Here is a 56,026-nt window from a genome sequence, read left to right as displayed (position 1 = left end):
AGCCGGTCCCCCGCCAGGTGGCCGAGCGTGTCGTTCACCGAACGGAAGCGGTCCATGTCGATCAGCATCAGTGCCGCGCGCGCCCCGATCCGCTCGGCGTCGTCCAGGGCCGTCCAGGTCCGCTCCAGGAGCCACTGCCGGTTCGGCAGGCCGGTCAGCGGGTCGCGGAGCTGCTCCTCGGCCCGGGCGCGGGCGATCCACAGGGTGGAGTCGAGGGCGACGAGCGGGATCGCGAAGAGAGGCAGCAGTATCGGCAGGGAGATGGCCACCACGCATATCAGCGGGGCGATGCCGAGCAGCGCGATGCCGAGAAGTCCCTGCCGGACCAGGGCCGTTCGGGTGACGGTCGGCAGCGCGCCGGTGCGGGGCGCGTGCACGTACCAGAGCAGGACGCGGGTGACCACGAGGTACGCCACGGCGACCAGGGCCACTTCGGGCGCGGTGTACAGGTCCCAGGTCTCGGGCCGCCAGGGCGAGCCGGGCGTCGGTGCCGTACCGAAGGCGGCCATGGTGAGCGCGCCCGTGCCGATGCCGATGATGTCGACCGCGCCGTGCAGGATGCCCTGGCGCCAGCGGTGTCTGCGCGCGACGCCGACCAGGACGACGACGGTGAGGCTGACCATGCCGGCGGGCATCCAGCCGTACAGCAGCAGTACGGCGACGGTGAGCGCGCCGCCGGAGCCCGTGCCGCCCCACCAGCGGTCCCTGCCGAGGGCGACGAGGTGGCCGACGATGAGGCCGGTGAGGATGGCGAGCGCCCAGCCCGCCGTGCCGGAGGGAAAGATCGCGTGGCCGCCCGCGAGTGCCTGGAAGAACCCGGCACCGAGCAGGAACGTGGCCGCCGTGACGACCAGGACGGGCAACAGCGGCCAGGGCTCGCGGGGTTCGTGCGCGCCCGGGTCGCCCGCCAGGACGGTGTTCTCGGTGCCCCGCGCGGGAGCGGAGGTCCACGCCCGCTCGCGGGGCTCGATGACCGTGCTCAGCCTGCCCGCCGTGCTTCCCGCCACGGCTGTGCCCGGCGGGCCCGTACCGGTGGCCGGTCCCGTACCGGTCACCGGTGATGTGCGGCGGCCCCGCAGCCAGGTGCTCGGCGCGCGCCACTGGCGCGCGCGCAGCCGTGAGTCCGGGGCGGCGCTTTCGGTCGGTTCCATTCCCGTCCCTCTCACAGCCGGCGGTGCCCACGCCCTGTGGACTCGGCCTGGTGTCGGCCGCGTCCGGTTCTTCCGTCCCCACGCTCCTGACGAGTGGAGGGTTGCTTCTTCACCCGTTCCGAGTAGGGGATGCCCCCTTCCAAGCTCTCTGATGAGCAGGAGATACCCCGTTCGCAGCGGGGCACGGCAGGCGCACACCTCAACAGTAGGCCGCAGAAGGCTTCCACGGGCAGCGGTCGACCACGGTTGCCCGAATGCGACCCGGCCACCCGTATGCATCTGGTATGCGCCGAACGGGTGGCCTTCAACCGCTACTCCTCGGTCGGAAGCGCGACTTCCCGCGCCGCGTCCGGTCCTTGTTCCAGCAGGACGGCGAAGCCGGCCCCGTCGAGAACCGGAACCTTCACCTGCATGGCCTTGTCGTACTTGGAACCCGGGTTCTCCCCCACGACGACGAAGGAGGTCTTCTTCGAAACGGAACCGGTCACCTTGGCGCCCCGGGTCTGAAGTGCCTCTTTCGCGCCATCTCGGGTGTAGTGCTCAAGCGTTCCGGTGACGACGACCGTGAGGCCCTCCAGGGGGCGGGGGCCCTCGTCCTCGCCGCTCGACTCCTCCTCCATGCGCACCCCGGCCGCCCGCCACTTGCGGAGGATGTCGCGGTGCCACTCCTCGGTGAACCACTGTTTGAGGGAGGCCGCGATGGTCGGGCCGACGCCCTCCACCCCGGCCAGCTCCTCCTCCGTGGCCTGTTCGATGCGGTCGATGGAGCGGAACTCGCGGGCCAGCGCCTCGGCGGCCACCGGGCCGACGTGCCGGATCGAGAGCCCCGTGAGGACGCGGGCGAGCGGTCGCTCCTTGGCCGCCGCGATGTTCTCCAGCATGGCGAGGGTGTTCTTCTTCGCCTCGCCCTGCTGGTTGGCGAAGAAGGTGACGACCTTCTCCTCGCCGGTCTTGGGGTCGCGCTTGGGCAGCCCGGAGTCCTGGTCGAGGACGTAGGACTTGATGGGGAGCAGCTCCTCGACCTTGAGGTCGAAGATGTCGCCTTCGTCGAGGATCGGCGGCTCTGCGGGCTCCAGCGGCCTGGTCAGGGCCGCGGCGGCGACATAGCCGAAGTTCTCGATGTCGAGGGACTTGCGCCCCGCGAGGTAGAAGAGGCGCTCGCGCAACTGGGCGGGACACGACCGGGCGTTGGGGCAGCGGAGGTCGATGTCGCCCTCCTTCATGGGCCGCAGCGCCGTCCCGCACTCGGGACACTCGGCGGGCATCTCGAACTCCCGCTCGGTGCCGTCCCGCAGGTCCACGACGGGGCCGAGGATCTCCGGGATGACGTCGCCCGCCTTGCGCAGGACGACCGTGTCGCCGATGAAGACGCCCTTCTTCTTCACCACTTCCTGGTTGTGCAGGGTGGCGAACTCGACCTCGGAGCCCGCGACGGTGACCGGCTCGACCTGGGCGTACGGCGTGACGCGGCCGGTGCGGCCGACGCCCACGCGGATGTTGATCAGCTTGGTGTTGACCTCCTCGGGCGCGTACTTCCACGCGATGGCCCAGCGCGGGGCGCGCGAGGTGGAGCCGAGGCGGCCCTGGAGCGGGATCTCGTCGAGCTTGACGACGACACCGTCGATCTCGTGCTCCACGGAGTGACGGTGCTCCCCGAAGTACGCGATGAAGTCCCGGACGCCCTGGAGGCCGTCGACGACCTTGTTGTGCTGGGCGGTGGGCAGACCCCACTCGCTCAGCAGGTCATAGGCGTGGCTGAGGCAGTCGATGTCGAAGCCCTCGCGGGCGCCGATGCCGTGCACGACCATGTGCAGCGGGCGCGTGGCAGTGACGCGCGGGTCCTTCTGGCGCAGGGAACCGGCCGCCGCGTTGCGGGGGTTGGCGAAGGGCTTGTCGCCCGCCTCGACCAGGCGGGCGTTGAGCTCCTCGAACTTCTCCATCGGGAAGAAGACCTCGCCGCGGATCTCCACCAGGTCCGGGACGCGGTCCCCCTTGAGGCGCTCGGGGATGTCCGTGATCGTGCGGACGTTCGGCGTGATGTCCTCGCCGGTGCGGCCGTCGCCGCGGGTGGCGGCGCGGGTCAGCCTGCCTTTCTCGTACGTCAGGTTGACCGCGAGGCCGTCGACCTTCAGCTCGCACAGGAAGTGGTACCCCGGCGCGCCCACGTCCTTGGCGACGCGGTCCGCCCAGGCGGCGAGCTCCTCGTCGTCGAAGGCGTTGTCGAGGGAGAGCATGCGCTCGCGGTGCTCGACCGCCGTGAACTCCGTCTCGTACGCGCCCGAGACCTTCTGGGTGGGCGAATCCGGCGTACGGAGCTCCGGGTGCTCCTCCTCCAGGGCCTCCAGGGAGCGCAGCAGCTTGTCGAACTCCGCGTCGCTGACGACCGGTTGGTCCTTCACGTAGTACCGGAAGCGGTGCTCCTCGATCTGTTCGGCCAGCTGGGCATGCTGATCCCGTGCCTCGGCGGGCACAGAGCCTTGCTGTTCGACAGCCACCGTTTCGTCCTCCCGTTACGTCATACCCAATTACTCAGGGTTGTCTGCGAGCGATCTCGCCGCCCGGACGCAGTGGGCGAGCGCCTCGCGTGCGTACGCGGGAGACGCCCCCGCGAGTCCGCACGACGGGGTGACGGCGACCGACTCCGCGAGCGATCCCGGATTCAGCCCCAGCCTGCGCCACAGCGTCCTGACACCCATGACGCTACCGGCAGGGTCTGACAATCGGCCGTCCACGCCCGGCACGACACCGGCGAGGAACCGCGTGCCGGCCTCGACCGCCTCACCGATCGCCTCGTCGTCACGCTCGGTGAGCAGCGAGAAGTCGCAGGAGATCGCGGCGGCCCCGGCGCGGCGCAGGAGCGCGAACGGGACGTCGGGCGCGCAGGAGTGGACGACCGTGGCCCCCTCGCCCTGGACGGCGAGGACGTCGCGCAGGGTGCTCTCGACGGCCTGCCGGTCCACGGCCCGGTGGGTGCGGTACTCGCTCGCCGTCTTGACCTGTCCGCGCAGCACCGGCATGAGCGAGGGCTCGTCGAGCTGGAGCACCACCTGGGCGCCCGGCACCCTGCGGCGTACGTCGGCGAGGTGCTCGCGCAGGCCTTCGGCGAGCGATCCGGCGAGGTCGCGGCAGGCGCCGGGGTCGGAGAGCGCGGCCTGGCCGTTCCTGAGCTCAAGGGCGGCGGCGAGCGTCCACGGGCCGACGGCCTGGATCTTCAGCGGGCCCTCGTACCCCTGGGTGAACTCCTCCAGGGCGTCGAGGTCCTCGCCGAGCCAGGCCCTGGCCCGCCGGGTGTCCCGGCCTGGACGGTCGCCGATCCGCCAGCCGCTGGGCTCCACGCGCGCGTACAGGTCGACGAGCATTCCCGCGGTACGGCCGATCATGTCGGCGCCGGGACCGCGCGCGGGCAGTTCGGCGAGGAACGGGATGCCCTGCTCGGGCCCCCCGAAGCTGCCGGTGACGGTTCTTGCGGCCTCGCGGGCGTCGCCGCCCGGCATGGACCCGACGCCGGTCGCCGGGCCCCAGTCGAACGTGTTCATCGTCCCGGCCGCACCGTCAGGTCGTTGACCTCCGCGTCGCGCGGCAGGTCCAGGGCCATGACGATCGTCGTGGCGACCGACTCGGGGTCGATCCAGCGGGAGGCGTCGTACTCCTTGCCCTCCTGCTGGTGGACCTTGACCTGCATGGCGCTCGCGGTGCGGCCCGGGTAGACCGAGGTGACCCGGACGCCGTTGCCGTGCTCCTCCTGGCGCAGGGAGTCGGCGAGGGCCTTCAGGCCGTGCTTGGAGGCCGCGTAGGCCGACCACTCGGGGCTCGCGCTGAGGCCCGCGCCCGAGTTGACGAAGACGACGTGGCCCTGCGCGAGACGCAACTGGGGCAGGAAGTGCCGGGTCAGCTCGGCGGGGGCGATGAGGTTGACGTTGAGCTGGTGGCGCCAGGTCTTGGGGGTGAGCTCGCCGACCGGGCCGAGGTCGACGACGCCCGCGATGTGCAGCAGGGAGTCCACCTGCTCGGGCAGCGACTGGTGCCCGAAGGCCCAGGAGAGCTTGTCAGGGTCGGAGAGGTCGCCGACGAGCGTGCGCGCGCCGGGGAACTCGGCGGCGAGCTCCTTGGCGCGGCCCGCGTCCCGCGCGTGCAGGACGAGGTCGTCGCCGCGTGTGTGCAGACGGCGGGCGACGGCCGCGCCGATGCCGGAGCCCGCCCCGGTGATCACATGTGTTGCCATACCCGCCATGCTCGCATCACCGGATGCCTTGTGTTTCCTCCAGGTAGGCCAGCGCGCCTGCGGGCTCCTCGGCGAAAAAGACCAGGTCGGTCAGTGGGAGGGGCAGGAAACCCTCGTCCTCCATGCGCCGGAACTGCTCCTTCAGGCCGTCGTAGAAGCCCTCGGAGTTGAGCAGGACGACGGGCTTGGTGTGCTTGCCGTGCTTCTTCAGCTCAAGGATCTCCGTGGCCTCGTCGAGCGTGCCGGTGCCGCCCACCATGATCACGATCGCGTCGGCCTTGGCCAGGAGCAGCGCCTTGCGCTCGGCGAGGTCACGCGCGATCACCATTTCGTGGGGCTCGGAGACGGCCCGGGCCCTGTCGGCGAGAAAATCGACGGAGACACCGACGAGCCGCCCTCCCGCCTGGTCCACCCCGTCGGCCACGACCTTCATCAGGCCGCTCTCGGATCCGCCCCAGACCAGCGTGTGCCCGCCCTTGCCGAGCAATTCGGCGAACTGGCGGGCGGGGCGGGTGTAGCGGTCGTCGAGGTCGGCGGCGGAGAGAAAGACGCAAATGTTCATGGACTCACGGTACGGTCCGGCACTGACAGGCCGCCCGCGTCCTTCGGGAAGAAGGCGGCTCCGGCGGGCGCTGACAGGGGAAGAGCACTCACCGAGGAGGCCGAGCAGTGACCGCAGGACACCGGATCACCATCGAGCAGGGCACCCACCACGTACGCGTGGTGCACGACGGGCAGGTCGTGGCGGAGAGCACCCGCCCCCTCCTGCTGCACGAAACGGGCTGCCCGGTGCGCTACTACCTCCCGCCGGAGGACGTACGCACCGCCCTCCTGTCCCCGTCGGAGACGCACACGTACTGCCCGTTCAAGGGAACGGCCTCCTACTGGTCGCTCCCCGGCGCGCCCGACACCGTGTGGGCCTACCCGCAGCCGAACCAGGAGGTGCCCGAGATCAAGGACCACTTCTGCTTCTACGACCCGGACGTCATCACGGAGCCGAAGCGGTAGCACGAGCCCGTCGTCCTCGCTCATCGCTCATCGCAGAAAAGTCCCGGCGACACGCCGTGCGATACGGCGTGTCGCCGGGACTTTCCTGCAATCCGCTTACTACACCGCGGCCGTCGACCGGTCCGTCGTCGCGATCGTCGCCGAGCCGACCACGCGCGTGCCGTCGTACAGCACGACGGCCTGGCCGGGGGCGACGCCGCGGACCGGCTCGGCGAACGAGACGCGCAGCTCCGCGCCGTCGATCAGCTCGGCGGTCACTTCCGTCTCGCCGCCGTGGGCCCGCAGCTGGGCCGTGTACGTGCCGGGGCCCTCGGGGGCCGCGCCGCACCAGCGGGGCTTGATGGCCGTCAGGGCCGTCACGTCCAGGGCGTCCAGCGGGCCGACCGTCACGGTGTTGTTCACCGGGGAGATGTCCAGGACGTAGCGGGGCTTGCCGTCGGGGGCGGGGGTGCCGATCCGGAGGCCCTTGCGCTGGCCGATGGTGTAGCCGTACGCCCCCTCGTGCGTGCCCAGGACCGTCCCCGACTCGTCCACGATGTCGCCCTCGGCCTTGCCGAGGCGGTTCGCGAGGAAGCCCTGGGTGTCGCCGTCGGCGATGAAGCAGATGTCGTGGCTGTCGGGCTTCTTCGCGACGGCCAGGCCGCGCGCCTCGGCCTCCGCGCGGATCTCCTCCTTGGTGGTGAGCGTGTCACCGAGGGGGAACATCGCGTGGGCGAGCTGGCGGTCGTCGAGGACCCCGAGGACGTAGCTCTGGTCCTTGGCCATGTCGGAGGCGCGGTGCAATTCGCGCGTGCCGTCCTCGTTCACGATCACCTTGGCGTAGTGGCCGGTGACGACCGCGTCGAAGCCGAGGGCGAGCGCCTTGTCGAGCAGCGCGGCGAACTTGATCTTCTCGTTGCAGCGCAGGCACGGGTTGGGGGTGCGTCCCGCCTCGTACTCGGCCACGAAGTCCTCGACCACGTCCTCGCGGAACCGCTCGGCGAGGTCCCACACGTAGAACGGGATGCCGATGACGTCCGCGGCACGGCGGGCGTCGCGCGAGTCCTCGATGGTGCAGCAGCCGCGCGCGCCCGTGCGGAACGACTGCGGGTTCGCCGAGAGCGCGAGGTGCACTCCCGTCACGTCGTGCCCCGCTTCGGCGGCCCGGGCGGCGGCGACGGCGGAGTCCACGCCTCCGGACATGGCGGCCAGGACGCGGAGGGGTCGCTGGGACGGCTGGGGGCGCTGCGGGGTCTCGGTCAAAGTCATAGCTCTAACAGAGTACGGGGCTCCGGGAACCGGAAGCCCGTGAGTAAGCGTTGACGATCATATGGGGGCAGAGACCGACAGTGGGAAGAAGCCGGGGCGCGGCGGCATCGACCGGCGCACCCTGCTGATCGGCGGCGCCGCGGCGGCCGTGGGCAGTGCGCTGCTCGCCAAGGACGAGCTGGGCCGGCTGTGGTGGCGGGTGCCCGGCGTGGACAAGAAGCGCAAGGAGGGCGAGGTCGACGCCAAGGGCGTCCAGTGGGTCGCGGCCTCGGACTACAACTGGCGGCGCGCGGACCGCCCCGACGACTTCGGCATCGACCGCGTGGTGATCCACGTGGTCCAGGGTGGGTACGACACGGCCCTGCGCGTCTTCAAGGACCCGGGCCACGGCGCCGCCACGCACTACGTGGTGCGTAAGGACGGGCACATCGCGCAGATGATCCGCGAGCTGGACGTGGCGTTCCACGCGGGCAACAAGAGCTACAACGAACGGAGCATCGGCATCGAGCACGAGGGCTTCGTGGACCAGAAGTCCTCTTTCACGGATGAGATGTACGCGGCTTCGGCGCGGCTCACCGCCGGGATATGCAGGCGGTACGACTTGCCCGTGGACCGGAAGCACATCGTCGGCCACGTGGAGGTGCCGGGCACGGACCACACGGACCCGGGCCCGCACTGGGACTGGGACCGGTACATACGCCTGGTGCGCGAGGCACGGGCCCGACCGGAGAAGCCGGCCCGCCCGAAGCAGGCCTAGCTGAGGCCCGCCGAGCGTGCGCGTTGCACTGCTGGGCCGATCGCCGCGGCCACCTCGTCGACTTCCGCCTTCGTCGACGTGTGGCCGAGCGAGAAGCGCAGGGTGCCGCGTGCCAGGTCGGGGTCGGTGCCCGTGGCGAGCAGGACGTGGCTCGGCTGGGCCACGCCCGCCGTGCACGCCGAGCCCGTGGAGCACTCGATGCCCTGAGCGTCGAGCAGCAGCAGGAGGGAGTCGCCCTCGCAGCCGGGGAAGGTGAAGTGCGCGTTGGCGGGCAGCCGGCCCCCGGGGGCCGGGTCGCCGCCGAGGATCGCCTCGGGGACGGCCGAGCGGACCGCCGCCACGAGATCGTCGCGCAGGGCCCCGATCTCGGCGGCGAACCGCTCCCGGCGCTCGGCGGCGAGTTCCCCCGCCACGGCGAAGGCGGCGATGGCGGGCACGTCCAGCGTCCCGGAGCGCACGTGCCGCTCCTGGCCGCCGCCGTGCAGCACGGGCACGGGGCTGTACTCACGGCCGAGCAGCAGCGCCCCGATCCCGTACGGGCCGCCGATCTTGTGCCCGGAGACGGTCGCCGCGGCGAGTCCGGACGCGGCGAAGTCGACGGGGATCTGGCCGTAGGCCTGCACGGCGTCGGCGTGCAGCGGGACGCCGAACTCCGCGGCGACGTCGGCGAGTTCGCGGACCGGCTGGATGGTGCCGATCTCGTTGTTGGCCCACATGACCGTCGCGAGGGCCACGTCGTCGGGGTTCCGCTCGATCGCCTCGCGCAGCGCGCCGGGGTGAACCCTGCCGTACGCGTCGACGGGGAGGTACTCGACGGTGGCGCCCTCGTGCTCGCCCAGCCAGTGGACGGCGTCGAGGACGGCGTGGTGTTCGACGGGGCTGGCGAGGACGCGGGTGCGGCTGGGCTCGGCGTCACGCCGCGCCCAGTACAGGCCCTTCACCGCGAGGTTGTCGGCCTCGGTGCCGCCGGAGGTGAAGACCACCTCGCTGGGCCGAGCGCCGAGCGACTCGGCGAGCGTCTCGCGGGCCTCCTCGACGGTGCGTCGCGCCCGCCGCCCCGCCGCGTGCAGCGAGGAGGCGTTGCCGGTGACGGCGATCTGCGCGGTCATCGCCGCGATCGCCTCCGGGAGCATCGGAGTGGTCGCTGCGTGGTCGAAGTAGGCCATGGTGCGCACGATTCTACGAGCCGTGCGGCACCCGGCGCCCCGCGGTGTCAGCCCGCGACGCCCCAGGACACGGTGCCGTCCATCGCGACGAGCGAGGCCAGGACGACCAGGTCGGCCACGCCGAGGCCCAGACCGAGCAGCGCGCGCCCCTTGCGGGCGGTGCCACGCCACAGGGCCATGCCCGCGAGGACGATCGCGGCGGGGCCGAGGAAGAGGTTCAGGACGAGCAGTCCGATCAGGCCGAGGACGAAGGAGGCGACGGCCATGCCGTCGGTGTCACGCCGGCCGGTGGACAGCGGGGCACGCTCGGTTGTCAGCTGCATGGTTCGACTCCTGGGAGGTGAGGTGGAGTACGGATCCGCGGTGATGCCCGGCTCAGCGCTCAGTGGTGCCCCGCGCGGCTGCGCTCGCGGATCGCGAAGATCACGAGCCAGACGCCGATGACGGCGGCGGCGACCAGGGTGACCGGCAGCGGGACGTGGGCCACGGAACCCATGGCGACACCCAGCAGAAGAAGGGCGGCGACAAGGAAGAGCATGAGATCCCTCTCGACTCGTTGAACCGATGCGGTGCGTCAGACGCGGTGCGTACAGACGCGGTGCGCATAGACGCGTGCGTCAGACGCAGTGCGCACAGACGCGGTGCGTACGGAAGCGTCCGTTCGGTGAACGATTGTGGTAACTACTGTTCACTGACTTCAGAGTACTCGCTGCCGCGCTTTCAAAACTCGGAGAACAGTTGTTAACTGCATGGCATGAGTCACACCCTCGGCGCCCGGCAGGCCCAGAAGCAGAAGACCCGGCAGGCTCTCATGGACGCCGCGCTCCAGCTCCTCGCCGAGCAGAGCCTCAGCAGCCTGGGCCTGCGTGAGGTCACCCGCGCCGTAGGCGTGGCCCCGACCGCCTTCTACCGGCACTTCCGCGACACGGCCGACCTGGGGGTGGCGCTCGTCGAGGAGGCGCTCAACAGCCTGCACACGGCGCTCACCGCACTGCTCGCCGCGACCGGCGAGCGCGTGGGTGACGACGACGGCGAGGAGCGCATAGCGGCCACCGTCGAGCTGATCGCCGCCTACGTCCGCGCCCACCCGGCCCATGTCCGCTTCATCGCCCGCGAGCAGCACGGCGGCGTACAGCCGGTGCGGGCCGCGATCCGCGGGCAACTCGCGCTCTTCGCCCAGGAGGTGAAGGAGCAGTTCGCCCGCGAGCCCGGGGCGGCCGGCTGGGCCGAGGACGATCTGCTGATGCTCGCCGGGATGTACGTCGACCACATGGTGATGACCGCCTCGGCGCTGATGGAGGCCGGGGACGACCCGGAGGCCGCCGCGCGCGTGGCGGTCACGGCGCGCCGGCAGCTCCGCCTCGTCAGCCTGGGCCGCCGCCACTGGCTGGACGAACGCCATGCGTAATGCCCTCGACTCTCCCGTAAGGGGCAACTAGCCTCTACGCTCATGACGATCGCGCGCGACACCTGGGCCCTCGACCGCACCTTCGCCGGCCCGACGGGCACCGTCCGCTGGGCGGCTCTCGGTCCCGCCGACGCTCCGCCCGTGGTCCTCGTGCACGGCACGCCCTTCTCGTCGTACGTCTGGCGGGGCGTCGCCCGTGCCCTCGCCGTCGAGCACCGCGTGTACGTGTGGGACCTGCCCGGATACGGCGCCTCGGAGATGCGGGACGGGCAGGACGTCTCGCTCGCGGCGCAGGGCCACGTGTTCACCGAGCTGCTGGACCACTGGGGCCTTGAGCGGCCCGCCGTCGTGGCCCATGACTTCGGCGGCTGCGTCGCCCTGCGCGCGCGACTGCTGCACGGCGCCCGCTACGACCGCCTCGCCCTCGTCGACGCGGTCGCCCTCGCCCCGTGGGGCACGGCCACCTACCGCCTCCTCGGCGCCAACTCCGGGGTGTTCGCGCAGCTCCCGCCCGAGCTGCACGAGGCGCTCGTGCGCGAGTACGTGGGTTCGGCGAGCCATCGCGGACTGCACCCCGCGGTGCTCGACCGCCTGGTGGAACCCTGGTGCGGCGAGGAGGGCAGGCCGGCGTTCTACCGCCAGATCGAACAGAACGACCAGCGCCACACCGACGAGATCCAGGGCAGATACGGCGAGCTCGACCTGCCGGTGCTGATCTGCTGGGGCGCGCAGGACACCTGGATTCCGCCGAGGTTCGGCCACCAGCTGGCCTCGGCGATCCCCGGTGCCGAGCTGCGGCTGATCGAGGGGGCGGGCCATCTCGTACAGGAGGACGCGCCCGCCGAACTCACCGCGGAGCTTGGCCGCTTCCTGCGGGGCCGGCGGTGACGGTGGGGGTGGCTGTGGGGGCGGCTGTGACTGTGGGGGCGTCCGGGGCGTACGGGTCCCGCCCGTACAGCCGGGTGACCGATGCCGCCGCTCGGGCGAGTTCGTCGCGCACCTCGGGTGGCGAGAGGACCTCGACGTTGTCGGCGAAGGGCAGCAGCATCCGTGCCTCGCCGGCCACTCCGTAGGCGAGGCGGACCGTCACCCACTCCCCCGCACTCTCGCCGTCACCCTCACCCTCATCGTCACCGTCACCGTCGAGGACTTCGGTGACCGCGTTCCCGTTCATCCGCAGGAACTGGTCGAAGCGGGTGCGCCGGACGCGGGCCGTCACGTCGATGCCGCCGGGGCGGTCCTCCACCCGGCGCTTCAACAGCGCCCATACGTCGGCGAGCTCGACGCCGGGGCGCCGGACGACCGGCATCTCGCTGAGGACCGCCGAGCGGATCCGGTCGGCGCGGAAGAGTCGCGGGGCACCGTCGAGGTCGGCGACGAGGTACCAGACCCCGGCCTTGGAGACGAGGCCGTACGGGTCGACGGTGTACTCCTTCGGCACGGCGTCGCCGCTGTGGCGGTAGCGCAGGCCGACGCGGCGGTCGGCGAAGACCGCGTCCCGCAGGACTTCCAGGTCGACGGTGGCCTCCGGCCCCCGCAGCCAGCGTGAGGCGTCGACGAGGATGCGGCGGCTGGTCACCTCGGCGGCGGGGCGGTGCGGTTCCGGCAGCGCGGCCATGACCTTGCGCAGTGCGGAGCCGAGCGCCGCGTCCAGGCCGAGCGCGGCGTGCGCCCCCTGGGCGGCGAGGACGAACAGGGCCCGCGACTCGTCGGCGGTCAGCCCCGTCACGTCGGTGCGGAACCCCGCGAGCAGTTCGATGCCGCCGTGCCGCCCGCGCTCGGCGTAGACCGGGACGCCGGAGGCGGAGAGGGCCTCCACGTCGCGGTAGATGGTGCGGACGGACACCTCCAGCCGCTCGGCGAGCTCGTGCGCGGGCACCCGCCCGCGCGTCTGGAGCAGCAGAATGATGGAGAGCAACCGGTCGGACTTCACCGGCCAAGGATCTCCCACGGCCAAGGATCCCCCACGGTCGCGGGGCCCCCGGAGCCCGCGCCCGTTGGCCACCCCCGCCGGCCACCCCCGTCGGCCATCCCCGCCGGGACCCCGTGGCTAGCTCAGGCGGACCCGTGCGAGCTGGCGGGACTGGGCGACCAGGCGGTTCTCGCTGTCCCAGACCTCCGCGTCCTCCTCCAGGAAGCCGCCCGCGAGGTTGCGCGTGGTGATCGCGACGCGCAGCGGTCCCGGGGCCGGGCGGTGGCGTACGTGCACCGTGAGCTCCACGGTCGGCACCCAGCCGGTCAGGCCCATCTCGAACGCGGTCGGCGGCAGCGCGTCCACCGCGAGCAGCAGCGAGAGCGGGTCCGCGTCCCGGCCGTCCGCCAGGCCGAACCAGGCCCGCATCTCACCCTTGCCGGACGGCTCACCGAGCGCCCAGCCGAGCGTGGCGGGGTCCAGCTTCAGGAAGAGGCGGTCGGCGATGGCCGAACTGCCGGGGACGGGCCGGTCGCCGGGAGCGTCCTGCGCGCCGAAGCACTGGTCCAGCGGCGGGATCGCGGGCGGCTCCGCGGTGGTGCGGACGTCCTCGGGGAGCGCGCCGAGGTCTCCGTACGAGGCGAGCACCCGGATCCGCTCGACCTCGCGGCCCTCCTCGTCGTACTGGAAGAGGGAGGCCTGCCCGGTGGAGAGCGTGCGCCCCGCGCGCACCACGTCCGTGCGGATCACGGCGGGGCCGGGGCTCGACGCGGTGAGGTAGTGCGCGGAGACGGTGAACGGGTCGGCGTGCGGCAGGGCGTCGGCGAGGGCGCGGCCGATGACGGCCAGGAGAAAGCCGCCGTTGACGGCGCTGATGATCGTCCACCCGGCGGAGAGGTCGATGTCGTACACGCCGGGTTCACGCCGGGTGACCGTGGTGTCGCGGTCGAACTCGCTGTCGCCGATGCTCGCGCGCACCGATGCGGGAATTGATGCTGCCGTTGCCATGACAGCAACGTACAACATGTGATTACTGAGCGGTAGCTTTCCCCGCCGCACCGCTTCCCGCGCACCGCACGCACCACACGAACCACAGGCACCGCGTACCCCTCACTCGCGGCGCGTCACGGCGTCTCCTCCACCTCCGGCTCCACCGCCGTCGAGCGGCGGTGCCAGGCCCGTGGCGCCCGCCAGTGGTAGCGCATCGCGAGGAGCCGGAGCGTGAACGCCGTCAGGATGGCGACGGTGGTGGTGAGGCCGGTGAGCTGGTCGTAGTGGATGCAGAGCGCGACCATCGCGGCGCCCACGATCGCGGGCACGGCGTACAGGTCCCGGTCCCAGCGGACCAGCGAAGGCACTTCGTTGGCGACGATGTCACGCAGCACGCCGCCGCCCACCGCCGTCATCAGCCCCAGGGCGGCCGACGCCGTGAGGCCGAGGCCGTAGTCGTAGGCCTTGGTCGTGCCGGTGACGCAGAACAGTCCGAGCCCGGCGGCGTCGAAGACGTTCACCGCGAGCTGGGTGCGCTCCACCTCCGGGTGGAGGAAGAAGACCAGGAGGGCCGCGAAGAGCGGGGTGATGAAGTAGCCGAGGTCGGTGAAGGCGGCCGGCGGGACCGCCCCGATGACCAGGTCGCGGAAGAGCCCGCCGCCCAGCGCGGTGACCTCGGCGAGCACGGCGATGCCGAAGACGTCGAAGTTCTTGCGCACGGCGAGCAGCGCGCCGGAGATCGCGAAGACGAAGATTCCCACGATGTCCAGCGCGTGCTGGACGGAGGGGGTGAACAGATCCTGGAGCACGCGCCATTCTTACCCGAGCGCCCCCCTGCCCCCTCCGCCCACCTCCCTGCCTCCTCTCCGCCCGCCTCCCTGCCTCCTCTCCACCCGCCTCCCCGCGCCCTCCCGCCCCCCTTCGCCGCGTATGTCGCCTAGCCGAGCGTCGGCTTTCCCTTGGTGAAGAGCCAGGTGCGGAAGAGCTGGTCGAGTTGTTCGCCGGAGACCTTCTCGGCGAGCCGGACGAAGTCGCCGGTGCTGACATTGCCGTACCGGTTCTGCTGCACCCAGGTCTTCAGGAGCCTGAAGAAGTCCTTGTCCCCGATGCGCTCGCGGAGCACCTGGAGCGTCATCGCGCCCCGCTGGTAGACGGCGGAGGAGAACATCGTGTCGCGCTGCGGGTCGCCGACGACGGTCTGCCAGAACGGGGAGTCGGCCGGGCGCGCCTCGTACGCGGCGACTAAGGCCTCGTGGGCGCTCGCGCGGCCCTTGTGCTCGTTCCAGAGCCAGGGGGCGTAGGTCGCGAAGCCCTCGTTGAGCCAGATGTCGCTCCATTTCTCGACCGTGACCGAGTCGCCGAACCACTGGTGGGCCAGCTCGTGGACGATCGTGCCCTCGGAGCGCACGGCCGAGTAGACCGGCTTGGTCTGGGTCTCCAGGGAGTACCCGGCCTGCGGGAAGTCGTCGACGATCGCGCCGGTCTCCTCGAAGGGGTAAGGACCGAAGACCTTCGACCAGTGGTCGGTGACCTCGGCCGTGACGCCGTACACGTCGACGTCGCTCGCCGGCAGCGCGGGGTCGATGGCCACGTAGATGGGCGTGCCTCCCGGGGTCTTCCCGGTCCGTACGTCGAACTTCCCGATGGTGGCGGTCGCGAGGTAGGTCGCCATCGGCTTCGACTCCCGCCAGTGGGCGACGGTGTGGCCGCCCTTGGTGGACGTGCCGACCAGGCGGCCGTTGGAGACGGAGGTCAGACCCTTGGGCGCCTTGACGCGGATGTCGAAGGTGGCCTTGTCCGAGGGGTGGTCGCTGGCCGGGAACCAGGTCGACGCGGCGTTGGGCTCGCAGGCCACGAAGACGCCGTCGGTGGTCTTCATCCAGCCGTACTCGGAGCCGAAGACGATGGGGCCGCCGAGGGGTTCGGGCACACCGCCGTAGGCGACGCTCACCTCGAACGTCCTGTTCTTGCGCAGGGCTTCGCGCGGCGTGACGCGGATCTCGTCGCCGTCGCGCGTGAAGTGGGCCCGTCTGCCGTTCACTTCGACACGTGTGACCCCCAGCTTCTGGAGGTCCAGGTGGAAGGACGACAGGTTCCGGGTGGCGCGCGCGGTGATCGTGGCGTGGCCGTCCAGGCGGTCGGTGTCCGGCTCGTAGGCGAGGTCGAGGGCGTAGTGGCGTACGTCGAAGCCGCCGTTGCCGAGCTTCGGGAAGTACGGGTCGCCGACGCCGTCGGAGCCGGGGTGGGGCGCGGGGGCGGCGGCGATCAGACAGAACGAGAGCGTCGCGGTCGCGAGTGCGCCCAGACGTGCCGAACGGGAGAGTGCCATGAGTCTTCCCTTCGAACGCGTTCCGATGGGGTGTCCGATGGAACGGACACGCAGACTCTGCACTCTCCCGTTAGGGCATGTACATGACCCGAAGCGCGTACTTTGCCCGGGTCAACTTGCTTTAGCCGTCGGTCGACTTCTGACCCTTGTCGGTCGACTTCTGACCCTTGTCCTTCGCGACGGGCGCCTCGGCAACCTCGGGCTTCGTGGCCTCCGGCTCCTCCGCCTTGGCGACCACCGTCACCACCTCGATCGCCTCCTTGGCGGCCGAGAGCAGCTTGGTGTCCTCGGGCGCCTGGTCGTCGGCGTTCTCCGGGTGGTGGCACGCCACCTGGTGCCCCGTGGCGAGCAGCGCCAGCGGCGGCTCCTTGGTCTTGCAGATCTCCGTCGCCTTCCAGCACCGCGTGTGGAAGCGGCAGCCGGTGGGCGGGTCGATCGGCGAGGGGACGTCGCCGCGGAGCAGGATGCGGTCGCTCTTGACGCCGCGCCGCTTGGGGTCGGGCACCGGCACGGCGGAGAGCAGCGCCTTGGTGTACGGGTGCATCGGCGTGGAGTAGAGGTCCTTGCGGTCCGCCAGCTCCACGATCTTGCCGAGGTACATGACCGCGATGCGGTCGGAGACGTGCCGGATGACCGACAGGTCGTGCGCGATGATCACGTACGTGAGGCCGAGCTCGTCCTGGAGGTCGTCCAGGAGGTTGACCACCTGCGCCTGGATGGAGACGTCGAGGGCCGAGACCGGCTCGTCGGCGACGACCAGCTTGGGCCGCAGGGCGAGCGCCCGCGCGATGCCGATGCGCTGGCGCTGGCCGCCGGAGAACTCGTGCGGGTAGCGGTTGTAGTGCTCCGGGTTGAGCCCGACGCGCTCCAGCATCTCCTGCACGGTCTTCTTCACGCCGCCCTCGGGCTTGACGCCCTGGAGCTTGAAGGGCGCGCCGACGATCGTGCCGATCGTGTGCCGCGGGTTCAGCGACGAGTACGGGTCCTGGAAGATCATCTGGACGTCACGGCGCAGCGGACGCATGCCGCCGGTGTTCAGATGCGTGATGTCCGTGCCCTGGAACTCGACACGGCCGCCGGTCGGCTCCAGGAGCCGGGTGATGAGCCGGCCCATCGTCGACTTCCCGCAGCCGGACTCGCCGACCACGCCGAGCGTCTCGCCGGGGCGTACGTCGAAGGTGAGCCCGTCGACCGCCTGAACGGCCGCGACCTGGCGCTGGAGCAGCCCCTTCTTGATGGGGAAGTGCTTCACCAGGCCCTCGACCTTGAGCAGCGGCTCCGGGGAGCTCTTCGTCTCCGTCTTCGCCTGCGCCGGGATCGTCATCTCCTGGCCCTTCGCGGTGTCTTTCGGGTCCTTCGGGTCCTGCTGGTCCTTCGCGGCATCGTTCACAGCTTCGGCGCAATCTCTTCGGTCCAGATCCGGCTGCGCTCTTCCTGCGACATGTGGCAGGCCGAGTAGTGCCCGTCGGCCACAAGACGCAGGTCGGGACGCTCGCGGCGGGTGATCTGGTCCTTGGGGACGTCCGCGTAGGGGCAGCGCGGGTTGAAGGCGCAGCCGCTCGGCAGGTTGATCAGGCTGGGCGGCGAGCCCTTGACGGGGATGAGCCGGTCGGTCTCCTCCCGGTCGATGCGGGGCATCGAGCCGAGGAGACCCCAGGTGTAGGGGTGCTGGGGCTCGTAGAAGACCTTCTCCGCGGGCCCGCGCTCCACGCACCGGCCGCCGTACATGACCAGGAGCTCGTCGGCCATCTCCGCGACGACGCCCAGGTCGTGCGTGATCATGATGACGGCGGAGCCGAACTCCTTCTGCAGATCCCGGATGAGGTCGAGGATCTGCGCCTGGACGGTGACGTCCAGGGCGGTGGTCGGCTCGTCCGCGATGAGCAGCTCGGGGTTGTTGACGAGCGCCATGGCGATCATCGCGCGCTGGCGCATGCCGCCGGAGAACTCGTGCGGGTAGGAGTCCACCCGCTTGTCGGGCTGCGGGATGCCCACGCGGTCGAGCATGTCGATGGCGCGCTTGCGGGCGGTCTTCTTGTCGACGTCGTTGTGGACCCGGTACGCCTCGGTGATCTGCTTGCCGATGGAGTAGTACGGGTGCAGCGCGGAGAGCGGATCCTGGAAGATCATCGCCATCTCGCGGCCGCGCAGCTTGCGTACGGTGACGGGGTCGGCGCTCAGCAGCTCCTGGCCGTTCAGCCAGATCTCGCCGGAGATCTGCGCCTTGCGGGAGCCGTACTGGCCGGCGGTGTGCAGGCCGAGGATGCCGAGCGAGGTGACCGACTTGCCGGAGCCGGACTCGCCCACGATGCCGAGGGTCTTGCCCTTCTCCAGCGAGAAGTTGAGCCCGTCGACAGACTTGACCAGGCCGTCGTCGGTCGGGAAGTGCACCTTGAGGTCGCGTACCTCGAGGAAGGCGGAGGGAGCGGCGGAGTCGGCGACGGGCTCGCCCACCGCGGCTCCGCTCTTGGACAGTTCGGTCATCCCAGCCTCACTCGCGGGTCGATGACGGCGTACATAAGGTCGACGACGAGGTTGGCCACGGCGATCGCGAGCGCCGCGCACAGGGTCACGCCGAGGATGACGGGCAGGTCCTTGCTGCTGATGGCCCTGACCGCCTCCAGGCCGAGGCCCGGCAGGTTGAACGTGGACTCGGTGAGCACCGCGCCGCCCATCAGGACGCCGAGGTCGAGACCGAAGACGGTGAGGATCGGGGTCATCGCCGAGCGCAGCGCGTGTCTGCGGATGACGATGCTCTCGCTGAGACCCTTGGCGCGCGCGGTGCGGATGTAGTCCTCGCCCAGCACCTCCAGCATGGTGGCGCGGGTGAGTCGTGCGTACATCGCGGCGTTGAGGAAGGCGAGCACGATCCACGGCAGGATCAGCGTCTGGAGCCAGACGTCGATCGAGTCGTCGGTACTGAGACTGTCCGCGATCTTCACCCAGCCGAGATTGTGGACGAAGACGCCCATCGCGATCATGCCGGTGAAGAAGACGGGGAGCGAGACGCCGCCGAGGGCGGTCGTCATCGCGGCGCGGTCCCAGATGGTGCCGCGGCGGAGCGCGGAGATGACACCGGCGAGGACACCGCCCGCGAGCCACAGCACACAGGCTCCGGCGGCGAGGGCGCCGGTGACGGGCAGCGCTTCCTTGAGGGTCTCCCAGACGGGCGCCTCGGTACGGAAGGAGTATCCGAAGCAGGGCGCCGGGCAGTGGGTGACGTCACTGCCGTTGACGTAGTCGCGCCCCATCGGGATGCCCTTGATGAAGTCCCAGAACTGGACGAGCAGCGGGTCGCTGAGACCCAGTTTGGTCCGGATGCCCTCGATCTGCTCGGCTCCGGTGGCCTTGCCGGCGAAGAGGACGGCGATGTCCTGTCCCGCCCACTTGGGCAGCATGAAGAAGACGGTGAAGGTCGCGAGCAGTACGACCAGCACCATGATGATTACGGCGATCAGGCGCCGGATGAGATAAGCAAGCACTGTGCGCGGCCCGGCGGTGGCCGGGACCCCCTTGTGAGGGGTCCCGGCCACCGCCCGGGGCCATCACCTGCCCTTCGGACTGGCGGGATTCGGCGGCGGTGTTCGTTCAACTACGGGTACTGCCAACTACGGGTGCTGCGGGTGCTGTTACTTCACGACGCCGAGGGAGACGTAGTCGTAACGGCCGTTGTAGCCGTCTGACATGTAGGCGTTGGTCAGCCGCGGTCCGCGCCAGGTGATGTTCTTCTCGTAGAGGAAGGGCATCCAGTCGGCGTTGTCGAGGATCTTCTTGTCGAGCTCCTTGTAGATCTCGCCGGCCTTGGCCGGGTCGGTCTCCGCGATCGCCTTGTCGAAGAGGCCGTCGACCTTCTTGTCCTTGATCTGCGACTCGTTGTAGTTACCGGTCGGGTTCAGGAAGCGGCTGTCGAACAGCGGCTGCGCGTAGCCCTGGCCGGACGGGAAGTCCGGGCCCCAGCCGCTCATCGTCATGCCGTAGCCGCGCTTCTTCACGACGGAGGGCGAGCCGGTGATGCTGGCGGTGTCGGCGCCGTCGAGGGCGTCGACCTCGACGTTGATGCCGGCCTTCTTGAGCTGCTCCTGGAGCGCCTCGGCCGCGTCGACCTCACCCGGGTTGTTGTTGCGGGCGGTCAGCTTGGTGGAGAAGCCGCTCGGCTTGCCGCACTTCTTCAGCTCGTCCTTGGCCTTGGCCAGGTCCGGCTTGCCCTTGCGCTCCAGGACTCCGTACGGGTCGTACTCGCTGTAGCCCGGGATCGCCTTCGGGAAGGTGCTGTTGGCGATGTCACCGGCCGCGACCTTGCCGCCGCGGGTCTGCTGGAGGCTCGCGAAGTCGGTGGCGTAGAAGACGGCCTTGCGGCAGTGGGTGTCATCGAAGGGCTCCGCCGTGTGGATCAGGGCGACGTAGCGCACGAAGGACGTGTGCATGTTGTCGACGCTGTCACGGTGGTCCGACACGGCGGTGACACGGCCGGACTGGGTCATGCCCGTGCCGTTCATGTCGAGGTCGTAGTCGCCCGCCATCAACTTCTTGTCGTTCTCCTCCAGGTTGGCGGAGATCGTCACGTCGATCTTGTCGGGCAGCGCCGCGCGGATCGGGTCCGAGGACTTCTTCCACTTGTCGTTGCGGACGAGGACGATCTTCTTGCCGGCCTTGTACGACTGGAACTTGTACGGGCCCGAGGAGAACGGCCGCTGGGTGTACTTCGCCTTGGTGTCCTTGGACTCCTTCACCGGCGAACCGGTGGGCATGGCCAGGAACTGCTCGAAGTCACCGTTGCGCTTGGGCAGCTTGAAGATGATGGTCTGGTCGTCGGGGGTCTCGATCGCGTCGAGTTCGCCCTTGCCCTTGTACGGACCCTTGTACTTGCCCTTGGGGTCGAGCGTCTGCTTGATGTAGCCGGGGCCACCGGTGATGGTGTCCTCCGCCCAGACGCGCTCGATGCCGTACTTGATGTCCTTGGAGGTCAGCTTCGAGCCGTCCTCCCAGGTCAGGCCATCACGCAGCTTGTACGTGTAGGTCTTGCCGTCGTCCGAGATCTTCGCCGTGGAGGTGGCGAGGTCGGGGACCAGCTTGGTGCCCGCCTTGCCCGGCTTGGTGTCGTACGTGATGAGCTGGCGGGTGTAGAAGCGCATGAAGTCCCACGACATGCCGTAGTAGGCACGCTGGGGGTCGGCCGAGTCGAGGTCCTGCTTGCCGACCATCTTCAGCGTGCCCCCCGTCTTCTTCGAGGGATTGGCGACCTTGTTCAGCGCGGCGTTGTAGCCGGCACCCTTCGAGTCGTCTCCGTCACCGTCACCGCCGCCGCACGCCGTGGTGGTCACCAGCGCCGCGACCACGAGGGCCGCACCAGCGGTGAGCCGACGTTTCGAGGAAACTGTGGGCATTTTCTCGTAACCTCCGAGATTCGCGGTCCCTGGCCGTCTGCTGCCGGAGAACCATGGGGGTAGAGCCACCTGACATGCGGCAGGGGCAAGTCGGTCGAGGACTTCTAGCGCGTCCCCTTCGGGTCGAGCGCGTCACGCAGCCCGTCGCCGAAGAGGTTGAAGGCCAGGACGGTGATGAAGATCGTCACACCGGGGAAGACCATGAACATCGGGTCGTGCTCGTAGGTTTCGAGCGCGTCGCGCAGCATGCCGCCCCAGGAGGCCGTCGGCGGCTTCACACCGGCGCCGAGGAAGCTCAGGGCCGCCTCCGTGAGGATGTTGGTCGGGATCATCAGCGTCGCGTAGACGGTGATCGGCGCGACCAGATTGGGCAGCAGCTCGCGGAACAGGATGTGGCGCTTGCCGCCGCCGAGGCTGCGGGCCGCCTCGACGTACTCGCGCTCACGCAGCGAAAGGGTCTGGCCCCTGACGATGCGTCCGACGTACGGCCAGCCGAAGAAGCCGATGACCAGGACGAGGATCGCGACGCGGACGCTGGTGCCGGTCAGGCCCAGCAGGTCGTCGGGGAGCACGGAGACCAGGGAGATGATGAAGAGCAGCTGCGGGAACGAGAGCAGCACGTCCATCACGCGGCTGATCAGGGCGTCGACCCAGCCGCCGAAGTAGCCGGCGATGATCCCGAAGAGGGTGCCGAGCACCACGGCGACGATGGCCGCGAGGAACGCCACGAGGAGCGAGATCCGGGCGCCGTAGACGATGCGGCTGAAGACGTCGCGGCCCTTGTTGGGCTCGACCCCGAAGAGGAAGTCGCCGCTCACACCGCCGAGCGCGCCCTTGGGCAGGTTGGTCAGCTCATCGAGCTCGTCCTGGTGGAAGTCGTTGGGCGGGTGGCCGAGCAGGCTCACGATCAGGGGCGCGAAAACAGCGACCAGGACCAGGAGAACCACGGTGATGCCGCCCGCGAGGGCGACCTTGTCCCGCTTCAGGCGGTTCCAGGCGATCTGCTTGAGGGACCGACCCTCGACCTTCTTCACCCCTGCACCAGCTGCGGGAGCGACGTCCTCAGTCGGGTCCGCGTCCGCAGGTGTGTCATGCAATGGTGCCGTCATCGTGGCAGGGACCCCTCTCAACCGGTGGTGACCGGCCCGCACTTGCCGCTGTAGCGACGTGATCGTCCGTCGTACACAGGGGCGAAGGCCCCTGGAGCGGGAGTCTTCATCCACGTCGCGATCTGTTACCAGTCTTGAAGGTGAATGGATGCGCAACCGTGATGCTGTTCGAGGTGTTCCGTTATGCGGACGCGTGTGAACGGGGTGCGAACACGGGGCAGTTGGGTCACAAAGCGCCACGGGAGACCATAGGGCCCCTGTCACACCAGAACGGACATCGTCTCCGTTCGCGCTGTTCAGTAACGGTCAGTACTGCGCCGGGTAGCCGTAACCGCCCGCGGGCGCCGGCGCGGCCTGGGCCTCGCGGTCGTAGAACGGCCTGGTGCTGGCTCGTAGCCACATCGCCACCGGGTCGTAATCGTCGGACATCGCGACGGTCGACACGGGGAGCCCGTCGGGGACGGCGGCGATGGACTGCTGCATCATCGCGCGCACCGCGTCGATCGACGGCGGCGACGTGTCGTACACGTCGAGGCCGATGGCCAGATACGGCGCCCCGAGGGCGGGCTGCACCCAAGCGCGGCGCAGCGAGCGCACGGCGGACGTGCGGTGCGCGTTCTGCGCGAGCAGGGCGTAGAACTGAGGGATCTCGATGGCCGGCTCGGTCAGCCTGAGCGGTCCTGCGGGCAGGAGGTCCAGGCCGCAGGCGATGCGGCGCAGATCCAGCCACGGGATGCCGACGCCGCCGCCGGGCGCGTGCGGGTTGAGCCAGAGGCCGTAGAGGTCGGGGTAGAGGGTGCGGGCGACGTCGATGCCGCGCACCACCTCATGGCCACGGTTCCAGCCACTGGCGGACAGCTCCTGGGCGGAGGTCACACAGGGCGCGTAGCCGAGGCCCTCGACCTCCATGTTCCCGTACTGGGCGTCGGGCGATCCCGCCTGGCCGTGCCAGAGCAGCATCCACACCTCGTCGGCGGCGAGCGCGCGCAGCAGTGCCTCGTACGCGTCGTAACGCCCCGGCGTCACCTGGCGCAGCATCTGCTCGACCTGCCCTGTCGCGGCCGTGCCCGACGCACTCACCCGTAACCGCCCCTTCACGATGAACCTGGTGGACCCGATCGACCCCGAAGACGCCGGTGTGCCATGTGCCCCGGCGGGGTCATGCAACCAGCTTAAGCGTCGATCCCTGCGCGGACTTGACGTACGCGGCCACGGGCCCGGCGCGTACTGATATGCGTTCAGCCCTGGAGGTGGAAGGGCCGCACCTTGGCGCGCAGCCAGTCGCCCACCGGGTCCTGCGCCACGTCGAGCAGGACGAGGTTCACCGGCCAGGCCACCGGGACCTGCCCGAGGGCGCGGCCGAGGGCCTCCATCGGCAGTTCGCGGGCGTTGCCCTCAAAGGTGGTCAGCTCGACGCCGACGAAGAGGGTGGGCTCGTCGGTCTCGATGGCCGCCAGGCAGCGGCGGGCGGTGAGCACGACCCCCGTCGCCTCGAACTCCCGCGCGGCGGCGGCCAGGAAGTCCACCGGGTCCTGCTGCCAGTCCGGCTCGTACAGACGGACCCGGCCGCCGGTGGTGGGCCCGTCCAGCGGGGTGCGCCCCGTCCGGCAGAGCTCGGCCACGGCCGGGGGCGGCAGGGGGGCGCCGACGGTGCCGTCCGGGTTCAGCGCGATGCCGAGCTGCGGCGGCAGGCCGCGGGCGAACTCCACCGCGGGCGCCACCGTGCACCCCATGCGGTCGACCGCGTCGCCCAGGGCCTGGCGGAACTGCTGCTCGGAGGTGAAGACGGGGACGTACGCCTGGCCCTCGATCTCCAGGGTCGGCAGGTCGAGGGTGCCGCTGTCGGGGCCGCCGCCGTTCGGCAGCGGGATCCACACCTGGCTGCGGCCGAGCACCTCGATGATGCGGCCACCGGCCGACGCCGGGGCGCCGAGGGAGGCCGCGAGGACCTCCTCCAGTTCGTTGCCCGGCCATCCGACGTACGGGTGTGCCTGTGCCTGCCCCGGAAAATCCATCAGTCCAACCCCTGCTCGCGACCGCTCTGCCTGCGGCTCGACCCTAACGCCGCCGGGCGCCGCCGTGGTCCTCGGAGCCTGTGTCGTGGCCGGGCTATGACACAAGCTCTCAGCGGTCGAAGGCGATCCCCCGCAGCACCCGCGCCGCCGCGCGGTCCATGAGCACCGCGGAGCCGCAGCCGCGCGGCAGCTCGCCCCGCTCGGCGTCGCCGACCAGGCGGCCGATCGTCCTGCGGTGCCGCGCGAACGCGTACCGCGAGACGCCGCGCCCCCGCTCGCGCTGGCCCTCCAGCGCGGTGTCCGCGGGCACGTCGAGGAGGAGCAGGTGCAGCGTCCTGCCGCGCCGCGCCGCCTCGCGGGCCAGCCAGCGGCGCACCCAGGTCTGGGTGCCGCAGTCGTGCACGACGACGCTCACCCCCGAGCGCAGGGTGCGGCGCAGTCCCGCGTAGTGCGCGAGGCGGACGAGGGGGCGGTACACCGCGTACGGGAGGTGACGCGGCATGCGCGCCGCCCAGCGGTCGCGGGTGTCCTGGGAGTCGACACGCGGACCCGTGACGGCCTGCCGCATCAGCGTCGACTTTCCGCCACCGGGCAGCCCGGAGACGACGACCAGGTCGCCCTCGTCGAAGGTGAGGCGGTGCGGGCTGTGTCCCGCCCGCTGCCGCAGGTCCCGGACGACGGCCACCGGAAGCAGCGGTACGCAGCTCTCCCGGGGCGGGGCGGCGGCCTGCCCCGGCAGCGCCACCCCCGTGGTCGTGGCATAGCCACTGGTCCTGCTGCGCACCGTGATCGGCCTCCCCGTAGCTGTCACGTACTGCTTTCCCCGGCAAGTGTAAAGAGAAGGTAATGCGGCACAAGGGTGCCCAGGTCCGAGGTGCCCCAAAAGGGGGCGTCCAGGGCCACGGGTCCCCCTCCCGGGAGTCGCGTGCAATGATGTGCCCGCAACTCCATACCGGCCGTTTGAATCCGCGCGGGAGAGTTCCCAGCAGCCGTCGTACGACGTTGTGCGTATGACGTTCTGGGGCGCCGAAGGAGCAAGTCCCTCCCTTGAATCTCTCAGGCCCCGTACCGCGCGGGCGAGGCACATCTGAAAAGCGGACCGTTTCCACGGTCCCACCCAAGGTGCAAGCCGGACGTCCCGAAGCCGGGACGCTCGCGGCGAACCTCTCAGGTTCCGATGACAGATGGGGAGGATCGACCTCGCCCGTCATGCCCTGGGAGTTCCCTTCATGAGCACTGCCCCCCGCCTCACCGCCCTCGACGCCGTGCATCGCGCGCTCGGCGCGACCATGACCGACTTCGCGGGCTGGGACATGCCGCTGCGGTACGCCAGCGAGCGCGACGAGCACAACGCCGTACGCACCAAGGCCGGCCTCTTCGACCTCTCCCACATGGGCGAGATCACGGTCACGGGACCCGAGGCCGTCGACTTCCTGAACTTCGCGCTGGTCGGCAACATCGGCTCCGTCGGTCTCGGCCGCGCCCGCTACACGATGATCGTCGCCGAGGACGGCGGCATCCTGGACGACCTGATCGTCTACCGCCTCGGCGAGACCGAGTACATGGTCGTCGCCAACGCCTCCAACGCGGGGACCGTCCTGGCCGAGCTGACCGGCCGGGCGGCCGGATTCGACGCCGAGGTCCGCGACGACCACGACGCGTACGCGCTGCTCGCCGTCCAGGGCCCCGAGTCCCCCGGCATCCTGAAGTCCCTGACCGACGCCGACCTCGACGGCCTGAAGTACTACGCGGGCCTGCCCGGCACCGTCGCGGGCGTCCCCGCGCTGATCGCCCGTACGGGTTACACCGGCGAGGACGGCTTCGAGCTCTTCGTCGCCCCCGGTGACGCGGAGAAGCTGTGGGGCGCGCTGATGGAGGCGGGCACGCCGGTCGGCATGGTCCCGGCCGGCCTCTCCTGCCGCGACACCCTGCGCCTCGAAGCGGGCATGCCGCTGTACGGGCACGAGCTGACCGCCGGGCTCACGCCGTTCGACGCCGGTCTCGGCCGGGTCGTGAAGTTCGAGAAGACCTCGCAGTCGGAGAACTTCCTGGGCCGCGCCGCCCTCGCGGCCGCCGCCGAGCGCGCCGAGACCGCCCCGCCGCGCAAGCTGGTCGGTCTGGTCGCCGAGGGCCGCCGGGTGCCGCGCGCGGGCTTCCCCGTGGTCGCCGACGGCAAGGTCATCGGCGAGGTCACCTCCGGCGCCCCGTCGCCGACGCTGGGCAAGCCGATCGCCATGGCGTACGTCGACGCCGGGCACGCCGCCCCCGGGACGCGGGGCGTGGGCGTGGACATCCGCGGCACCCACGAGCCGTACGAGGTCGTGGCTCTGCCGTTCTACAAGCGCCAGAAGTGACACTCGGTGCGCGGGGCCACGGCACCGTAGCGCCGTGAGTGACCCCACGCACACCGTCCCCGTTCCGCAGCACCCATCCGCGTACAGGAGAATTCAGGACATGAGCAACCCCCAGCAGCTGCGTTACAGCAAGGAGCACGAGTGGCTGTCGGCCGCCGAGGAGGGCGTGTCGACCATCGGCATCACGGAGCACGCGGCCAACGCGCTCGGTGACGTCGTCTTCGTGCAGCTTCCGGAGGTCGGTGACACGGTGACCGCGGGCGAGACCTGCGGCGAGCTGGAGTCGACCAAGTCGGTCAGCGACCTCTACTCCCCGGTCAACGGCGAGGTCGTCGCCGCCAACCAGGACGTCGTCGACGACCCCTCGCTGGTCAATTCCGCTCCCTTCGAGGGCGGATGGCTGTTCAAGGTGCGCATCACGGACGAGCCGGACGATCTGCTCTCCGCCGATGAGTACACCGCCTTCGCCGCCGGCTGACCATTACCGATAGGGACCGTGTGATGTCGCTTCTGAACACCCCTCTCCACGAGCTGGACCCGGACGTCGCCGCCGCCGTCGACGCCGAGCTCCACCGCCAGCAGTCGACCCTGGAAATGATCGCCTCGGAGAACTTCGCTCCGGTCGCCGTCATGGAGGCCCAGGGCACCGTCCTCACGAACAAGTACGCCGAGGGCTACCCGGGCCGCCGCTACTACGGCGGCTGCGAGCACGTCGACGTCGCCGAGCAGATCGCGATCGACCGGATCAAGGACCTGTTCGGCGCCGAGTACGCCAACGTCCAGCCGCACTCCGGCGCCTCCGCGAACCAGGCCGCCCTCTTCGCCATCGCCAAGCCCGGCGACACGATCCTCGGCCTGGACCTGGCGCACGGCGGCCACCTCACCCACGGCATGCGCCTGAACTTCTCCGGCAAGCAGTTCAACGTGGTCCCGTACCACGTCGACGAGGCCGGCCTGGTCGACATGGCCGAGGTCGAGCGCCTGGCCAAGGAGAACAGCCCCAAGGTGATCATCGCGGGCTGGTCCGCCTACCCGCGTCAGCTGGACTTCGCCGAGTTCCGCCGGATCGCCGACGAGGTCGGCGCGTACCTGTGGGTCGACATGGCGCACTTCGCCGGTCTCGTCGCCGCCGGTCTGCACCCGAACCCGGTGCCCTACGCGGACGTGGTCACCTCCACCACGCACAAGACGCTGGGCGGCCCGCGCGGCGGCGTCATCCTGGCCCGCAGCAAGGAGTTCGCGAAGAAGCTGAACTCCGCGGTCTTCCCCGGCTTCCAGGGCGGCCCCCTGGAGCACGTGATCGCGGCCAAGGCCGTCTCCTTCAAGATCGCGGCCTCCGAGGAGTTCAAGGAGCGCCAGCAGCGCACCCTGGACGGCGCCCGCGCCCTGGCCGAGCGCCTGGTGCGGCCGGACGTCACCGAGCACGGCGTCTCCGTCCTGTCCGGCGGCACGGACGTGCACCTGGTCCTGGTGGACCTGCGCCACTCCGAGCTCGACGGCCAGCAGGCCGAGGACCGCCTCCACGAGGTCGGCATCACGGTCAACCGCAACGCGGTCCCGAACGACCCGCGCCCCCCGATGGTCACCTCGGGCCTGCGGATCGGTACGCCCGCGCTCGCCACCCGCGGCTTCCAGGACGACGACTTCCGCGAGGTCGCCGACATCATCGCCGAGGCCCTCAAGCCGGACTTCGACGCCGACTCCCTCAAGGCCCGCGTGACCGCTCTGGCCGACAAGCACCCGCTTTACCCCGGCCTGAAGTAGTTTCGTACCGCTATTTTGTACGCTTTAGTTCGTACGTACGAAACGTCGGGGCACCCTGCACACTGGATGGTGAGCAGGGTGCCCCGCACCACGTGTCGCCCGGCGCGGTTTCTGTACCTGTACCGCCTTGTACCTCTGCACGACCCCGGCAGACAACGGCGTCTACCAACCACCCCTTGGAGTGTTCCGTGGCCATCTCGGTCTTCGACCTGTTCTCGATCGGCATCGGCCCGTCCAGCTCCCACACGGTCGGCCCGATGCGCGCCGCCCGCATGTTCGCGAGCCGCCTCAAGAACGAGGGCCTCATGGCCCACACCACCGCGATACGGGCCGAGCTCTTCGGCTCGCTCGGCGCGACCGGACACGGTCACGGCACCCCGAAGGCCGTCCTGCTCGGCCTGGAGGGCGAGTCGCCGCGCACCGTGGACGTGGAGAGCGCCGACGACCGCGTGGAGCAGATCAGGCAGAGCTCACGCCTCAGCCTCCTCGGCATGCACGAGATCGACTTCGACGTCGACGAGGACCTGGTCCTGCACCGCCGCAAGGCCCTGCCGTACCACGCCAACGGCATGACGATCTCCGCGTACGACCACGAGGGCGCCCCGGTCCTGGAGAAGACGTACTACTCCGTGGGCGGCGGCTTCGTCGTGGACGAGGCCGCGGTCGAGGGCGACAACCCGATCGTGCCGGAAGACACCGTGCTCAAGCACCCCTTCCGCACCGGCGACGAGCTGCTGCGCCGTGCCGAGGAGACCGGCCTCTCCATCTCCGCGATGATGCTGGAGAACGAGAAGGCCTGGCGCACGGAGGAGGAGATCCGCGCGGGTCTCCTCGAGATCTGGGGCGTCATGCAGGCCTGCGTCTCGCGCGGCATGTCCCGCGAGGGCATCCTGCCGGGCGGCCTCAAGGTCCGCCGCCGCGCCGCCAACTCGGCCCGCCAGCTCCGCGCCGAGGGCGACCCGCAGGCCCGCGCCATGGAGTGGATCACGCTGTACGCGATGGCGGTGAACGAGGAGAACGCGGCGGGCGGCCGTGTGGTCACCGCCCCGACGAACGGCGCGGCGGGCATCATCCCGGCGGTCCTGCACTACTACATGAACTTCATCCCCGGAGCCGACGAGGACGGCGTGGTCCGCTTCCTGCTCGCGGCGGGCGCGATCGGCATGCTCTTCAAGGAGAACGCCTCGATCTCCGGCGCCGAGGTCGGCTGCCAGGGCGAGGTCGGCTCCGCCTGCTCGATGGCGGCGGGCGCCCTCGCCGAGGTCCTCGGCGGCTCCCCGGAGAAGGTCGAGAACGCCGCCGAGATCGGCATGGAGCACAACCTCGGCCTGACCTGCGACCCGGTCGGCGGCCTCGTCCAGATCCCGTGCATCGAGCGCAACGGCATGGCGGCCGTGAAGGCCGTGACCGCCGCGAAGATGGCGATGCGCGGCGACGGCTCCCACAAGGTCTCCCTCGACAAGGTCATCAAGACGATGAAGGAGACGGGCGCGGACATGTCCGTCAAGTACAAGGAGACGGCCCGGGGCGGGCTCGCGGTGAACATCATCGAGTGCTGATGCCGTAGGCCCTGACCAGCGCGTTCGTATCTTTCAGCGCTGGTCAGGGCCTGCATCAGATCCTGCTTTCGCAGGTTCGAGCACTGACCACGGTCCCGTTGCCTCCGGTCGAGCCGCAACGCCGCAGCATCACCCTTCCTAATAACAAGAGTTTTGTTAATATGGCTCCATGGCCACGACTCCCGACTCCGCTCCCGGCGAAGGTCCCGTCCGCCCGGTCTCCGTGTCCCTCCACGAAGGCACCATCGCGGCGCTCAAGGCACGCACCGGCAAGCGCGGCATGTCCGCCTACGTCGAAGCCCTCATCCAGCGCCAACTGGAGCGCGACCGGCTGCGCGAACTCATCGATGACGCCGAAGCCGAGCACGGCCCGGTCGACCAGGCTGCGGTCGATGCCAAGCGAGCGCTCCTGCGCGGCGATGCGGCCGGCTCGGCGGACGCCGCGTGAGCGGCACCCTCGTCCTGGACTGCGAAGGCCTGTCCAAGCTCGTACGACGCACACCCGAACTCACCGAGTGGCTCGCCGCCGCCGAGGCCGAGGACATCCGCGTCATCACCAGTTCCGTCACCCTCGTCGAAGCCCGCGACCCCAAAACCAACCAAGCCCGCTTCGACTACGCCGTCTCGCGCGTCAACATCGTCCCGCCCGCCGAAGCCATCGCCCGCCACGCGAGCAAGCTGCTCGCTGCAGCCGGCCTGCATGGCCACAAGTACGCCCTCGACGCCATCGTGGCCGCCACCGCACTCGCCTCACCCGCCCCTGTGACCGTCCTCACGTCAGACCCCGAAGACCTCCACATGCTGTGCGGCCCCCGCATCGGCGTGATCAAGGTCTGATTGTCTCCACCACGCTTCCGCTTGGGGGATCAATCCGGGTGATCCGTTTCAGGTTGAGGCGTGCTGAACGCCGAGCCGGGCTCGTGGGACATGGCGGCGCCGTGCCGGCTGAGAGCCACCGCGGAGCTGCGCACCGACCGGTGAGCGGTCGGTGCGGACTCGGTCTACCGGTTCGCGGCTTCGCGAGAAGCGGCCCGGTTCGTGCGGCCGACCGCGCGGCCCACCGCGTTGCGCACCGCGAGGCCCGGCCGGGTGCGGGGCACCATGAGCCTGGAGAGCAGACCGACGCGTCGCTGCCGCGGGCCCACCTCGCGGCGGAGCCGCGACTCGTAGGCGGCGAAGGCGCGGGCGTGGTCACCGGGATGGGCGGCGAGCTCTTCCGCGAGGGCGTACGCGCCCGCCATCGCCATGCTGGACCCGTCACCCAGCAGGGCTGTCGCCGCCGCCGCGTCGCCGAGCAGTACGACCCGTCCGCGGGACCACGAGGGCACCCGGAGGGTGGTCAGGGGGTCGAAGAACGGAGCCGGGTGGTCGAGGTACGCCGCCACGAGTTCCGGTGCCCGCCACCGCACGTCGGCGTAGGCGTCGGCCACGGTCTGCTTGTGAAGGGCGATGTTCTTGCGGTCGTGGGGCGCCGGCTTCGCGGCCCGGAAGGTGAAGATCGCGAGCGGGGTGGTCCGCGAGGGGTGGACGACCAGCATCCGGTTCGGCACGGTCAGCATCGTCATCTCGCTCGGGTCCTCGATGGCGTCGGGTTCCAGCGGGACGGTCGCGCCGTACAGGCCCAGGTCGCTCGCGAACTGCCGCTCGGGGCCGAATACCAGGCGCCGTACCGTGGAGTGCATCCCGTCGGCACCGACGACCAAGTCGAAGCGCCGTGGCGCGGACCGCCGGAAGGTGACGTCGACCCCACCTCCGTCCTGGTCGAGAGCGGTGACCGTGTCGTCGAACACGAACTCGGTCTCGGTCTGCGCCGACCGGTGGAGCACCTCGGAAAGGTCGGCTCGGGTCACCTCGACCGTCGGCGCCTTGTCCGAGGTGAGCGGGACTCGCAGGATTCGCCTGCCGCCGGGGTCGAGCAGGGTCAGCGACCGGTTGCGGGTGGCGAGCTCGCGGAGCTGCGGGAGGATGCCCATGCGGTCGGCGACCGGGATCGCGGGCCCCTTCACGACGATCGCGCTACCGCCGGAGCGCAGCTGCCGGGCATGTTCGACGACCGTTGGCCGGTATCCAGTCCGGGAGAGCCAGTAGGCGAGTGCGGGCCCTGCGATTCCGGCACCGACTATCAGCACCTCGGGCTTCTTCATGACGATGACCTCTCGGAGTGTCGATGACCAGGTCCCCGGCGAGTGCCGGCCCTGGTCTCAGGGAGCGGCGGCAACGGGGCAGCACCACCGGACCCAGGTACCAAACATTTCGTACCTCAGTGGAGCACACCCTTCAGGTACGATGCAAGCCATACCTGAAGGGAAGGGGGTGTCGCGTGCCCGGGAAGAACCTGGACGGTCCGGAGGCCGATGCGCTCGATCTGGGTGCGGTGTTTCGTGCCCTCGCCGACGAGCACCGTCGTTCGGTGATGACGAAGTTGGCCGCCGACCACAGCGACAGCGAGCGGGGCTGCAACTCGTTCGAGCTTCCGATCTCGAAGCAGACCCAGACCCACCACTTCCGGGTCCTGCGCGAGGCAGGTCTCGTTGACGAGATCGACTACGGCAACCGCAAGGGCATCCGGCTGCGACGCGCGGACATCGAGAAGAGATTCCCCGGGCTGCTCGCGCTCCTGGGAGCAGAGCCCCCGGCCGACACCGATGCTCCCTGAGGAGAGTTCCGAGCGCGGTGGAGTCCCTGGCCATGGGTGTACTGCTTGTGATCCGAGGGTCGGGTGGCCGATACCCTGACCTCCGTCAGTAGTGCACCAAGAAGGGGTGGATCCGGTGGCGGACATCGAGGAAGCGCGCAAGACGTTCGACCAGTTCGACGCGGACGGCGACGGCTTCGTCACGGCGGCCGAGTGGAAGAGCGCCATGGCCAGGATGGGGGACTTCTACGTGACCGAGACGGTGGCCGAGGCCGTCATCGGCACGAAGGACAGCGACGCGGACAAGCGGCTGTCGTTCGACGAGTTCTGGGCGAGCCTGAACAAGTAGACGGTGGATCGAGGAGGGGCCCGGCGCACACGGACACGGTGCGCCGGGCCCCTCCTCGTACGAACCGGCTGTCAGTTGCCGGCCGTCGGGTTCGGGTTCTTCAGGACTTCGATCACGCTCGCGTAGCTGTCGGAGCCGTGGCCCGCGTCCCGGGCCCGCTCCATGACGGCTTTGAGGAGTTCGGGCAGGGCGTTGTCGATGCCGCGGGCCGCCGCGGCGTGGAGGAGATGGTCGATGGCCGCGATCTGTACGTCGATGGTGGCGTCGTCGCCCGGGTAGCGCCCGGCGTCCACCTGAGGCGCGTAGGTGGTCAGGAACCCGGTCACGGTGCTCAGCCAGCGGATCGCGACGGAGGTGAAGGCCGTGGCCTCTGTCTTCTCCGCGCCGACCAGTGCGGTGCCGTGCAGCCAGCCCGTCATGGTGGACCACATCACGCCGAGCAGGGCGGCGTCGTAGAGGGAGGCCAGGCCCGGGTCGGTGCCCAGGTGCAGAGGGTCACCCAAGGACGCCAGCGTCGGACGATGGGCTTCGAAGACGGTCGGTGAACCGCTGTAGAGGAACATCACCTCGGGACTGCCGACCCCCGGCGGGGTGGTCATGATCGCGCCGTCGAGGTAGTCGGCGGCGTGCGAGCGGGCCCATGCGGCGGCTTCCTGGGCCTGCTCCGGGGAACTGGAGGTGAGGTTGACCAGGGCCTTGCCCGCCAGGGAGCCCGCGGCGGGGTCGAGGGTGGCGTGCAGCGCCTCGTGGTCCAGTACGCAGGCGATGACCAGCGGGCTCGCCGCGATCGCCTCCTCGGGTGTCGCGGCCGACCGGGCGCCCCGGTCGACCAGCGACTGCGCCTTGTGCGCCGAACGGTTCCACACGGTGGTCGGGTGGCCCCGCTCCAGCAATACGGTGGCCAGCGCCGAGCCCATCGAGCCCAATCCGATGACGGTCACGGCCGAACGATCGAAACTCATGCCAACTCCCTTTATGTCCGCACGTGCTCCCTTTGCGTTCGCACGGGGCGGTTGATCACGTACGGACACGATCGCAGCGTGCGGTGACCGGGAACCAGTGACACCGATGACGGCGATCACCAAATTCCTGCCACCCGTCTGCCATACGCTGTGCGGCATGAGCGCTGGTTCCGTCGCCGTGGTCGTGACCGAGGAGATCGACTTCCCCTCGTGGGATCTGTACGAGTTGAGCATCCCCTGCACCGTCTTCGGGAAGCCGCAGCCCGACCTCGCCGACCCCTGGTACGACCTGCGGCTGTGCAGTACGCGCGAGCCCCTTCGGAACGGTGCCGCGGACGGAACGGGACTGTCGCTGCGGACTCGCCACGGACTCGACGGCCTTGCCGGCGCGGACACGGTGATCGTGCCCTCGGTACCCGACCCCTGCGTCGACGAGGGCGAACCGCTGCCCCAAGAGCTGGTCACGGCCCTGCGCCAGGCCTACGAAGCGGGCGCCCGCATGGTCTCCCTGTGCACCGGCGCCTTCGCACTCGCCGAGGCGGGACTGCTCGACGGCCGCCGCGCCACCGCCCACTGGATGCACACCGCCCAACTGGCCGCGCGGTACCCGAAGGTGCAGGTCGACGACTCGGTGCTGTACGTGGACGACGGTGACGTGCTCACCAGCGCCGGCCTGACCGCCGGACTCGACCTCTGCCTCCATCTGGTACGCCGCGACCTGGGCCCGCATGTCGCCAACCAGTTGGCCCGCCGCATGGTGGTGCCCGCTCACCGGCCCGGCGGCCAAGCGCAGTTCATCGACCTGCCCATGCCCGCCACCGACGACAGGGGCCTGGGGCCCGTACTGGACTGGGCCCGGGCGCACCTCGACCAACCACTGACGGTCGAGGACCTGGCGCGACGGGCCGCGATGAGCCCGCGCACGCTCTACCGGCGACTCCAGGCGGCCACCGGGGCGACTCCGCTGCAATGGCTCCTCAACCAGCGTCTGCGGCTGGCCCAGAGCCTGCTGGAATCGACGGAACTGCCGATCGCCAGAATCGGGGAACTGAGCGGCCTCGGCACGGCGAACAACCTCCGCCACCACTTCCTCAAGCAGATCGGCGTCTCGCCGAGCGACTACCGACGGGCCTTCCCCCGGGCCTAGTGGGCCGCGGCACCAGTCCGTCTTCTGTCCCTACTCGGACCCCACCGCCTCCGCCCCCTCACCGAAGATCCGCGCGGACGCGTCGACATGCGCCATCCGACGCAACGCGCTGAACACCGCCTCACCCAGCACCGTGCCGATCACGACGCTCTCCACGAGGTCCTCGACCGCGCCCCGGCGGCCCACGTAGGCGAGGTCCGCGCGGGCGACGACTTCGGCGGCGTCGGCGTACTCGTCGAGCAGTCCCACGAACGCCCCGTGCCCGACGCGGTCCATCGCCGCCAGGGCCCGCGACAGGTCTTCGGCCGCCGAGTTGGACTCGTGCGTGCGCCAGCCGCGCCGCGCGATGAGCTGCTCGACGGCGGCACCGGCGGCCTCGGCCTCCGCGTCGTCGTCGGCCACGCCCTGCGCGCCGAGCCGGTCCGCCGCCGCGCCCAGCACCTTGTGCAGCGGGCGTTCCGGGTCGTCGACGGCTCCCAGCACCTCCGCGATCGCGGCCACCTTCAGCCCGCCCACCTCCAGGAGCGCGCGGATCAGCCGAAGCCTGCGCTCGTGCGCCTCGTCGTAGTGCGCCTGATTGGGGCTGGACAGTTCGCCCGCGGGGAGCAGCCCCTCGCGGACGTAGTACTTGATGGTCGGCACCGGAACGCCGGTCCTGCGGCTCAACTCACCTATGCGCACAGCTCGTTCTCGCTCCTCTTCGCCCCTCGGCGGCGGACTCCCTTGCCAACCCCAGGCCCATCATAGATAGTTGCGCTATCGGATAGCGGATAGCGCCGCTATCCGTTTGCTCCACCCGTCATCGCTACCGGCGTCCGGTACCCGCTCAGCGACCCAGCAACTGCTCTCCAGGGGGAGACCCATGTCCTTATGGCGCTCATGGCACCGCCCGCTCGTCCTGTTCTCCGCGGCCATGGCCGTCGTCGCCGTCGTCTCCGCAGTGGGGCTCCTGGTCGACGACCGGTTCCTGGCGGGCGCGCCGATCTGGGCCAAGCCCTTCAAGTTCGCGGTCTCGTTCATCGCGTACGGGCTCTCACTCGCCTGGATGCTGTCGATACTCGATCGCGAGCACCGCACGAAGCGGCGCACGGGACGGCGTACCGCATGGTGGGCCGGGACAGTGGTCGCCGCGGCGAGTTCCATCGAGATGCTGATCATCACCGGCCAGGTGATCCGCGGGAAGCGCAGCCACTTCAACCACCAGACCCCGACCGACGAGGCACTGTTCGACGCGATGGCCGTCACCGTGGTCATCCTCTGGCTCGGCACCGTCGCCATCGCCGCCCTGCTGCTGCGCGCCCGGCTCGCCGACCGGGCTTCGGCCTGGGCGATGCGCTGCGGAATCGTCATCGCCCTGGCGGGGGCGGCCATCGGCTTCCTGATGACGCGGCCGGCCCCGGGCCAGCGGCGCGGCGAGTCACCGGTGGTCGGCGCGCACAGCGTGGGCGTCGCGGACGGCGGCCCCTCGATGCCGCTGACCGGCTGGTCGACGACCGGCGGCGACCTGCGGATACCGCACTTCTTCGGCATGCACGCCCTGCAACTGCTGCCGCTCCTGGTCATCACGCTGACGGCGCTCGCGCCACGCTTCGTCCGCCTCGCCGACCCGCGGACACGGCTGCGCCTGGTACTGGTCGGCTCGGCCACGTACGCGGCCCTCTTCGCCCTGCTCACCTGGCAGGCTCTGCGCGGCCAGCCGCTGCTCCACCCGGACGGCACGACACTCACGGCCGCCGCCCTGATCACCCTCGCCACGGTCGCGGGCACCCGCGCCGCGTTGCACACCCCCCGCACCCCCCGCACCCCACGTGCCCCCGGTACGCCACCGACGCCTACGACACCGACACCGACACCGACACCGACGCACAAGAACCCGGAAGCCGAGGTCGCGGCATGACCGGCACCCTCTTCGAGCTGTCCTTCTACCTCGTCGCCCCTGTCTGGCTCCTGCTGATCCTCGCCCCGGGATGGGGCCCGACCGCCCGGGTGGCCGCTTCACCGCTGACCGTCATCCCCGTCCTCGCCGTCTACCTCGTGATGGCGCTGCCCGTCCTCCCCGAGCTGTGGGCGGCGGTGAGCGGCCCCGACATCGACGTGTTCCGGGAGTTGACGGCGCGCGCCAACGGGGCGGGCGCCATCTGGGCGCAGGTCATCGCATGGGATCTCCTGCTCGGTCAGTGGATGTACCGGGAGGGCCGGCGGCTGGGGGTCCACCCGCTGGTCATGGGCCCACTCCTGGTCCTCACGATCCTCCTCTCCCCCATCGGGATGCTGCTCTTCCTGCCGCTGCGGGCGAGCCTCACCCGTCGGCGCGGCGAATTGAGTACGGTCCCAGCGGAATACCGAAGTTGATCCGGAGGTTACCTCCGTTACAACCAGCCAGCGTCGTCACCACCAGCGTCGTCACCACCAGCGTGGATCTCGGGAAGGGCAGCCATGAAGATCGGCATCATCGGAGCGGGCAACATCGGCGGCAACCTCACTCGGCGGCTCACCGCCCTCGGGCACGACGTCTCCGTCGCGAACTCCCGCGGCCCGCACACCCTGACCGCCCTCGCCGAGGAGACCGGCGCCACGCCCGTCCCCGTCGAGGAGGCCGCCAAGGGCGCGCAGGTCGTCGTCGTGACGGTGCCGCTCAAGGCCGTGCCCGACCTGCCCGCGGGTTTCCTCGACGGCGCGGCCGAGGGCGTCGCGGTCATCGACACCGGCAACTACTACCCGCAGCAGCGCGACGGCAGGATCGCCGAGATCGAGGACGGCCTCACCGAGAGCCGCTGGACGGAGCGGCAGATCGGCCACCCCGTCATCAAGGCGTTCAACGGCACGTACGCGCAGGACATCCTCGACAAGCCGCGGCCCCGGGGAGCCGCGGACCGCGTGGCCCTGCCGGTCTCCGGTGACGACGAGGCGGCCAAGAAGGTCGTACGGGACCTGATCGACGAGCTCGGGTTCGACACCGTCGACAACGGCGGCCAGGACGAGTCGTGGCGCCAGCAGCCCGGCACCCCCGTCTACGGCAACGCGAGCGGTGTCGAGAAGATCCGCGAGGCCCTGGCTGCGGCGTCCCCGGAGCGCACGGCCGAGTGGCGCGCCTGACAGGGATTCAGGGCTTGGCCCACTCCCGCAGCGCGTCCTCGCTCTCGAAGTCCGCGACGTTCTTGTCCAGGGGCGAGGACGTGTACTGGTGGATCGCCCACTTCGCCTGGATGCGCGGCTTGCCCGCGCGGACGTAGTCGGCGATCCACAGGCCGTCCCCGGCGTAGGACGTGGTGTCGCGGTTGAGCCAGAAATCGCGGTTCGTGTACAGCAGGACCCGGTGCGAGGGGCGCAGCCGCTTCACCTCCTTGATGAAGCGGTCCTTCTCCTTGTTGGACGCCGCCGACCGGTCCCCGGTGTACTCCCAGTCCACCGCGAGCAGGTCGCCGGACTTCTCCGGCGCCTTGCGCACGAAGTACTCGGCCTGGGCCGTGATGTTCCCCGGCCAGAGGAAGTGGTAGAAGCCGACCACGCAGCCGGCCTCACGGGCCCGCTTCACCTGGGAGGTCATGCGCGGGTTGACGTACGAACGGCCTTCCGTCGCCTTTATGATCACGAAGGAGAGGCCGTCCGTGTCGAACGACGACTGGTGAGAACTGACATCGATGCCACGCAGCATGGCGGCCTCCGGGGAGCTGGGGGGGCGGAGCGGTGGGGGGAACGGCAGCGTTCCAGCTGCCAGAAATTCCTGAACTGCCCGTTTGGTGCCCGGTGTTGATATAGCTCAACCGTCAACTGTCCATGGCTCACGCGTCACCTCAGCGGAAGACCCCCGTGTGTCCGAGCGAGTAGCGGCCCGGCTGGGGGTAGACGGCGAGGCCGTGCGGTCCGCTGCCGACCGGGATGCGCGCCACCTGGGCGCCGGTGCGGGTGTCGATGGCGTACACCTCGGAGTCGTACCGTCCCGACAGCCACAGCGTCTTGCCGTCGGCCGAGACGCCGCCCATGTCGGGGCTGCCGCCCTGCGGGAGCCTCCACTTCTTGGTGAGCTTCTTCTTCGGGAAGTCGAAGACGGAGATGGAGCCCTCGCCGCGGTTGGAGATGTACATCTCCTTGGAGTCGCGGCTGACGTACAGGCCGTGGCAGCCCTTGCCGGTGCGCAGCAGCTTCGGCGTCGAGAACTTCTTGCCGTCGAGGACCCACATGCCGTGCGCCATCATGTCGGCGATGTAGAAGGTCTTGCCGTCCGGCGACAGCTTCACGTCCTGCGGCATGGCGCCCTTGAAGGGGATCTTCTGCTGGCCGACGACCTTCATCTTCTCCGTGTCGACCTTGAGGAGTTCGCCGGAGAACTCGCAGGACACGATGAAGTAGCGGCCGTCCATCGAGAAGTCGGCGTGGTTGACGCCCGCGCAGGTCACGGGGACGGTCTTGACGCGGTCCATGGTCCTGGGATCGCGGAAGACGAGTTCGCGGTCCATGGAGGCCATGACGACGGCGTGCTTGCCGTTCGGCGTGAAGTAGAGGTTGTAGGGGTCGGAGACCTCGACCGTCCGTCCGGTCCTGCCGGTGACGGGGTCGATGGCGGTGAGGGTGTCGCCCAGGTCGTTGTTGACCCAGAGGGTCTTCATGTCCCAGGAGGGGACGACGTGCTGGGGCTGGTTGCCGACCTTGATGGTCTCGATGACCTTGAGCTTCTTGGGGTCGATGACCGAGACGGTGTTGGAGTTGGTGTTGGGTACGTAGACCCGGGACAGGAACTTCTTCGCCACGGGCTGGAGGGCGTTCGGCCGGTCGGCGGCGTAGACGTCATCGGGGTCGAGGACCGGCGGCATGCCGGGCAGGCCGGGGGACGCCTTCGGCTTGACGGGCTCGCGGGCGCCCTCGGTGCCGAGGGCCTCGTCCGCGCGGCCCCCGGAGCCGCCGCAGCCGGCGAGCGCGGCGAACACGGCACCGGCGGCGAACACGGCCACGACGCGCCTGGCCAGATCGAGTCGCGTACGGGCCAGTCCGACACGGGGCACTCCGGTACGGGCCACTCCGGTACGGGCCGGTCGTTCGTGGGGCAGTCTCTTACGGGACATCAGGTCAGCAGCTCCGTGGTCGTCACCGCGCGCAGGCCGCGGCGTTCCAGTTCTTGCAGGACGGCGGGGAGCGCGGCGACCGTGTCCGCGTACCCGAAGTGCAGGCTCACCACGGAGCCCGCGCGGACTCCGGCGGCGATGTTCCGCGTGACGGCCGGGGCGCCGGGCGAGGTGAAGTCGAGGGAGTCGACGTCGTACGACAGGACGTGCGGGTAGCCGGCGCGGCGGGCGAGGCGTTCGACGAGCGGAGAGGCCCTCTCGGCCCGCGAGGGGCGGAACCAGGTGCCGATGGAGCCGGTGAGGCGCCGCAGGCGGTCCGCGCAGCCGGTGATCTCGGCGTAGGCCTCGGCCTCGGGCATGCCGTTGATGTCGAGGTGCCGGAGGGTGTGGTTGCCCAGGTCGTGGCCGCCGTCGAGGATGCGGCGGGCCAACGCGGGGTGCTCGTCGAGCCAGCCGCCGACCGCGAGCACGGTGACCCTGGCCCCCGCCCGCTCCGCCTCGCCGAGCAGCGCCTTCGCCGTGGCGGGGTCGCCCTGGCCGTGGAAGGTCAGCGCGACCTGGCGGCGGTCTCGCGGCCCGTGGGCGATCTGCGCGGGCAGGCCCGGGAACCGGCGGGGCGCGGGGCCCGGCCCCGGGGCCTTGGACGCGGGAGGCCGGTCACGCCCACCCACGCCGCGCCCAGCGTCACCGCGCTCGCCACGGCCCGCGTCACCGCCCTCGCCGCGCCCCGCGTCACCGCGCTCGCCACGCCCCGCGTCACCGCCCGCGTCACCGCCCCTGCCGTCCCGCGCGCACCCGGCAGCAAGCCCGCCGCCGAGCACCGCCCCCGCACAGGCGGCACCCAGGCCGCCGCCGGCCCGCAGAACCTCCCGCCGCCCTCGGCCGGCTCCGCCGCGCGAGGCACCGGAAGGACCGGCCCGCCCCGGCGCACGACCGGCTCGACCACCCGAGGTGCCGCTCACCGCCCCGCCGCCCGCGTCCTCGCCCCGCGTCACATGATCCGTCACGACGGCCATTTAATCCGGCAATATGGCAAATCATGCCGATTGACCCGGTTAGGGCATGCCGCCGCGTACGTGACACACCACAGGCCCCCTCTGTCCCGGCCTTGCTTATCCCCTGCGACAGCTCCTGCTCAACCGGCGTTTACCAGGCAGGTGTCCCATCTCACCAAGGATTCACCTCTAAACTGTTAGGGTATGCCCGGCTATGCCCGGTTACGAGCTTTTGGTTCACCGGGTCCCGTCTGCCATAGTCGGGGACGCGACTCCCATTGACCCGGGCCAGGTCGTCGTCAGCCGCCGTGGAACACACCCCCTTCGTCCGCGGCGCTTCACGGAAGCCCCCGAAGAGCCGGACCACGGCCGCAGGGGGCTTTCGCGTAGGGGCTCAGCGGTCGGCGGCCCGCATCTCGAACCAGGTCGTCTTGCCGCGCGGCAGCAGGTCGACGCCCCACCGGTCGGAGAGCTTGTCGACGAGGAAGAGCCCGCGGCCGCTCAGGTCCATCTCATGGACCGGCATCAGGCAGGGCAGGCCACGGGAGGGGTCGCGGACCTCGACACGGATCCAGCCGCGCCGCCGCTCCATCCGCAGCCCGAAGACGCGGGCCCCGGTGTGCCGCACGGCGTTGCCGACGAGCTCGGAGACGAGGAGGACGACGTCCTCGGTGAGCTTCGGGGTGAGGCCCCAGTGGCGCAGGACGACGACCTGGGCGAGGCGGCGCGCGATGGCGGCGGACTCCGGGCGGGACGGAAGCGGCACCTCCGCGTCCGTCGGGTTACCGAACAACTCCAGCGCCTTCAGCGCGTGTTCGTCCTCCACCGCCGGCGACCAGCGCGCCGTGATCGCACTGGTGTGCCGCCGCGGTCGTTCGTATCCCTCCAGCCCCGCCATGTCGTCCATCATGGCCGCCCAGCGCGCCCTCCGGGGCCGTTCCGACGGAATAGAACCCCCGGAACCGCCCATTCCGGGAGGCGCGTAAGGCATATGCCAACGGCAGCTCAGGGCCCTGGAAAGGGGCCCTGAGCTGCTACGACGTGCCACGTGCGGCTGAAGTGGCCAACTCGCGGACGCCGCGCGGGAGTTCAGAGGAACTTCGCCTTGCCCGGACCCTCCTCCACGAAGCTCCGCATGCCCCGTTCCCGGTCCTCAGTGGCGAACAGACCCGCGAACCACGTGCGTTCGAGCGCCAGGCCGGTGTCGAGATCCGTCTCCAGGCCCGCGTCGATGGACTCCTTGGCGGCGCGCAGCGCGATGGCGGGGCCCCGCGCGAGCCGCGCGGCCCACGCGTGCGCCTGCTCGTACACCTCGGCGGCGGGCACCACGCGGTCCACCAGACCGATGGCGAGCGCCTCGGGCGCCTTCACCTGGCGGCCGGTGAAGATGAGGTCCTTGGCCTTGGACGGGCCGATCAGGCGCGCCAGGCGCTGGGTGCCGCCGGCGCCGGGGATCAGGCCGAGCAGGATCTCCGGCTGGCCGAGCTTGGCGTTGTCCGCGGCGATGCGGAAGTCCGCGCAGAGCGCGAGCTCGCAGCCGCCGCCCAGGGCGTAGCCGTTGACGGCGGCGACGACGGGCTTGGGGATGCGGGCCACGGCGGTGAAGGACTCCTGAAGCGCACCGGAGCGCGCGATCATGCCCGCGTGGTCCATGTCCTGCATCTCCTTGATGTCCGCGCCGGCGGCGAACACCTTCTCGCCGCCGTGGATCACCACGGCACGTACGTCGTCGCGGCGCGTGGCCTCGGCGGCGAGTTCCTTGATGCGGTCCTGGGTGGCGATGTCCAGGGCGTTCATGGGCGGGCGGTCGAGCCGGATCGTGCCGACGCCTTCGGCGACTTCGAGGGTTGCAGTCATGCACCGCACGTTAGCGGGGGTCAACGCCGATGGGCCCGGTGCACTTGGTCACAGTGCGCCGGGCCCGCGGTCAGGGCGTGACGGAGGCTACGCCTCCGTGGCAGGAGCTACGCCTCCGTGGCGGAAGCTACGCCTTCCACTTCTCCCACGACATGTTCCAGCCGTTGTAGCCGTTCTCGGGCTGGATCTTCTTGTCCGCGGAGTTCTTCACCACGACGACGTCGCCGATCATCGAGTTGTTGAAGAACCAGCCGCCGGGGGTCTTCTTGCTGTAGCCGCCGCGCACGTCGCTCAGGCCTATGCAGCCGTGGCTGGCGTTCGTGTTGCCGAAGGCGCCGCCCGACCAGTAGTTGCCGTGGATGAACGTGCCGGAGGTGGACAGGCGCATCGCGTGCGGGACGTCCTTGATGTCGTACTCGCCGCCGAAGCCGACGGTCTCGCCGTTCATCCGGGTCACCTGGAGCTTCTCGCTGATGACCATCTCACCGTTGTACGTGGTGGTGCCGGGCGCGCCCGCGGTGATCGGGATCTTCTTGATCTGCTTGCCGTCGCGGACGACCGTCATCTGGTGCGTCTTGGCGTCGACGGTGGAGACCTGGCTGCGGCCGATGGTGAAGTTCAGGGTCTTGGACTGCTTGCCGTAGACGCCCGGGCGGCCCTCGACGCCGTCGAGGTTGAGCTTGACGGTGACCTTGGTGCCGGCCTTCCAGTACTCCTCGGGGCGGAAGTCGAGGCGGTCGTTGCCGAACCAGTGGCCCTCGACGGGCACGGACGGCTCGGTCTTGATCTCGATGGCCCGCTCGACGGCCTCCGGGTCGGTGATGCCGCGCGTGAAGTTCACCGAGAACGGCATCCCGACGCCGACCTCGGAGCCGTCCTCCGGCGTGAACTGGCCGACGAAGGTGTTCTTCGGGGTCAGTGTCGTGAAGGCGGTGTCCTTGGCGGACGCCCGGCCTTCGGAGTCCTTCGCCACCGCGTGGACCTTGTACTTGGTGGCCGCCGCGAGGTGGTGGGCGGGCGTCCAGCCCTTGCCGCCCGAGGTGATCTCGCCGGGGACGGGGTTGCCCTTGCTGTCCTCGACCTTGACCTCGGAGAGCTTGCCCTTGTCCGCGGATATCTTCAGGGCGCCGCTGGTCGCCACCGACTTCGCCCCGTTCTCGGGGGCTATCGTCACCACGGCCGCCGAGGGGGCGTTCTCGTCGGCCTTGGTCTTGCCGTCGCCGCCCGAGTCCGAGCTGCCGCCCCCGCATGCCGCGACCATCAGCAGTGCCGCTCCCGAGAGCACCGCGGTCAGGCCTCTGGCGCCCCGCCGCCGTACGCGTCGTCGCGCGTCAACCGACGTCCCCGAAATCGGTCGCCCGTTCAAGATGTGTCTCCCCTCGCACGGCCTGGATCCAGGCCCGCACCCCAATGCACCCGCGCGTTTCAGACACGCGCAAGCGCTAGATAACCACACGGGTCCGGGCGATGACTGCCCGCCAATGTCACCGTTCCGTTCCAACTGCCCATGCGGTGGGGGCGAGGCCTGACCACCGGGTGGCGGCCCGCCGGTCACCCGGCCGTCACCTGGCGGTCCGCCGGGCGGTCAGCTTCCCTTCACCCACTCCTTCCACGCCATGTTCCAGCCGCCGAGGCCGTTGTCGGGAGCGACTTGTCGGTCATTGCTGTTGATCACTTCGACGACGTCCCCGATGAGGGTCCGGTCGAAGAACCAGCCGGCCGGCGTCCGTGAACTGCCGCCCTTCACGTCGCGCAGGCCGACGCAACCGTGGCTGACGTTGGTCTTGCCGGGAGCGTCCGGGGCCCAGTAGTTGCCGTGCAGGAAGGTGCCGGAGGTGGTCAGGCGGATGGCGTGCGGCACGTCGGGGATGTCGTACTCCCCGCCGAAGCCGACGGTGCGGCTGTTCATACGGGTCACCTCCAGCATCTCCGTCACCACCATCTTCCCGTTGTACGTGGTGGTCTCCGGGGCGCCCGCGGTGATCGGCACGGTGGAGAGGACCTCGCCGTCGCGGCTCACCCGCATGGTGTGCTCGGCGGCGTCGACCAGGGAATGCTGGCTGCGGCCGACCGTGAACCCGAAGCTCTTGTCCTGGAGGCCGTAGACGCCGGGGGCGGCCTCGACGTCGCGCAGGCGCAGGGAGACGGTGACCTTCGTGCCGGGCTTCCAGTACCGCTCGGGGCGGAAGTCCACGCGGGTGTCACCGAACCAGTGCGGGCGGATGTCGACCGCCGGGCGCGAGGTGACCTCGATGGCGCGCTGGACGGCCGCGCGGTTCTCGACCTCCCGGTTGAACTCCAGGGAGACGATCATGCCGGTACCGACCGTGGAGCGGTTCTCCGGCGTCACGTACCCGATGAAGCGCTCCTCGGGGACGTGGGTGCGGAAGGTCGTGTGCCGGGCGGCGCGGCGGCCGTGCGCGTCGAGCGCGACGGCGTCGACCTTGTACGAGGCCGCGAGCGCGAGCGGGCCCTTGTCCCGCGGCTCCCAGGACAGGCCGTCGTCGGCGAGGCGCCCCTGCACCTCGAACTCCTGTGCGTCCTGCGTCCGGACCACCTTCACCGACTCCAGACGGCCGCTGGGCACCCTCACCCGGAGCCGTTCGTCCGGCTCGACGTCCTTGCTGCCGTCCTCGGGCGACACGCGGATCACTTCCGCGGGCGACCCCGGTTTCCCGAGCACCTGCCCGAGGTCGCCGCCGGAGCAGGCCGTCGCCCCGGCCAGCAGGCCGGCCCATGTCAGTACCGCGGCCAGCACGGCCCCTGCGCGCCGTGCGCGCCTCGCACTCTGTCTCACGTGGGTCCCAACGACCGTCCTTGCCCGGGGAAACGTGAGTGCGACGCACGCACTGGGCACAACAGTGGGGAGGGACGACGTATGGGGAGCCGCGGCCGGGACGCCGCACGCCCTGCTTCGCGCGTCGGCCGAGGAGCCGCGGGAGGCTGACAGGTGTCGAGCGCATCCGAGCAGAGGTCAGTGCGGCAGGCGCCGACGCAGGGGCGTACCGCTCCCGTGCGTCCCGCCACCGCCGTGAACGGCGGCAGGCGCTCCGGCGCGCGCGGTGCGCCCGCCCGGCCGGTGTGGCCGGGGGCGCCGACGCCGCTCGGCGCCCGCTTTCGCACCGGGCCCGACGGGGTCGCGGGGACCAACTTCGCGCTGTGGGCCGGCGGCGCGGAGTCGGTGGAGCTGTGCCTGTTCGACACGGAGGACGGCCACGTCGTCGAGACGCGCTGCCCGCTGACCGAGCTGACCCACGAGATCTGGCACGGCTTCGTCCCCGGCGTGCGCCCGGGCCAGCGGTACGGCTACCGCGTGCACGGCCGCTGGGACCCGTGGACGGGCGCCCGCTGGAACCCGGCGAAGCTGCTCCTCGATCCCTACGCGCGCGCGGTGGACGGCGACTTCACGCTCCCCGCCGAGGTGTACGGTCACGCCCGCGACTGGCCCCAGCAGCACGTGGCGGACACCGTGCGCGACGACAGGGACTCGGCGCCGTACGTCCCCAAGGGCGTCGTCGTGCACGACGACGCGCCGGACGACGAGTGGGCCGACGACCGGCGCCCGAAGACGCCGTGGGCGGACTCGGTCATCTACGAACTGCACGTGCGCGGCTTCACCAAGCTGCACCCCGGGGTCCCCGAGGAACTGCGCGGCACGTACGCGGGGCTCGCGCACCCGGCGGCGCTCGACCACCTCGTACGCCTCGGGGTGACGGCGGTCGAGCTGCTGCCGGTGCACCAGTTCGCGCACGAGGACCATCTGCTGCGGCGGGGCCTGAGGAACTACTGGGGATACAACTCCATCGGCTACTTCGCGCCGCACGCCGCGTACGCGGCCTCGGGGACGCGGGGGCAGCAGGTCGGGGAGTTCAGGCGGATGGTGCGGGCGCTGCACGAGGCCGGGATCGAGGTCATCCTCGACGTGGTCTACAACCACACCGCGGAGGCCGGCGAGCTGGGCCCCATGCTGTCGCTCAAGGGCATCGACAACCGCGGCTACTACCGGCTCCAGCCGGACGCGCGGCGGTACGCGGACTACACGGGCTGCGGCAACACCCTCCAGGTCGTCCAGCCGCACGTCCTGCGGCTCATCACGGACTCGCTGCGGTACTGGGTGACGGAGATGGGCGTGGACGGCTTCCGCTTCGACCTCGCGGCGGCCCTCGCGCGCTCCTTCCACGACGTCGACATGCTCTCGCCGTTCCTCGCGGTGATCGCCCAGGACCCGGTCCTGCGCCGCGTGAAGCTGATCGCCGAGCCGTGGGACGTGGGGTCCGGGGGCTACCAGGTGGGCGCCTTCCCGCCGCTGTGGACGGAGTGGAACGACCGCTACCGCGGTGCGGTGCGGGACTTCTGGCGGGGCGCGCTGCCGGACGTACGGGATCTGGGGTACCGGCTCTCGGGCTCCAGCGACCTGTACGCGTGGGGCGGGCGCAGGCCGTACGCCTCGGTGAACTTCGTGACCGCGCACGACGGGTTCACGCTGCGGGACCTCGTGACGTACGAGCACAAGCACAACGAGGCCAACGGCGAGGGGAACAGGGACGGCTCCGACGACAACCGGGCCTGGAACTGCGGCGTCGAGGGCGAGACGGACGACGCGGACATCGCGGCGCTGCGGCGGCGGCAGCTCCGCAACCTCATGACGACGCTGCTGCTCTCCACGGGGGTGCCGATGCTCGTCGCCGGGGACGAGATGGGGCGTACGCAGGGCGGCTCCAACAACGCGTACTGCCAGGACAACGAGATCAGCTGGGTCGACTGGGGGGTCCTGGACGACCCGGGGTGGCGCGAACTGCACGCGCTGACGGCGCGCCTCATCGAGCTGCGGCACCGGCATCCCGTGCTGCGCCGCCGCGCCTTCTTCTCCGGGCGCGCGCACTCGGCGGACGGGCTGCGGGACCTGGCGTGGTTCACGGCGCGGGGCACGGAGATGACGGAGGCCGACTGGTTCGCGCCGGCGGCGACGCTCGGCATGTATTTGTCGGGGCGTGACATACCGGGCCGCGACGCCCGTGGCGCGCCGGTCGTCGACGACAGCTTCCTCGCGGTGCTGCACGCCGGGGCTGACCCGGTGGACCTGGTGCTGCCGGGGCCGCCGTGGGCCGACTTCTACGAGGTCGTCGTCGACACCTCGGCGGAGGACCAGGCGGCCGTGCGGGACACCGTGCTCCGGGCGGGCTCCACGGTGGCGCTGGGGGGACGGACGGTGCTGCTGTTGCGGGTCGGGCACGGGTGAGGTTCGGCCGCGGCCCGTCCGGATTGGTCCAGACCGGAGTATTGCCGCCCCTCCTGGCGCGGTCCAAGCTCAGGCCATGGACCTGGAGTTGCGGCACCTGAAGACGATCCGGGCGATCGCCGACGCGGGCAGCCTCACCAAGGCCGCCACCGCGCTCGGGCTCGCGCAGCCCGCGCTGAGCGCGCAGCTCAAGCGGATCGAGCGCGTGGTGGGGGGCGAGCTGTTCGAGCGCGGGCGGCACGGGGTGCGGGCCACCGCGCTCGGGGAGTTCGTGCTGGCACGGGCCCGCGTCGTGCTGCCCGCGGTGAGCGGACTGCGGGACGAGGCGCGGCGGTTCGCCCAGGCGTGGCAGGACGGCGCCGGGTTCCGGCTCGGCGGCACGCACGGGCCGCTGCTCGGCGCCCTGGTCGACCGGCTCGCCACCGCGCACCCCGGGGCGCGGGTGACCACGCACACCTCCTGGTCGGAGCGGGACATCGCGGCGCGCACGGCCGCGGGCTCCCTGGACTTCGCGCTGGTCGGCACGTGCGGGGCGAGCGCGCCGCCGGAGGGCGAGCTGCTGGTCTGGCGAGAGGTGGGCCGCGACCCGGTCTTCGTCATGCTGGCCACCGGCCATCCGCTCGCGGACCACCAGGAGATCGACCTCGGCCTGCTCGCCGACGAGGCGTGGACGGACGTGCCGGGCGACGGCTGCTTCGCGGACTGCTTCTCCGCCGCGTGCGCCCGCGCCGGGTTCACGCCCTCGCGCGTGTACGAGACGGACGTCTCGTCCTGCGTCCATCTGGTGCAGGTGGGGCGGGCGGTGGGGCTGTGCAGGGCGACGTTCCCGCCGACGCCGGGCCTGGTGACCCGGCCCCTCGCCGGGACCCCGCTGTACTGGCGCCACATGCTCGGCTGGCATCCGGCGGCCCCCGCCCACGACACGGCCGCCACGGTCTTCGCGCAGGCCCGCGCCGCCCACGCGGAGGCCGCGGCCCGCAGCGAGAGCTACACGGCATGGCTGGCGGCGCCCTCGCCGCGGCGGCCGTGAGGGCATCCGCCTCCGCCGTTCCATAACGCCGGGGGCGGGGGTCGGCTGACAGCTACTGGCGGGCTGTTGAGGCTTCTACGTTGTGGGCGATTCCCCGCTCGCTCCGCGTACACCGAGGAGACCTCGTATGCCTCGTATGCTCCCCACTCCTTCCAGACGTGCCGTGGCGGCCTGTGCCTCCCTCGCCGCGGCCGGCGCGCTCGTCCTGGCCGGGGCGCCCGGCAGCGCGTCCGCCCAGACCGACCCCGCCGCGGCCCCTTCCCCGGCCGTGAGCGCCGCCGTCGACGAGACCTCTCCCCAGGTCATCGAGGCCATGCGGCGCGACCTCGGCCTCACGTCGGCGCAGGCGAAGGCCCGGCTGGTCAACGAGGCCGACGCCGGCGCCGACGCGGGAGCGCTGCGCAACGCGCTCGGCCGTGACTTCGCGGGCGCCTGGGTGCGGGGCGCCACCTCGGGCACGCTCACCGTGGCCACCACGGACTCCGCCGACGTCCCCCTGATCGAGGCCAAGGGCGCCCACGCCCGCGTGGTGCCGCACTCCCTCGCCGCGCTCGACGCCGCGAAGACCCGCCTTGACCGCGCGGCGAAGCGGACGGCCACGCGCGACGCCCCGGTCTGGTACGTCGACGTGCGCTCCAACGCCGTGGTGATACGGGCCGTCAAGACCTCCGCCGCCGAGTCCCTCGCCTCGGCCGCGGGCGTCGCGTCCGACCTCGTACGCGTCGAGAGGACCGAGGCGCGGCCGAAGCCGCTGTACGACCTCGTGGGCGGCGAGGCGTACTACATGGGCGGGCGCTGCTCCATCGGCTTCTCCATCACCAAGGGCACCCAGCAGGGCTTCGCCACGGCGGGCCACTGCGGGCGTGCCGGCACCGCGACCAGCGGCTACAACCAGGTGGCCCAGGGCTCGTTCCAGGCCTCGATCTTCCCCGGCAGGGACATGGCCTGGGTCGCCACCAACTCCCAGTGGACCGCCACCCCGTACGTGAAGGGCCAGGGCGGCCAGCGGATCGGTGTCGGGGGCTCCACACAGTCCCCGGTGGGTGCGTCGATCTGCCGGTCGGGCTCCACTACGGGGTGGCACTGCGGCACGATCTCGCAGCACAACACCAGCGTCACGTACCCGGAGGGGACCATCAGCGGGGTCACGCGGACCACGGTCTGCGCGGAGCCCGGTGACTCCGGGGGCTCCTACATCTCCGGGAGCCAGGCGCAGGGCGTCACCTCGGGCGGCTCCGGCGACTGCCGCCGCGGCGGCGAGACCTTCCACCAGCCGATCCTGCCGCTGCTCTCGCAGTTCGGTCTGACGCTGAAGACCACGGGCGGCGGCGAGGACCCCGGCCCCGGGGAGCCGGAGCCGGGCGGGACCTGGGCCGCGGGCAAGGTCTACGCGCCCGGTGACTCCGTCACCTACGGCGGGTCGACGTACCGCTGCCTCCAGGGCCACCAGGCCCAGTCCGGATGGGAGCCGCCGAACACTCCCGCGCTGTGGCAGCAGGCGTAGGGGTCAACCCCGTCGGCCCGGGATGACGTGCTGAAGAGTCCCGCGGCGACCCCACGGTTCGACGTGCCCCCGGCGACGAGCGCGAGCACCTCCCTCTCACGGGTGCTCAGCGGTTCGTTGCCGGGGGCACGCACGCGTGAGACCAGCCGGGAGACATCGGACCTAGGTCCAGCGAAGTACCCCGCACGGGCCAAAACTCGGTGGGCTGTGCCGGTCGCCGTCCGTAGGCTCGCTCCTGATGCCGAAATCAGATGCCCCCACCAAGGATCGGTCCACCATCCGGACGCTGCTGCGGCTCTGGCCGTATGTGCGGCCGGTCCGAACGCGGCTGGCCACCGCCGCCGTTGTCGCGATCATCGCTTCCTGCACGGGGCTCCTCTTCCCCCTCGTACTGAAGTGGATGGTGGACGGTCCCGTGGCCGACCGGGACGGGGCGGGGGTGTGGCTCGGGGCGCTGCTGCTGCTTCTGCTCGGCGTCGTCGAGGCGCTGCTCTTCGGGCTGCGGCGGTGGCTCGTGGCCCGGCCGCTCGCGAGCGTGGAGGCGTCGATGCGGGCGGACCTCTTCCGGCACCTCCAGCGGCTCCCGGTGGCCTTCCACGACCGGTGGGCGTCCGGGCAGCTCCTCTCGCGCGGCACCACGGACCTGATGCTGCTGCGGATGTTCCTCGCCTTCCCGATGACGTTCCTGCTGGTCAACAGCGTGACGATCCTGGTCGGTGTGACCATCCTGCTCGGCCAGGACTTCACGCTCGGCCTGGTCCTCCTCGCCCCCGTGGTGCCGATGGTGATCGCCTGCGCGTACTACGAGGGGCGGTACGCCACCGTGGCGCGGCGGGCCCAGGACCAGGTCGGCGATCTGACGACGGTCGTCGAGGAGAGCGTGCTCGGCATCCGCATCATCAAGGGCTTCGGCCGCCACCGCAGCCAGGCGCGCGCGTTCCGGGAGCTTTCGCACACCCTGCGCGGCACGGAACTGGCCAAGGCCCGCATCCTGGCGGCCGTCTACGCGGTGATCATGTCGCTGCCGGAGGCCGCCATCGGCGCCGCGCTGGTCCTCGGCACGGTGCGGGTGGCCGACGGCGGCCTGTCCGCGGGCACGCTGGTCGCCTTCCTGTCGACGGCGCTCGCGCTGCGCTGGCCGGTGGAGTCCATCGGCTTCCTGCTCGCGATGACCCAGGAGTCCGCGACGGCCACGGAGCGGTACTTCGAGGTGATGGACGCGGAGCCCGAGGACGACACGGTCGCCGCCACCGCCGGGAGCCGGGACACCGAAGAGGACGGACTGCGCTTCCACGGCGTGGAGTTCAGGTACCCCGACGCACCGCCCGACGCGCCCCCGGTCCTCGGCCGCGTCGACCTGCACGTCCGTCCCGGCGAGACCATGGCCCTGGTCGGCGCCACCGGCAGCGGCAAGACCACGCTCACCGCCCTGGTGCCACGCCTGCACGAGGTGACCGGCGGGCGCATCACCCTGGACGGCGAGGACATCGCCGCGATGGACCGCGAGCGGCTGCGCACCCTGGTGGCCGTCGCCTTCGAGGAGCCCACGCTGTTCTCCGCGTCGGTCGGCGAGAACGTCCTGATGGGCGCCGAGGGGAGCGCGGGCGACGCCGAGCTCGCCCGCGCCCTGGACGTCGCGCAGGCCGACTTCGCGCACGCCCTGCCGCAGGGCACCGGCACACAGGTCGGCGAGCAGGGCCTGAGCCTGTCCGGCGGGCAGCGCCAACGCCTCGCCCTGGCCCGCGCGGTGGTGGGCCGCCCCCGCTTCCTGGTCCTGGACGACCCGCTCTCCGCGCTCGACGTCCACACGGAGGCGCTGGTGGAGGCCGCGCTGCGGCGGGTCCTCGCGGACACGACCGCGCTGATCGTCGCCCACCGCCCCTCCACCGTGCAGCTCGCCGACCGCGTCGCCCTGCTCTCGGGCGGCCGCGTCGCCGCCGTCGGCACCCACCAGGAACTGCTGCGGGAGAACGCGGAGTACGCCTGGCTGATGTCCGGCGCCGACATCCCCCACGCCGCCGAGGAGGCTGCCCGATGACCTCGTCGACCCCCGTACGGGAGAAGCCGCTCGACCCCGGGGAGCCCGAGCTCCCCGAAGACCCGGCCGCCCAGGGCGACCCCTTCGACAAGGACGACCTGCCGACGCCACCGGGCGCCACGCGCACCCTGCTGCTCTCGCTGCTCTCGCCGATGCGCGGCCGCGTCGTCCTCGCCGCCGTGCTGCTCCTCCTCCAGCAGGCCGTCGTGCAGGCCGGGCCGCTGCTCGTCGCGTACGCCATCGACAGCGGCGTGCCCGCGGTGCGCGCGGACGACCACGGCCCGCTGATCGCCGTCGCCGTCGGCTATCTGCTCTGCGCCGGCGCGTCGGGCGCCCTCCAGTACGCGTTCATCATCGCCTCCGCACGCGTCAACCAGGACGTCCTGCTCGACCTGCGCGGACGCATCTTCCGGCACGCGCAGGCGCTGAGCGTCGACTTCCACGAGCGGTACACGTCGGGGCGGCTGATCTCGCGCTCCACCACCGATGTGGAGTCCCTGCGCGAGCTGCTCAGCGAGGGCCTCCAGGAGCTCATCACCGTCCTGCTCTCCTTCGTCTACATCTCGGCGATGCTGCTCTGGCTCGACCTGGGGCTCGGCGCGGTGGCGGTGGCGTCGTTCGTGCCGCTCTACCTCCTCGTACGCCTCTACCAGCGGCGGGCGGGGGCGCTGTTCCGCAGCCGCTCGACCGCGATCGCCGCCGTCATCGTGAAGTTCGCCGAGACCATGAACGGCATCCGTCCGGTGCGGGCCTTCCGCAGGGAGCGCGCCAACGACGAGAGGTTCGCCGAGCTCAACCGCCGGCACGAGCGGACCAACGGCGACGCCATGCTGGAGATGGCGCGCTACGTCGTCGGCTCACGGCTCATCGCCAACGTCGCCGTCGCCGGGATCGTCCTGTGGGGCGCGCAACGCGTCGCGGACGGCGGCCTCGCCCTCGGCGTGCTCGCCGCCGCCGTGCTCTACCTGCGGCGCCTGTACGACCCGATCGACCGGCTCGGCATGTTCCTCAACTCCTACCAGTCCGCGGCGGCCTCCCTGGAGAAGATCGCGGGGCTGCTCGCCCAGGTCCCCGCCGTGCCCGAGCCCGACGCCCCTGCCGCGCGTGCGCTGCCCGCCCTGGAGTCCGCGCACCCCGGCCGCGAGGTCCGCTTCGACGGCGTGCGGTTCGCCTACCGCACCGGCGGCGAGGTCCTGCCCCGCTTCGACCTGACGCTGCCCGCCGGGCAGACCGTCGCCGTGGTCGGCTCCACCGGCGCGGGCAAGTCCACGCTGGCGAAGCTGCTCGCCCGCTTCTACGACCCGACCGAAGGCAGCGTCCTCCTGGACGGCGTCGACCTGCGGGACCTGGCGGGCGCCGAGCTGCGGCGCGGGGTCGTCATGGTGACGCAGGAGGCGTTCCTGTTCTCCGGCACCGTCGCCGAGAACATCGCGATCGGCCGCCCCGACGCCACCCGCGAGGACGTCGAGCGCGCCGCGAAGGCCATCGGCGCCCATGACTTCATCGCGTCGCTCCCCGACGGGTACGACACGGACGTACGCAAGCGGGGTGGCCGTATCTCCGCCGGTCAGCGCCAGTTGGTGGCCTTCGCGCGGGCCCTGCTCGCCGACCCGGCGGTGCTGATCCTCGACGAGGCGACCAGCTCGCTGGACATCCCGGGCGAGCGGGCCGTGCAGCGCGCGATGCACACCGTGCTGCGGGGCCGCACCGCCGTGGTGATCGCCCACCGGCTGTCCACGGTGGAGATCGCCGACCGGGTGCTGGTGATGGAGCACGGGCGGATCGTGGAGGACGGCGCCCCGGGTGAACTCATCGCGGGCGACGGCTCCTTCGCGAGCCTGCACCGGGCGTGGCGGGACAGCGTGGTGAGCTGAGAGCCTGACGGCCCGTACGGCCTCAGGGCCTGTGTCATGACCCCGGCCGGTCCGGTACGGCGGGAGGCCCGGCCGGTCCGCCGTCACGGCGGTTTCGGCCGGGCCTCTGCCTCGGGCAGTCACTCCGTCACTTCTCGTCGGCGTCGAACTTCGCGGCCGACCAGAAGTAGCCGAGTACCGCGAGTCCGACGCACCAGGTGACGGCGAGCCACCCGTTGTGGCCGATCTCGGTGCCCAGGAGCAGGCCGCGCAGGGTCTCGATGGCGGGGGTGAAGGGCTGGTACTCCGCGATGGGCTGGAACCAGCCCGGCATGGAGGTCAGGGGCACGAAGGCGCTGGAGAACAGGGGCAGCAGGATCAGCGGCATGGCGTTGTTGCTCGCGGCCTCGGCGTTGGGGCTGATCAGGCCCATGCCGACGGCGATCCAGGTGAGCGCCGTGGCGAAGAGGATCAGCAGCCCGAAGGCGGCGAGCCACTCCACGACGGTGGCGTCCGCGGAGCGGAAGCCGATGGCGAGGCCGACGGCCCCGACCAGGACGACGCTGGCGACGGCCTGGAGCACGCTGCCGACGACGTGCCCGACGAGCACCGAGGCGCGGTGGATGGCCATGGTGCGGAAGCGGGCGATGATGCCCTCGCTCATGTCACCCGAGACGGACACGGCGGTGCCGACCGTGGTGGAACCGATGGTCATCAGCAGGATGCCGGGAACGATGTAGGAGATGTAGGCCTCGCGGCCCGCGCCGCCGCTCATCGCGTCTCCGAAGATGTACACGAAGAGCAGCAGCAGCATGATCGGGGTGAGCAGCAGGTTCAGCGTGAGGGAGGGGTAGCGCCGGGCGTGCAGGAGGTTGCGGCGCAGCATCGTGGAGGAGTCACGGACGGCGAGGGAGAGAGAGCTCATCGGACGTTCTCCTTGGACTGGGCGGGGACGGCGGGCTTGGTGGACCGGCCGGCGGC

At 70.9% G+C, this 56,026-nt stretch carries 54 protein-coding genes, 1 pseudogene and 2 riboswitches (2 of these 57 running past the window's edge); of the genes and pseudogenes, 21 read left to right on the top strand and 34 right to left on the bottom strand.

The genetic code is table 11. The features are described 5' to 3' along the window. The 5 genes from ACRAKF_RS27090 to ACRAKF_RS27070 form a co-directional block, all read right to left on the bottom strand. Positions 1-911: the 5' portion of a putative bifunctional diguanylate cyclase/phosphodiesterase gene (locus tag ACRAKF_RS27090; RefSeq protein ID WP_447042203.1), read on the bottom strand. It extends 1,204 nt beyond the left edge of the window; only the first 911 of its 2,115 coding nucleotides appear in the window; it begins with the start codon at positions 909-911; its stop codon lies off the left edge, out of view. 551 nt (positions 912-1,462) lie between these two features. Continuing rightward, positions 1,463-3,646 (bottom strand): NAD-dependent DNA ligase LigA, encoded by a 2,184-nt coding sequence (gene ligA, locus ACRAKF_RS27085; RefSeq protein WP_447040152.1) that lies wholly within the window; start codon positions 3,644-3,646, stop codon positions 1,463-1,465. 30 nt (positions 3,647-3,676) lie between these two features. Then, a complete protein-coding gene (locus tag ACRAKF_RS27080) occupies positions 3,677-4,687 on the bottom strand; it encodes a methionine synthase (RefSeq protein WP_447040151.1) in 1,011 nt (336 codons plus the stop codon). After that, positions 4,684-5,382, bottom strand: a complete 699-nt coding sequence (locus ACRAKF_RS27075; RefSeq protein WP_447040150.1) for an SDR family oxidoreductase — start codon at positions 5,380-5,382, stop codon at positions 4,684-4,686. The genes ACRAKF_RS27080 and ACRAKF_RS27075 overlap by 4 nt, the downstream gene beginning before the upstream one ends. Before the next feature lie 7 nt (positions 5,383-5,389). Continuing rightward, positions 5,390-5,935, bottom strand: a complete 546-nt coding sequence (locus ACRAKF_RS27070) for an LOG family protein (RefSeq protein WP_447040149.1) — start codon at positions 5,933-5,935, stop codon at positions 5,390-5,392. Between the two features lie 107 nt (positions 5,936-6,042). Here ACRAKF_RS27070 and ACRAKF_RS27065 point away from each other — a divergent pair, with 107 nt between their 5' ends. After that, positions 6,043-6,381 carry a DUF427 domain-containing protein gene (locus ACRAKF_RS27065; RefSeq protein WP_447040148.1) on the top strand — a complete coding sequence of 113 codons (339 nt, stop codon included), beginning with the start codon at positions 6,043-6,045 and terminating at the stop codon, positions 6,379-6,381. 99 nt (positions 6,382-6,480) lie between these two features. Here ACRAKF_RS27065 and mnmA read toward each other — a convergent pair whose 3' ends face one another. Continuing rightward, positions 6,481-7,623, bottom strand: a complete 1,143-nt coding sequence (mnmA, locus tag ACRAKF_RS27060; RefSeq protein ID WP_447042202.1) for a tRNA 2-thiouridine(34) synthase MnmA — start codon at positions 7,621-7,623, stop codon at positions 6,481-6,483. A 67-nt stretch (positions 7,624-7,690) separates the two neighbouring features. On the opposite strand from mnmA, the gene ACRAKF_RS27055 reads away from it, so the two are divergent. Further along, complete coding sequence (locus tag ACRAKF_RS27055; RefSeq protein WP_447040147.1) at positions 7,691-8,386, top strand: N-acetylmuramoyl-L-alanine amidase; 696 nt, start codon at positions 7,691-7,693, stop codon at positions 8,384-8,386. Here ACRAKF_RS27055 and ACRAKF_RS27050 read toward each other — a convergent pair. From ACRAKF_RS27050 to ACRAKF_RS27040, 3 genes are read right to left on the bottom strand one after another with little or no spacing between them, the layout of a single operon-like run. Further along, entirely contained in the window at positions 8,383-9,552 is a 1,170-nt protein-coding gene (locus tag ACRAKF_RS27050; protein WP_447040146.1) for a cysteine desulfurase family protein, read from the bottom strand. The genes ACRAKF_RS27055 and ACRAKF_RS27050 overlap by 4 nt on opposite strands. A 47-nt stretch (positions 9,553-9,599) precedes the next feature. Beyond that, entirely contained in the window at positions 9,600-9,875 is a 276-nt protein-coding gene (locus tag ACRAKF_RS27045) for a DUF4190 domain-containing protein (RefSeq protein WP_447040145.1), read from the bottom strand. Positions 9,876-9,934: 59 nt separating this feature from the next. Beyond that, complete coding sequence (locus tag ACRAKF_RS27040) at positions 9,935-10,090, bottom strand: hypothetical protein (protein WP_447040144.1); 156 nt, start codon at positions 10,088-10,090, stop codon at positions 9,935-9,937. A gap of 216 nt (positions 10,091-10,306) precedes the next feature. Here ACRAKF_RS27040 and ACRAKF_RS27035 point away from each other — a divergent pair, with 216 nt between their 5' ends. Together ACRAKF_RS27035 and ACRAKF_RS27030 are read left to right on the top strand one after the other, a co-directional pair. After that, on the top strand, positions 10,307-10,960 hold the full coding sequence (locus tag ACRAKF_RS27035) for a TetR family transcriptional regulator (protein WP_447040143.1): 654 nt from the start codon (positions 10,307-10,309) through the stop codon (positions 10,958-10,960). A gap of 42 nt (positions 10,961-11,002) precedes the next feature. After that, positions 11,003-11,848 carry an alpha/beta fold hydrolase gene (locus ACRAKF_RS27030; RefSeq protein WP_447040142.1) on the top strand — a complete coding sequence of 282 codons (846 nt, stop codon included), beginning with the start codon at positions 11,003-11,005 and terminating at the stop codon, positions 11,846-11,848. On the opposite strand, the gene ACRAKF_RS27025 is transcribed toward ACRAKF_RS27030, so the two are convergent. The 12 genes from ACRAKF_RS27025 to ACRAKF_RS26970 all read right to left on the bottom strand — a co-directional run bounded on the left by ACRAKF_RS27025 (position 11,808) and on the right by ACRAKF_RS26970 (position 25,489). Then, positions 11,808-12,893 carry a helix-turn-helix transcriptional regulator gene (locus ACRAKF_RS27025; RefSeq protein WP_447040141.1) on the bottom strand — a complete coding sequence of 362 codons (1,086 nt, stop codon included), beginning with the start codon at positions 12,891-12,893 and terminating at the stop codon, positions 11,808-11,810. The two genes, ACRAKF_RS27030 and ACRAKF_RS27025, sit on opposite strands and share 41 nt — an antisense overlap. Positions 12,894-13,010: 117 nt before the next feature. Then, positions 13,011-13,880, bottom strand: a complete 870-nt coding sequence (locus ACRAKF_RS27020; RefSeq protein WP_447040140.1) for a thioesterase family protein — start codon at positions 13,878-13,880, stop codon at positions 13,011-13,013. Positions 13,881-13,996: 116 nt separating this feature from the next. Then, positions 13,997-14,671, bottom strand: coding sequence for a trimeric intracellular cation channel family protein (locus ACRAKF_RS27015; protein WP_447040139.1), 675 nt, complete (start codon positions 14,669-14,671; stop codon positions 13,997-13,999). A gap of 128 nt (positions 14,672-14,799) precedes the next feature. Next, the gene (locus ACRAKF_RS27010; protein ID WP_447040138.1) at positions 14,800-16,191 is read right to left on the bottom strand and encodes a M1 family metallopeptidase; all 1,392 of its coding nucleotides are present in this window, start codon (positions 16,189-16,191) and stop codon (positions 14,800-14,802) included. A gap of 121 nt (positions 16,192-16,312) precedes the next feature. Continuing rightward, on the bottom strand, positions 16,313-17,515 hold the full coding sequence (locus ACRAKF_RS27005) for an ABC transporter ATP-binding protein (protein WP_447042201.1): 1,203 nt from the start codon (positions 17,513-17,515) through the stop codon (positions 16,313-16,315). Between the two features lie 62 nt (positions 17,516-17,577). After that, on the bottom strand, positions 17,578-18,675 hold the full coding sequence (locus ACRAKF_RS27000; protein ID WP_447040137.1) for an ABC transporter ATP-binding protein: 1,098 nt from the start codon (positions 18,673-18,675) through the stop codon (positions 17,578-17,580). Further along, positions 18,672-19,673: an ABC transporter permease gene (locus ACRAKF_RS26995; protein ID WP_447040136.1), complete on the bottom strand. Its 1,002-nt coding sequence runs from the start codon at positions 19,671-19,673 to the stop codon at positions 18,672-18,674. Before ACRAKF_RS26995 ends, ACRAKF_RS27000 begins: the two co-directional genes overlap by 4 nt. A gap of 147 nt (positions 19,674-19,820) precedes the next feature. Beyond that, a complete protein-coding gene (locus ACRAKF_RS26990) occupies positions 19,821-21,575 on the bottom strand; it encodes an ABC transporter substrate-binding protein (protein WP_447040135.1) in 1,755 nt (584 codons plus the stop codon). Between the two features lie 104 nt (positions 21,576-21,679). Next, positions 21,680-22,684 (bottom strand): ABC transporter permease, encoded by a 1,005-nt coding sequence (locus tag ACRAKF_RS26985; RefSeq protein WP_447040134.1) that lies wholly within the window; start codon positions 22,682-22,684, stop codon positions 21,680-21,682. A gap of 306 nt (positions 22,685-22,990) precedes the next feature. After that, positions 22,991-23,764: an enhanced serine sensitivity protein SseB C-terminal domain-containing protein gene (locus ACRAKF_RS26980; RefSeq protein ID WP_447040133.1), complete on the bottom strand. Its 774-nt coding sequence runs from the start codon at positions 23,762-23,764 to the stop codon at positions 22,991-22,993. 158 nt (positions 23,765-23,922) lie between these two features. After that, entirely contained in the window at positions 23,923-24,699 is a 777-nt protein-coding gene (locus tag ACRAKF_RS26975; protein ID WP_447040132.1) for an enhanced serine sensitivity protein SseB, read from the bottom strand. Between the two features lie 109 nt (positions 24,700-24,808). Next, entirely contained in the window at positions 24,809-25,489 is a 681-nt protein-coding gene (locus ACRAKF_RS26970; RefSeq protein ID WP_447042200.1) for an AAA family ATPase, read from the bottom strand. Between the two features lie 171 nt (positions 25,490-25,660). Then, positions 25,661-25,780: riboswitch (glycine riboswitch) on the top strand. Then, positions 25,781-25,893, top strand: a riboswitch (glycine riboswitch). A 35-nt stretch (positions 25,894-25,928) separates the two neighbouring features. Between ACRAKF_RS26970 and gcvT the strand changes: the two genes are divergently transcribed. The 6 genes from gcvT to ACRAKF_RS26940 all read left to right on the top strand — a co-directional run bounded on the left by gcvT (position 25,929) and on the right by ACRAKF_RS26940 (position 31,213). Next, positions 25,929-27,053: a glycine cleavage system aminomethyltransferase GcvT gene (gcvT, locus tag ACRAKF_RS26965; RefSeq protein ID WP_447040131.1), complete on the top strand. Its 1,125-nt coding sequence runs from the start codon at positions 25,929-25,931 to the stop codon at positions 27,051-27,053. A gap of 100 nt (positions 27,054-27,153) precedes the next feature. Further along, positions 27,154-27,531: a glycine cleavage system protein GcvH gene (gene gcvH / locus ACRAKF_RS26960; protein ID WP_062771242.1), complete on the top strand. Its 378-nt coding sequence runs from the start codon at positions 27,154-27,156 to the stop codon at positions 27,529-27,531. A 23-nt stretch (positions 27,532-27,554) separates the two neighbouring features. Then, complete coding sequence (glyA, locus tag ACRAKF_RS26955) at positions 27,555-28,817, top strand: serine hydroxymethyltransferase (protein WP_447040130.1); 1,263 nt, start codon at positions 27,555-27,557, stop codon at positions 28,815-28,817. A gap of 188 nt (positions 28,818-29,005) precedes the next feature. Next, positions 29,006-30,376: an L-serine ammonia-lyase gene (locus ACRAKF_RS26950; RefSeq protein WP_447040129.1), complete on the top strand. Its 1,371-nt coding sequence runs from the start codon at positions 29,006-29,008 to the stop codon at positions 30,374-30,376. 169 nt (positions 30,377-30,545) lie between these two features. After that, positions 30,546-30,824, top strand: coding sequence for a hypothetical protein (locus ACRAKF_RS26945; protein ID WP_447040128.1), 279 nt, complete (start codon positions 30,546-30,548; stop codon positions 30,822-30,824). Continuing rightward, on the top strand, positions 30,821-31,213 hold the full coding sequence (locus ACRAKF_RS26940) for a type II toxin-antitoxin system VapC family toxin (protein ID WP_447040127.1): 393 nt from the start codon (positions 30,821-30,823) through the stop codon (positions 31,211-31,213). The genes ACRAKF_RS26945 and ACRAKF_RS26940 overlap by 4 nt, the downstream gene beginning before the upstream one ends. A gap of 164 nt (positions 31,214-31,377) precedes the next feature. On the opposite strand, the gene ACRAKF_RS26935 is transcribed toward ACRAKF_RS26940, so the two are convergent. After that, positions 31,378-32,520 carry an FAD-dependent monooxygenase gene (locus ACRAKF_RS26935; RefSeq protein ID WP_447040126.1) on the bottom strand — a complete coding sequence of 381 codons (1,143 nt, stop codon included), beginning with the start codon at positions 32,518-32,520 and terminating at the stop codon, positions 31,378-31,380. Positions 32,521-32,696: 176 nt separating this feature from the next. Here ACRAKF_RS26935 and ACRAKF_RS26930 point away from each other — a divergent pair, with 176 nt between their 5' ends. Then, positions 32,697-33,032, top strand: coding sequence for an ArsR/SmtB family transcription factor (locus tag ACRAKF_RS26930; RefSeq protein ID WP_447040125.1), 336 nt, complete (start codon positions 32,697-32,699; stop codon positions 33,030-33,032). Positions 33,033-33,147: 115 nt separating this feature from the next. After that, a complete protein-coding gene (locus tag ACRAKF_RS26925; RefSeq protein ID WP_447040124.1) occupies positions 33,148-33,360 on the top strand; it encodes an EF-hand domain-containing protein in 213 nt (70 codons plus the stop codon). Positions 33,361-33,431: 71 nt separating this feature from the next. On the opposite strand, the gene ACRAKF_RS26920 is transcribed toward ACRAKF_RS26925, so the two are convergent. After that, positions 33,432-34,322, bottom strand: a complete 891-nt coding sequence (locus ACRAKF_RS26920) for an NAD(P)-dependent oxidoreductase (protein WP_447040123.1) — start codon at positions 34,320-34,322, stop codon at positions 33,432-33,434. Positions 34,323-34,500: 178 nt separating this feature from the next. Here ACRAKF_RS26920 and ACRAKF_RS26915 point away from each other — a divergent pair, with 178 nt between their 5' ends. Then, positions 34,501-35,469, top strand: coding sequence for a GlxA family transcriptional regulator (locus tag ACRAKF_RS26915; protein WP_447042198.1), 969 nt, complete (start codon positions 34,501-34,503; stop codon positions 35,467-35,469). 30 nt (positions 35,470-35,499) lie between these two features. Here the strand turns inward: ACRAKF_RS26915 and ACRAKF_RS26910 are convergent, their stop codons facing one another. Next, positions 35,500-36,150 (bottom strand): MerR family transcriptional regulator, encoded by a 651-nt coding sequence (locus tag ACRAKF_RS26910; protein WP_447040122.1) that lies wholly within the window; start codon positions 36,148-36,150, stop codon positions 35,500-35,502. 181 nt (positions 36,151-36,331) lie between these two features. Between ACRAKF_RS26910 and ACRAKF_RS26905 the strand changes: the two genes are divergently transcribed. The 3 genes from ACRAKF_RS26905 to ACRAKF_RS26895 all read left to right on the top strand — a co-directional run bounded on the left by ACRAKF_RS26905 (position 36,332) and on the right by ACRAKF_RS26895 (position 38,565). Further along, entirely contained in the window at positions 36,332-37,366 is a 1,035-nt protein-coding gene (locus tag ACRAKF_RS26905; RefSeq protein ID WP_447040121.1) for a hypothetical protein, read from the top strand. Beyond that, the gene (locus ACRAKF_RS26900) at positions 37,363-37,821 is read left to right on the top strand and encodes an ABA4-like family protein (protein ID WP_447040120.1); all 459 of its coding nucleotides are present in this window, start codon (positions 37,363-37,365) and stop codon (positions 37,819-37,821) included. The genes ACRAKF_RS26905 and ACRAKF_RS26900 overlap by 4 nt, the downstream gene beginning before the upstream one ends. 84 nt (positions 37,822-37,905) lie before the next feature. Then, entirely contained in the window at positions 37,906-38,565 is a 660-nt protein-coding gene (locus tag ACRAKF_RS26895; protein ID WP_447040119.1) for an NADPH-dependent F420 reductase, read from the top strand. Positions 38,566-38,572: 7 nt separating this feature from the next. Here ACRAKF_RS26895 and ACRAKF_RS26890 read toward each other — a convergent pair whose 3' ends face one another. The 7 genes from ACRAKF_RS26890 to ACRAKF_RS26860 all read right to left on the bottom strand — a co-directional run bounded on the left by ACRAKF_RS26890 (position 38,573) and on the right by ACRAKF_RS26860 (position 46,136). Further along, entirely contained in the window at positions 38,573-39,124 is a 552-nt protein-coding gene (locus ACRAKF_RS26890; protein ID WP_447040118.1) for a glycoside hydrolase family 25 protein, read from the bottom strand. A 139-nt stretch (positions 39,125-39,263) separates the two neighbouring features. Continuing rightward, positions 39,264-40,529: a YncE family protein gene (locus tag ACRAKF_RS26885; protein WP_447040117.1), complete on the bottom strand. Its 1,266-nt coding sequence runs from the start codon at positions 40,527-40,529 to the stop codon at positions 39,264-39,266. Continuing rightward, positions 40,529-41,200, bottom strand: a complete 672-nt coding sequence (locus ACRAKF_RS26880) for a polysaccharide deacetylase family protein (protein WP_447042197.1) — start codon at positions 41,198-41,200, stop codon at positions 40,529-40,531. The genes ACRAKF_RS26885 and ACRAKF_RS26880 overlap by 1 nt, the downstream gene beginning before the upstream one ends. Before the next feature lie 718 nt (positions 41,201-41,918). Continuing rightward, positions 41,919-42,422 (bottom strand): ATP-binding protein, encoded by a 504-nt coding sequence (locus tag ACRAKF_RS26875; RefSeq protein WP_447040116.1) that lies wholly within the window; start codon positions 42,420-42,422, stop codon positions 41,919-41,921. Between the two features lie 191 nt (positions 42,423-42,613). After that, positions 42,614-43,381 carry an enoyl-CoA hydratase/isomerase family protein gene (locus ACRAKF_RS26870; protein ID WP_447040115.1) on the bottom strand — a complete coding sequence of 256 codons (768 nt, stop codon included), beginning with the start codon at positions 43,379-43,381 and terminating at the stop codon, positions 42,614-42,616. A gap of 127 nt (positions 43,382-43,508) precedes the next feature. Next, positions 43,509-44,747 (bottom strand): L,D-transpeptidase, encoded by a 1,239-nt coding sequence (locus tag ACRAKF_RS26865; protein ID WP_447040114.1) that lies wholly within the window; start codon positions 44,745-44,747, stop codon positions 43,509-43,511. Positions 44,748-44,966: 219 nt separating this feature from the next. After that, entirely contained in the window at positions 44,967-46,136 is a 1,170-nt protein-coding gene (locus ACRAKF_RS26860; RefSeq protein ID WP_447042195.1) for a L,D-transpeptidase, read from the bottom strand. Between the two features lie 195 nt (positions 46,137-46,331). Here ACRAKF_RS26860 and glgX point away from each other — a divergent pair, with 195 nt between their 5' ends. The 3 genes from glgX to ACRAKF_RS26845 all read left to right on the top strand — a co-directional run bounded on the left by glgX (position 46,332) and on the right by ACRAKF_RS26845 (position 51,154). Continuing rightward, entirely contained in the window at positions 46,332-48,620 is a 2,289-nt protein-coding gene (gene glgX / locus ACRAKF_RS26855) for a glycogen debranching protein GlgX (protein ID WP_447040113.1), read from the top strand. A gap of 76 nt (positions 48,621-48,696) precedes the next feature. After that, the gene (locus ACRAKF_RS26850; protein WP_447040112.1) at positions 48,697-49,650 is read left to right on the top strand and encodes a LysR substrate-binding domain-containing protein; all 954 of its coding nucleotides are present in this window, start codon (positions 48,697-48,699) and stop codon (positions 49,648-49,650) included. 127 nt (positions 49,651-49,777) lie between these two features. Further along, positions 49,778-51,154: a carbohydrate-binding protein gene (locus ACRAKF_RS26845; RefSeq protein ID WP_447040111.1), complete on the top strand. Its 1,377-nt coding sequence runs from the start codon at positions 49,778-49,780 to the stop codon at positions 51,152-51,154. Positions 51,155-51,186: 32 nt separating this feature from the next. On the opposite strand, the pseudogene ACRAKF_RS26840 reads toward ACRAKF_RS26845, so the two are convergent. Further along, positions 51,187-51,306: pseudogene (locus tag ACRAKF_RS26840) on the bottom strand (LuxR C-terminal-related transcriptional regulator); the annotation flags it as partial. An 86-nt stretch (positions 51,307-51,392) separates the two neighbouring features. Here ACRAKF_RS26840 and ACRAKF_RS26835 point away from each other — a divergent pair. Both ACRAKF_RS26835 and ACRAKF_RS26830 read left to right on the top strand, forming a co-directional pair. Then, entirely contained in the window at positions 51,393-53,192 is a 1,800-nt protein-coding gene (locus ACRAKF_RS26835; RefSeq protein ID WP_447040110.1) for an ABC transporter ATP-binding protein, read from the top strand. Continuing rightward, positions 53,189-55,066: an ABC transporter ATP-binding protein gene (locus tag ACRAKF_RS26830; RefSeq protein ID WP_447040109.1), complete on the top strand. Its 1,878-nt coding sequence runs from the start codon at positions 53,189-53,191 to the stop codon at positions 55,064-55,066. The genes ACRAKF_RS26835 and ACRAKF_RS26830 overlap by 4 nt, the downstream gene beginning before the upstream one ends. Positions 55,067-55,193: 127 nt before the next feature. On the opposite strand, the gene ACRAKF_RS26825 is transcribed toward ACRAKF_RS26830, so the two are convergent. Both ACRAKF_RS26825 and ACRAKF_RS26820 read right to left on the bottom strand, forming a co-directional pair. Further along, positions 55,194-55,970, bottom strand: coding sequence for an ABC transporter permease (locus tag ACRAKF_RS26825; RefSeq protein ID WP_447040108.1), 777 nt, complete (start codon positions 55,968-55,970; stop codon positions 55,194-55,196). Then, a protein-coding gene (locus ACRAKF_RS26820) for an ATP-binding cassette domain-containing protein (RefSeq protein WP_447040107.1) crosses the window boundary here: on the bottom strand, positions 55,967-56,026 show its final stretch. 927 nt of this gene lie beyond the right edge of the window; only the last 60 of its 987 coding nucleotides appear in the window; its start codon lies off the right edge, out of view — the gene reads right to left on this strand; it ends in the stop codon at positions 55,967-55,969. Before ACRAKF_RS26820 ends, ACRAKF_RS26825 begins: the two co-directional genes overlap by 4 nt.

This window comes from Streptomyces sp. DSM 118878, assembly GCF_052936595.1.
The sequence above is the reverse complement of the archived record's forward strand: the minus strand, read 5'-3'. Positions and strand labels throughout refer to the sequence as shown.

Excerpts from the sequence above, each read along its gene's own strand:
- ACRAKF_RS27045 (WP_447040145.1), bottom strand. The coding sequence starts at position 9,875 with ATGCAGCTGACAACCGAGCGTGCCCCGCTGTCCACCGGCCGGCGTGAC.
- ACRAKF_RS26935 (WP_447040126.1), bottom strand. The coding sequence starts at position 32,520 with ATGAAGAAGCCCGAGGTGCTGATAGTCGGTGCCGGAATCGCAGGGCCC.
- ACRAKF_RS26835 (WP_447040110.1), top strand. The coding sequence starts at position 51,393 with ATGCCGAAATCAGATGCCCCCACCAAGGATCGGTCCACCATCCGGACG.
- ACRAKF_RS26885 (WP_447040117.1), bottom strand. The coding sequence starts at position 40,529 with ATGTCCCGTAAGAGACTGCCCCACGAACGACCGGCCCGTACCGGAGTG.
- ACRAKF_RS26895 (WP_447040119.1), top strand. The coding sequence starts at position 37,906 with ATGAAGATCGGCATCATCGGAGCGGGCAACATCGGCGGCAACCTCACT.
- ACRAKF_RS27000 (WP_447040137.1), bottom strand. The coding sequence starts at position 18,675 with ATGACCGAACTGTCCAAGAGCGGAGCCGCGGTGGGCGAGCCCGTCGCC.
- ACRAKF_RS27040 (WP_447040144.1), bottom strand. The coding sequence starts at position 10,090 with ATGCTCTTCCTTGTCGCCGCCCTTCTTCTGCTGGGTGTCGCCATGGGT.
- ACRAKF_RS27005 (WP_447042201.1), bottom strand. The coding sequence starts at position 17,515 with ATGACGATCCCGGCGCAGGCGAAGACGGAGACGAAGAGCTCCCCGGAG.
- ACRAKF_RS26830 (WP_447040109.1), top strand. The coding sequence starts at position 53,189 with ATGACCTCGTCGACCCCCGTACGGGAGAAGCCGCTCGACCCCGGGGAG.
- ACRAKF_RS27055 (WP_447040147.1), top strand. The coding sequence starts at position 7,691 with ATGGGGGCAGAGACCGACAGTGGGAAGAAGCCGGGGCGCGGCGGCATC.
- ACRAKF_RS26920 (WP_447040123.1), bottom strand. The coding sequence starts at position 34,322 with ATGAGTTTCGATCGTTCGGCCGTGACCGTCATCGGATTGGGCTCGATG.
- ACRAKF_RS26990 (WP_447040135.1), bottom strand. The coding sequence starts at position 21,575 with ATGCCCACAGTTTCCTCGAAACGTCGGCTCACCGCTGGTGCGGCCCTC.
- ACRAKF_RS26870 (WP_447040115.1), bottom strand. The coding sequence starts at position 43,381 with ATGACTGCAACCCTCGAAGTCGCCGAAGGCGTCGGCACGATCCGGCTC.
- ACRAKF_RS26985 (WP_447040134.1), bottom strand. The coding sequence starts at position 22,684 with ATGACGGCACCATTGCATGACACACCTGCGGACGCGGACCCGACTGAG.
- ACRAKF_RS26850 (WP_447040112.1), top strand. The coding sequence starts at position 48,697 with ATGGACCTGGAGTTGCGGCACCTGAAGACGATCCGGGCGATCGCCGAC.
- glyA (WP_447040130.1), top strand. The coding sequence starts at position 27,555 with ATGTCGCTTCTGAACACCCCTCTCCACGAGCTGGACCCGGACGTCGCC.
- ACRAKF_RS27070 (WP_447040149.1), bottom strand. The coding sequence starts at position 5,935 with ATGAACATTTGCGTCTTTCTCTCCGCCGCCGACCTCGACGACCGCTAC.
- ACRAKF_RS27030 (WP_447040142.1), top strand. The coding sequence starts at position 11,003 with ATGACGATCGCGCGCGACACCTGGGCCCTCGACCGCACCTTCGCCGGC.
- ACRAKF_RS26900 (WP_447040120.1), top strand. The coding sequence starts at position 37,363 with ATGACCGGCACCCTCTTCGAGCTGTCCTTCTACCTCGTCGCCCCTGTC.
- ACRAKF_RS26845 (WP_447040111.1), top strand. The coding sequence starts at position 49,778 with ATGCCTCGTATGCTCCCCACTCCTTCCAGACGTGCCGTGGCGGCCTGT.
- ACRAKF_RS26945 (WP_447040128.1), top strand. The coding sequence starts at position 30,546 with ATGGCCACGACTCCCGACTCCGCTCCCGGCGAAGGTCCCGTCCGCCCG.
- ACRAKF_RS27035 (WP_447040143.1), top strand. The coding sequence starts at position 10,307 with ATGAGTCACACCCTCGGCGCCCGGCAGGCCCAGAAGCAGAAGACCCGG.
- ACRAKF_RS27075 (WP_447040150.1), bottom strand. The coding sequence starts at position 5,382 with ATGGCGGGTATGGCAACACATGTGATCACCGGGGCGGGCTCCGGCATC.
- ACRAKF_RS26975 (WP_447040132.1), bottom strand. The coding sequence starts at position 24,699 with ATGGATTTTCCGGGGCAGGCACAGGCACACCCGTACGTCGGATGGCCG.
- gcvT (WP_447040131.1), top strand. The coding sequence starts at position 25,929 with ATGAGCACTGCCCCCCGCCTCACCGCCCTCGACGCCGTGCATCGCGCG.
- ACRAKF_RS26905 (WP_447040121.1), top strand. The coding sequence starts at position 36,332 with ATGTCCTTATGGCGCTCATGGCACCGCCCGCTCGTCCTGTTCTCCGCG.
- ACRAKF_RS27010 (WP_447040138.1), bottom strand. The coding sequence starts at position 16,191 with ATGGCACTCTCCCGTTCGGCACGTCTGGGCGCACTCGCGACCGCGACG.
- gcvH (WP_062771242.1), top strand. The coding sequence starts at position 27,154 with ATGAGCAACCCCCAGCAGCTGCGTTACAGCAAGGAGCACGAGTGGCTG.
- ACRAKF_RS27020 (WP_447040140.1), bottom strand. The coding sequence starts at position 13,880 with ATGGCAACGGCAGCATCAATTCCCGCATCGGTGCGCGCGAGCATCGGC.
- ACRAKF_RS27080 (WP_447040151.1), bottom strand. The coding sequence starts at position 4,687 with ATGAACACGTTCGACTGGGGCCCGGCGACCGGCGTCGGGTCCATGCCG.
- ACRAKF_RS26825 (WP_447040108.1), bottom strand. The coding sequence starts at position 55,970 with ATGAGCTCTCTCTCCCTCGCCGTCCGTGACTCCTCCACGATGCTGCGC.
- ACRAKF_RS27050 (WP_447040146.1), bottom strand. The coding sequence starts at position 9,552 with ATGGCCTACTTCGACCACGCAGCGACCACTCCGATGCTCCCGGAGGCG.
- ACRAKF_RS26875 (WP_447040116.1), bottom strand. The coding sequence starts at position 42,422 with ATGGCGGGGCTGGAGGGATACGAACGACCGCGGCGGCACACCAGTGCG.
- ACRAKF_RS26890 (WP_447040118.1), bottom strand. The coding sequence starts at position 39,124 with ATGCTGCGTGGCATCGATGTCAGTTCTCACCAGTCGTCGTTCGACACG.